This is a genomic window from Paraburkholderia sp. GW821-FHT02A12, assembly GCF_059422005.1.
This window is the reverse complement of sequence record NZ_JBWKWA010000002.1, coordinates 3,554,719-3,612,389: the sequence shown is the minus strand read 5'-3', so window position 1 is coordinate 3,612,389 and position 57,671 is coordinate 3,554,719. Positions and strand designations below refer to the sequence as shown.

General features: G+C 63.3%; 47 protein-coding genes, 1 tRNA gene and 2 pseudogenes (1 of these 50 running past the window's edge). 24 read left to right on the top strand and 26 right to left on the bottom strand.

What is annotated here, in order from left to right:
* The 6 genes from treZ to AC07WT_RS37730 form a co-directional block, all read right to left on the bottom strand.
* Positions 1-380 carry the beginning of a malto-oligosyltrehalose trehalohydrolase gene (gene treZ, locus AC07WT_RS37755; RefSeq protein WP_494950889.1) on the bottom strand. 1,537 nt of this gene lie to the left of the window's left edge, so only the first 380 of its 1,917 coding nucleotides appear in the window; the start codon lies at positions 378-380; its stop codon lies beyond the left edge, outside the window.
* A gap of 127 nt (positions 381-507) precedes the next feature.
* On the bottom strand, positions 508-2,727 hold the full coding sequence (glgX, locus tag AC07WT_RS37750) for a glycogen debranching protein GlgX (RefSeq protein ID WP_494950888.1): 2,220 nt from the start codon (positions 2,725-2,727) through the stop codon (positions 508-510).
* A gap of 108 nt (positions 2,728-2,835) precedes the next feature.
* Complete coding sequence (gene glgB, locus AC07WT_RS37745) at positions 2,836-5,046, bottom strand: 1,4-alpha-glucan branching protein GlgB (RefSeq protein WP_494950887.1); 2,211 nt, start codon at positions 5,044-5,046, stop codon at positions 2,836-2,838.
* The gene (gene treS, locus AC07WT_RS37740; protein ID WP_494950886.1) at positions 5,039-8,500 is read right to left on the bottom strand and encodes a maltose alpha-D-glucosyltransferase; all 3,462 of its coding nucleotides are present in this window, start codon (positions 8,498-8,500) and stop codon (positions 5,039-5,041) included. Before treS ends, glgB begins: the two co-directional genes overlap by 8 nt.
* Positions 8,497-11,940 carry a maltotransferase domain-containing protein gene (locus AC07WT_RS37735; protein ID WP_494950885.1) on the bottom strand — a complete coding sequence of 1,148 codons (3,444 nt, stop codon included), beginning with the start codon at positions 11,938-11,940 and terminating at the stop codon, positions 8,497-8,499. The genes treS and AC07WT_RS37735 overlap by 4 nt, the downstream gene beginning before the upstream one ends.
* Positions 11,941-12,453: 513 nt before the next feature.
* Complete coding sequence (locus AC07WT_RS37730) at positions 12,454-13,116, bottom strand: DUF1345 domain-containing protein (protein WP_492594764.1); 663 nt, start codon at positions 13,114-13,116, stop codon at positions 12,454-12,456.
* Positions 13,117-13,503: 387 nt separating this feature from the next.
* Here AC07WT_RS37730 and AC07WT_RS37725 point away from each other — a divergent pair, with 387 nt between their 5' ends.
* From AC07WT_RS37725 to AC07WT_RS37710, 4 genes are all read left to right on the top strand, one after another.
* Positions 13,504-14,121: a sugar dehydrogenase complex small subunit gene (locus tag AC07WT_RS37725; protein ID WP_494950884.1), complete on the top strand. Its 618-nt coding sequence runs from the start codon at positions 13,504-13,506 to the stop codon at positions 14,119-14,121.
* 119 nt (positions 14,122-14,240) lie between these two features.
* Positions 14,241-15,842, top strand: a complete 1,602-nt coding sequence (locus AC07WT_RS37720) for a GMC family oxidoreductase (RefSeq protein WP_494950883.1) — start codon at positions 14,241-14,243, stop codon at positions 15,840-15,842.
* Between the two features lie 20 nt (positions 15,843-15,862).
* Complete coding sequence (locus AC07WT_RS37715) at positions 15,863-17,284, top strand: c-type cytochrome (RefSeq protein WP_494950882.1); 1,422 nt, start codon at positions 15,863-15,865, stop codon at positions 17,282-17,284.
* 136 nt (positions 17,285-17,420) lie between these two features.
* The gene (locus tag AC07WT_RS37710; protein ID WP_492594768.1) at positions 17,421-18,161 is read left to right on the top strand and encodes a metallophosphoesterase; all 741 of its coding nucleotides are present in this window, start codon (positions 17,421-17,423) and stop codon (positions 18,159-18,161) included.
* A gap of 54 nt (positions 18,162-18,215) precedes the next feature.
* Here the strand turns inward: AC07WT_RS37710 and AC07WT_RS37705 are convergent, their stop codons facing one another.
* Positions 18,216-18,917, bottom strand: a complete 702-nt coding sequence (locus AC07WT_RS37705; RefSeq protein WP_492594769.1) for an RES family NAD+ phosphorylase — start codon at positions 18,915-18,917, stop codon at positions 18,216-18,218.
* Positions 18,914-19,351, bottom strand: coding sequence for an MbcA/ParS/Xre antitoxin family protein (locus tag AC07WT_RS37700; RefSeq protein ID WP_494950881.1), 438 nt, complete (start codon positions 19,349-19,351; stop codon positions 18,914-18,916). Before AC07WT_RS37700 ends, AC07WT_RS37705 begins: the two co-directional genes overlap by 4 nt.
* A gap of 112 nt (positions 19,352-19,463) precedes the next feature.
* Between AC07WT_RS37700 and AC07WT_RS37695 the strand changes: the two genes are divergently transcribed.
* The gene (locus AC07WT_RS37695; RefSeq protein WP_494950880.1) at positions 19,464-20,069 is read left to right on the top strand and encodes a hypothetical protein; all 606 of its coding nucleotides are present in this window, start codon (positions 19,464-19,466) and stop codon (positions 20,067-20,069) included.
* 285 nt (positions 20,070-20,354) lie between these two features.
* Here AC07WT_RS37695 and AC07WT_RS37690 read toward each other — a convergent pair whose 3' ends face one another.
* On the bottom strand, positions 20,355-21,206 hold the full coding sequence (locus AC07WT_RS37690) for a LysR family transcriptional regulator (RefSeq protein WP_492594772.1): 852 nt from the start codon (positions 21,204-21,206) through the stop codon (positions 20,355-20,357).
* A 113-nt stretch (positions 21,207-21,319) separates the two neighbouring features.
* On the opposite strand from AC07WT_RS37690, the gene AC07WT_RS37685 reads away from it, so the two are divergent.
* Positions 21,320-21,703 (top strand): tautomerase family protein, encoded by a 384-nt coding sequence (locus AC07WT_RS37685; protein ID WP_494950879.1) that lies wholly within the window; start codon positions 21,320-21,322, stop codon positions 21,701-21,703.
* Between the two features lie 92 nt (positions 21,704-21,795).
* Positions 21,796-22,632: a TOBE domain-containing protein gene (locus tag AC07WT_RS37680; protein WP_494950878.1), complete on the top strand. Its 837-nt coding sequence runs from the start codon at positions 21,796-21,798 to the stop codon at positions 22,630-22,632.
* 22 nt (positions 22,633-22,654) lie between these two features.
* Here the strand turns inward: AC07WT_RS37680 and AC07WT_RS37675 are convergent, their stop codons facing one another.
* From AC07WT_RS37675 to AC07WT_RS37660, 4 genes are all read right to left on the bottom strand, one after another.
* Positions 22,655-23,356: an ATP-binding cassette domain-containing protein gene (locus tag AC07WT_RS37675; protein ID WP_494950877.1), complete on the bottom strand. Its 702-nt coding sequence runs from the start codon at positions 23,354-23,356 to the stop codon at positions 22,655-22,657.
* A gap of 1 nt (position 23,357) precedes the next feature.
* The gene (modB, locus tag AC07WT_RS37670) at positions 23,358-24,032 is read right to left on the bottom strand and encodes a molybdate ABC transporter permease subunit (RefSeq protein ID WP_494950876.1); all 675 of its coding nucleotides are present in this window, start codon (positions 24,030-24,032) and stop codon (positions 23,358-23,360) included.
* Between the two features lie 59 nt (positions 24,033-24,091).
* Entirely contained in the window at positions 24,092-24,865 is a 774-nt protein-coding gene (gene modA, locus AC07WT_RS37665; protein WP_494950875.1) for a molybdate ABC transporter substrate-binding protein, read from the bottom strand.
* Between the two features lie 137 nt (positions 24,866-25,002).
* Positions 25,003-25,704 carry a phosphatase PAP2 family protein gene (locus AC07WT_RS37660; protein WP_494950874.1) on the bottom strand — a complete coding sequence of 234 codons (702 nt, stop codon included), beginning with the start codon at positions 25,702-25,704 and terminating at the stop codon, positions 25,003-25,005.
* Between the two features lie 360 nt (positions 25,705-26,064).
* Here AC07WT_RS37660 and AC07WT_RS37655 point away from each other — a divergent pair, with 360 nt between their 5' ends.
* Positions 26,065-27,261: an extracellular catalytic domain type 1 short-chain-length polyhydroxyalkanoate depolymerase gene (locus tag AC07WT_RS37655; RefSeq protein ID WP_494950873.1), complete on the top strand. Its 1,197-nt coding sequence runs from the start codon at positions 26,065-26,067 to the stop codon at positions 27,259-27,261.
* Positions 27,262-27,368: 107 nt separating this feature from the next.
* Positions 27,369-27,545 (top strand): DUF3563 family protein, encoded by a 177-nt coding sequence (locus AC07WT_RS37650; protein WP_492594780.1) that lies wholly within the window; start codon positions 27,369-27,371, stop codon positions 27,543-27,545.
* A gap of 116 nt (positions 27,546-27,661) precedes the next feature.
* Here AC07WT_RS37650 and AC07WT_RS37645 read toward each other — a convergent pair whose 3' ends face one another.
* From AC07WT_RS37645 to AC07WT_RS37615, 7 genes and pseudogenes are all read right to left on the bottom strand, one after another.
* Positions 27,662-27,796, bottom strand: coding sequence for a hypothetical protein (locus AC07WT_RS37645; protein ID WP_492594781.1), 135 nt, complete (start codon positions 27,794-27,796; stop codon positions 27,662-27,664).
* Positions 27,763-28,017 (bottom strand): annotated as a pseudogene (locus AC07WT_RS37640) (FAD-binding domain-containing protein); the annotation flags it as partial. The gene AC07WT_RS37645 and the pseudogene AC07WT_RS37640, both read right to left, overlap by 34 nt.
* A 204-nt stretch (positions 28,018-28,221) precedes the next feature.
* The gene (locus AC07WT_RS37635) at positions 28,222-28,641 is read right to left on the bottom strand and encodes an organic hydroperoxide resistance protein (protein ID WP_492594782.1); all 420 of its coding nucleotides are present in this window, start codon (positions 28,639-28,641) and stop codon (positions 28,222-28,224) included.
* A gap of 168 nt (positions 28,642-28,809) precedes the next feature.
* Positions 28,810-29,262, bottom strand: a complete 453-nt coding sequence (locus AC07WT_RS37630) for a MarR family winged helix-turn-helix transcriptional regulator (RefSeq protein WP_492594783.1) — start codon at positions 29,260-29,262, stop codon at positions 28,810-28,812.
* Between the two features lie 155 nt (positions 29,263-29,417).
* On the bottom strand, positions 29,418-30,224 hold the full coding sequence (locus tag AC07WT_RS37625; protein WP_492594784.1) for a BPSS1780 family membrane protein: 807 nt from the start codon (positions 30,222-30,224) through the stop codon (positions 29,418-29,420).
* A complete protein-coding gene (locus tag AC07WT_RS37620; protein WP_494950872.1) occupies positions 30,215-31,210 on the bottom strand; it encodes a homoserine kinase in 996 nt (331 codons plus the stop codon). Before AC07WT_RS37620 ends, AC07WT_RS37625 begins: the two co-directional genes overlap by 10 nt.
* A gap of 245 nt (positions 31,211-31,455) precedes the next feature.
* Complete coding sequence (locus AC07WT_RS37615; RefSeq protein ID WP_494950871.1) at positions 31,456-31,851, bottom strand: hypothetical protein; 396 nt, start codon at positions 31,849-31,851, stop codon at positions 31,456-31,458.
* A gap of 200 nt (positions 31,852-32,051) precedes the next feature.
* Between AC07WT_RS37615 and AC07WT_RS37610 the strand changes: the two genes are divergently transcribed.
* Entirely contained in the window at positions 32,052-33,578 is a 1,527-nt protein-coding gene (locus AC07WT_RS37610; RefSeq protein WP_494950870.1) for an AMP nucleosidase, read from the top strand.
* Between the two features lie 57 nt (positions 33,579-33,635).
* Here AC07WT_RS37610 and AC07WT_RS37605 read toward each other — a convergent pair whose 3' ends face one another.
* Positions 33,636-34,166: a chromate transporter gene (locus tag AC07WT_RS37605; RefSeq protein ID WP_494950869.1), complete on the bottom strand. Its 531-nt coding sequence runs from the start codon at positions 34,164-34,166 to the stop codon at positions 33,636-33,638.
* Positions 34,163-34,732 carry a chromate transporter gene (locus tag AC07WT_RS37600; RefSeq protein ID WP_494950868.1) on the bottom strand — a complete coding sequence of 190 codons (570 nt, stop codon included), beginning with the start codon at positions 34,730-34,732 and terminating at the stop codon, positions 34,163-34,165. The genes AC07WT_RS37605 and AC07WT_RS37600 overlap by 4 nt, the downstream gene beginning before the upstream one ends.
* Before the next feature lie 97 nt (positions 34,733-34,829).
* Between AC07WT_RS37600 and AC07WT_RS37595 the strand changes: the two genes are divergently transcribed.
* Positions 34,830-35,747 carry a transcriptional regulator GcvA gene (locus AC07WT_RS37595; RefSeq protein ID WP_492594995.1) on the top strand — a complete coding sequence of 306 codons (918 nt, stop codon included), beginning with the start codon at positions 34,830-34,832 and terminating at the stop codon, positions 35,745-35,747.
* A gap of 63 nt (positions 35,748-35,810) precedes the next feature.
* Here AC07WT_RS37595 and AC07WT_RS37590 read toward each other — a convergent pair whose 3' ends face one another.
* Entirely contained in the window at positions 35,811-36,554 is a 744-nt protein-coding gene (locus AC07WT_RS37590; protein WP_492594994.1) for an LOG family protein, read from the bottom strand.
* A 1-nt stretch (position 36,555) separates the two neighbouring features.
* Here AC07WT_RS37590 and polA point away from each other — a divergent pair, with 1 nt between their 5' ends.
* The 3 genes and pseudogenes from polA to AC07WT_RS37575 all read left to right on the top strand — a co-directional run bounded on the left by polA (position 36,556) and on the right by AC07WT_RS37575 (position 41,756).
* Positions 36,556-39,297 carry a DNA polymerase I gene (polA, locus tag AC07WT_RS37585; protein WP_494950867.1) on the top strand — a complete coding sequence of 914 codons (2,742 nt, stop codon included), beginning with the start codon at positions 36,556-36,558 and terminating at the stop codon, positions 39,295-39,297.
* A gap of 158 nt (positions 39,298-39,455) precedes the next feature.
* A complete protein-coding gene (locus AC07WT_RS37580; RefSeq protein WP_494950866.1) occupies positions 39,456-40,805 on the top strand; it encodes an NAD(P)/FAD-dependent oxidoreductase in 1,350 nt (449 codons plus the stop codon).
* A 79-nt stretch (positions 40,806-40,884) separates the two neighbouring features.
* Positions 40,885-41,756, top strand: a pseudogene (locus tag AC07WT_RS37575) (dienelactone hydrolase family protein).
* Positions 41,757-41,899: 143 nt separating this feature from the next.
* Here the strand turns inward: AC07WT_RS37575 and AC07WT_RS37570 are convergent.
* Positions 41,900-42,769, bottom strand: a complete 870-nt coding sequence (locus AC07WT_RS37570; RefSeq protein ID WP_494950865.1) for a sulfurtransferase — start codon at positions 42,767-42,769, stop codon at positions 41,900-41,902.
* Between the two features lie 179 nt (positions 42,770-42,948).
* A complete protein-coding gene (locus AC07WT_RS37565) occupies positions 42,949-44,055 on the bottom strand; it encodes an aromatic ring-hydroxylating oxygenase subunit alpha (protein ID WP_492594989.1) in 1,107 nt (368 codons plus the stop codon).
* A gap of 289 nt (positions 44,056-44,344) precedes the next feature.
* On the opposite strand from AC07WT_RS37565, the gene AC07WT_RS37560 reads away from it, so the two are divergent.
* The 4 genes from AC07WT_RS37560 to folE2 all read left to right on the top strand — a co-directional run bounded on the left by AC07WT_RS37560 (position 44,345) and on the right by folE2 (position 48,621).
* Positions 44,345-44,653, top strand: coding sequence for an exodeoxyribonuclease VII small subunit (locus AC07WT_RS37560; RefSeq protein ID WP_492594988.1), 309 nt, complete (start codon positions 44,345-44,347; stop codon positions 44,651-44,653).
* The gene (locus AC07WT_RS37555; protein WP_494950864.1) at positions 44,650-45,531 is read left to right on the top strand and encodes a polyprenyl synthetase family protein; all 882 of its coding nucleotides are present in this window, start codon (positions 44,650-44,652) and stop codon (positions 45,529-45,531) included. Before AC07WT_RS37560 ends, AC07WT_RS37555 begins: the two co-directional genes overlap by 4 nt.
* Positions 45,532-45,617: 86 nt before the next feature.
* Entirely contained in the window at positions 45,618-47,525 is a 1,908-nt protein-coding gene (gene dxs / locus AC07WT_RS37550; RefSeq protein ID WP_494950863.1) for a 1-deoxy-D-xylulose-5-phosphate synthase, read from the top strand.
* A 289-nt stretch (positions 47,526-47,814) separates the two neighbouring features.
* Complete coding sequence (folE2, locus tag AC07WT_RS37545) at positions 47,815-48,621, top strand: GTP cyclohydrolase FolE2 (RefSeq protein ID WP_494950862.1); 807 nt, start codon at positions 47,815-47,817, stop codon at positions 48,619-48,621.
* 32 nt (positions 48,622-48,653) lie between these two features.
* Here the strand turns inward: folE2 and tsaD are convergent, their stop codons facing one another.
* Positions 48,654-49,682, bottom strand: coding sequence for a tRNA (adenosine(37)-N6)-threonylcarbamoyltransferase complex transferase subunit TsaD (gene tsaD, locus AC07WT_RS37540; RefSeq protein ID WP_494950861.1), 1,029 nt, complete (start codon positions 49,680-49,682; stop codon positions 48,654-48,656).
* A 110-nt stretch (positions 49,683-49,792) separates the two neighbouring features.
* Here tsaD and AC07WT_RS37535 point away from each other — a divergent pair, with 110 nt between their 5' ends.
* From AC07WT_RS37535 to AC07WT_RS37510, 6 genes are all read left to right on the top strand, one after another.
* Complete coding sequence (locus AC07WT_RS37535; protein WP_492594983.1) at positions 49,793-51,010, top strand: BaiN/RdsA family NAD(P)/FAD-dependent oxidoreductase; 1,218 nt, start codon at positions 49,793-49,795, stop codon at positions 51,008-51,010.
* 68 nt (positions 51,011-51,078) lie between these two features.
* Complete coding sequence (rpsU, locus tag AC07WT_RS37530) at positions 51,079-51,291, top strand: 30S ribosomal protein S21 (RefSeq protein ID WP_028196180.1); 213 nt, start codon at positions 51,079-51,081, stop codon at positions 51,289-51,291.
* A gap of 225 nt (positions 51,292-51,516) precedes the next feature.
* Entirely contained in the window at positions 51,517-51,963 is a 447-nt protein-coding gene (locus AC07WT_RS37525) for a GatB/YqeY domain-containing protein (RefSeq protein ID WP_492594982.1), read from the top strand.
* 78 nt (positions 51,964-52,041) lie between these two features.
* Entirely contained in the window at positions 52,042-53,916 is a 1,875-nt protein-coding gene (gene dnaG, locus AC07WT_RS37520) for a DNA primase (protein ID WP_494950860.1), read from the top strand.
* Positions 53,917-54,007: 91 nt separating this feature from the next.
* Complete coding sequence (rpoD, locus tag AC07WT_RS37515; protein WP_494950859.1) at positions 54,008-56,407, top strand: RNA polymerase sigma factor RpoD; 2,400 nt, start codon at positions 54,008-54,010, stop codon at positions 56,405-56,407.
* Between the two features lie 152 nt (positions 56,408-56,559).
* Positions 56,560-56,647 (top strand) — tRNA-Ile (locus AC07WT_RS37510).
* The last annotated feature ends 1,024 nt before the right edge of the window (positions 56,648-57,671 follow it).

Genomic DNA, 57,671 nt, shown 5'->3' with positions numbered 1-57,671 from the left:
TCCCACGGGCGGCCATGCCAGTGCGTGTTGTCCCAACAGTAGGCGCGCGGATCGATCACTTCGCTCGGACCGTGCACGTCTTGTGGCTGGAAGCGCGACGACGGATCGGGCACCGCAAGTTTGCCGTCGAGCCGGAAGCGATAGAGCGTACCCGCGCCGCAATCGGCGGTCGCTTCGAACCAGCCGTTGCCGGCGGGTGTCATGTCGTGCGCGCCTTGTGCTGGTCCGCTTTCGATTTCCACCTGCGCCGTTTTGCACGAAGGCGCCCAGAAACGAAACCGGGTACGCGGTTTCGTCCCCGCCGCGCCGAGCAACTGTGCGCCGAACGGCAGGCAATGTGCGTGGTGATGCGCGTGAGGATCAATCGGACATTCGGACATGATTTCGTCACCCTTCGGTTTTGCTATCGAGCCGCGCCTTGCGTGTCTAACGAGTCTTATGCACCTTATTCACCCTATGCGTCGTGAAGCCGCCGCCCTGCTGTGCGTGCTGCCATGCGTGGACTGCTTACGCGAATGGCGACCTCTCGTCTCCCGCCGGTTGTGTCCCCGGATCCGGCGGCAGCGCCGTCAATAGCCGCGGCCCGTGCTGCGCGCCGGCTTTCCAGCCCGCCTGCCAATCCGCCTCGCCGACCGGTTGCGCCGCCAGCATCACGAGGCTATGCGCGGCTACTTCGAGCTCTGCAACCGCCAACCGATGCGGCGCGCTTTCCGGCTCGGCGGTATCCAGCAGCACGTGCCATTCCAGGTGCGGTGGGGGAGGCGTAAAACGCAGCATGTGCGCCGACGCGTTGAGCATCATCAACAATACTTCCGTTTCGCCGTTCAAGCCTGGACCGGCGCGCCGCAGCGTAAACGCGCGGCCTTCCGGGTCCTGCCACGCTTCGATGGTCAGTGGATCGCCGTTCTCGTCGAACCAGCCGACGTCGAACAGGCCCGGCAACACTTCGCGGTCGCCGAACAGAAAGCGCGTCTCGCGCAGCAGCGGATGCTGTTTGCGCAGCGCGGTCACCCGCGCGACGAACTCGGTCATCCTGCGCCCTTCCGGCGCCTGCGCGCGCTCCCAATCGAGCCATGATAGTTCGTTATCCTGGCAGTACGCATTGTTATTGCCGTTCTGCGTGCGCAGCAATTCGTCGCCGGCCAGCAGCATCGGCGTGCCGAGCGCCATCAGTAGCGTGGCGGTCAGCGAGCGGGCCACGCGTGCGCGGGTTTCGAGAGTCTGCGGATCGTCGGCGGGGCCTTCGACGCCCCAATTGCGGCTGCAATTTTCATTGTGACCGTCGTTGTTGTCTTCGCCATTCGCTTCGTTGTGCTTGTGCTCGTACGCAGTGATGTCGGCGAGCGTAAAACCGTCATGCGACGCTACAAAATTGACCGATGCCCACGGCTTCCTGAAGCGCCGGTTGAACAGATCGGCCGAGCCGGTCAGACGCGCGGCGAGGTCGGGCCGCAAGCCGGCGTCGCCGCGCCAGAAACGGCGCACGGAGTCGCGGAAACGGTCGTTCCATTCGGCGAATCCCGGCGGGTGATTGCCGAGCTGATAGCCACCCGGGCCGATGTCCCACGGCTCGGAAATCAGCTTGCGTTGCGAGAGGACCGGGTCCTGGCGCAAGGCGTCGAAAAAACCGGAACCCGGATCGAAGCCGTGGTGCTCGCGGCCGAGCGTCACGCCGAGATCGAAACGGAAGCCGTCGATATTGAACGCGGTCGACCAGTAGCGCAGCGAATCCATCACCATTTGCAGCACGCGCGGATGCTGCAGGTTCACGGTGTTGCCGCAGCCCGTGTCGTTGATGTTGTGGCGTTCGTCGCCGGGAATCAACCGGTAGTAGCTGGCGTTGTCGAGCCCGCGCCACGACACGGTCGGCCCCATTTCGTTGCCTTCGCAGGTGTGGTTGTAGACCACGTCGAGAATCACCTCGATGCCGGCCGCGTGCAACTGACGCACGGCAATGCGCATTTCGTCGAGCCGGTGCGTGCTCAGATACGACGGCTCCGGCGCAAAGAACGCCGCCGTGTTGTAACCCCAGTAGTTGCGCAGGCCGCGCTCCACCAGAAAGCGGTCGTTCAGAAGCGCATTCACCGGCAGCAGTTCGATGGCGGTGACGCCGAGCTTCAGCAAATGCGCGATGAATTCCGGCGCAGCCAATGTGGCGAACGTACCGCGTTCATGCTGGCGCAAATCGCTGCGCAGCATCGACGCACCGCGCACATGCGCCTCGTAGATGATGGTTTCGCCCCATGGCACATTCGGGCGTCGGTCGTGCGACCAGTCGAACGCTTCGTCGACCACGACGCACTTCGGCATGGCCGGCGCCGAATCGCGCCGGTCGATGGAAAGGTCCGCGCGATTCGAATGCACGCGGTGGCTGAACAGCGCATCGGACCAGCGAAACTGCCCAACCAGTTTGCGCGCGTACGGATCGAGCAGCAGCTTGTGCGGATTGAAGCGGTGACCATGTTGCGGCTGATACGGACCATGCGCGCGAAATCCGTATGCGGTGCCGGGATGCGCGTTCGGCAGATAGCCGTGCCAGACTTCGTCGGTGCATTCGGGCAGCATGAAACGCCGGAGTTCCTTGCGGCCGGTGGGGTCGAACAGACAAAGCTCGATTTTCTGCGCGTTCGCCGAGAACACCGCAAAGTTGACCCCGAGGCCGTCCCAGCTGGCGCCGAGCGGATAGGGCGAACCCGGCAGAAGCCGGTCGGGCATTGCATGCGACATGGTTCCCCTTCCTTGTTCTGATTTATGGACGCTATCGTGGGTCTTCATGCAACGAGCGCGCGACGCATGCGCCGCGCGCTCGTATACGGCACATCCACGGCGCATCGATCAATCCGCGCGCAAAACGATTGTCGCCAGCGGCGGCAAAATCAGCGACGCGGAATACGGCCTGCCGTGGCTCGAGATTTCCTCGCTGTGAACCAGCCCGCCATTACCCATGTTCGAGCCGCCATACACGCCGGCGTCCGTATTCAGCACTTCGACCCAGCGGCCGCCGTGCGGCATGCCGATCCGGTAGCCGACCCGCGGCATCGGCGTCATATTGCAGACCGCCACCAGTTCGCGGCCCGCGCCGTCGCTGCGGCGATAGGCGAATACGCTGTTGCTGCTGTCGTCGCCGATCAGCCATTCGAAGCCGCCGGGTTCGCAGTCGAGCTGATGCAGCGCCGGCTCCTGGTGGTACAGATGATTCAGGTCGCGCACGAGTTTCTGCACGCCGTGATGGTTCGGATCGTCGAGCAGATGCCAATGCGGCGACGTGTCGTGATCGAATTCCGCCATCTGGCCGAATTCGTCGCCCATGAACAGCAGCTTCTTGCCCGGATGCGTCCACATGAAGCCGAGGTACGCGCGCAGATTGGCGAAGCGTTGCCACGTGTCGCCGGGCATCTTGCCGAGCAGCGAGCCCTTGCCGTGCACCACTTCGTCGTGCGAGAGGGGCAGCACGAAGCGCTCCGAGTACGCGTACACCATGGCGAACGTCATCTCATGGTGATGGTATCGGCGGTGGATCGGGTCTTCGTGCATGTAGTGCAGCGTGTCGTGCATCCAGCCCATGTTCCACTTGAACTGGAAGCCGAGGCCGCCGTCTTCCACACGCGCGGTGACGCCGGGCCACGCGGTCGATTCCTCGGCGATCGTCATCGCGCCGGGCACGCCCGGCACATAGCCGACTTCATGATTGAGCCGCTTCAGGAACGCGATCGATTCGAGATTCTCGCGCCCGCCGTAGATGTTCGGCACCCACTCGTCGGCGGCGCGCGAGTAATCGCGATACAGCATCGAGGCGACCGCATCCACCCGCAAACCGTCGACGTGATAGCGCTTGAGCCATGCCAGCGCGGAGGCGATCAGGAACGCGCTCACCTCGTTGCGGCCGAGGTTGTAGATCATCGTGTTCCAGTCCTGGTGATAGCCTTCGCGCGGATCGGCGTGCTCGTAGAGCGGCGTGCCGTCGAAGTCGACCAGACCGTGGGCGTCGTTTGGGAAATGCGCGGGCACCCAGTCGAGAATCACGCCGATACCGGCCTCATGCGCCTGGTTGACGAACGCGGCGAACCGCTCGGGTTTGCCGAAACGTGCCGACGGCGCGAACTGCCCGAGCGGCTGGTAGCCCCAGGAACCGCCGAACGGATGCTCGGCGATCGGCATGAATTCGACGTGCGTGAAGCCCATGCTCTGCACGTACGGAATCAGGCGTTCGGCGAGTTCTTCCCAGTTGAGACCGCGCTGGCCTTCTTCAACGACGCGCAGCCAGGATTCGGCATGCACTTCGTAGATCGAGATCGGTGCGCGTGCGGTTTGCCTGGCGGCGCGCGACTCGATCCACGCTTGATCGGTCCATTGAAACTGCTCGATTTCGTCGACCTGCGCGACCACCGAGGCGGTGCCGGGCGGCTGTTCCGTTTGCATCGCGCACGGATCGGCCTTCAACGGCAACGGATGGCCGTCGCGGGCGAGCAACTCGTATTTGTAGCGCGTGCCCACACCGAGGCGCGGCACGAACAACTCCCACACGCCGGCCTGATGGCGCAGCCGCATCGGATGGCGGCGGCCGTCCCACGCATTGAAGTCGCCGACCACCGAGACGCGCCGCGCGTTCGGCGCCCACACGGCGAAGCGCACACCAGGCACGCCGTCTATTTCCATCGGACGTGCGCCCAGACATTCGAGCACCGCATACGGATCGCCGCCGGCGAGACGCCCCAGCGGTTCGTCGCCAAGCACGGGGCCGAATGAATAGGTGTCTTCGATCTCCTGCACCGCGCCGTGCCAGTCGATGCGCAAGCGGTACTGCGCCGCGGACGTGACGCGGCCGGCAAACAGTCCGGGCCGCAGCTGCTGAAGCTCGCCGAGCGTCGTGCCGTCGGCGCGCGTAATCACGCTGACGTGCGCGGCGTTCGGCAGCAACGCGCGCACCACCGGACCCGCGTCCGTGTGATGCAGCCCGAGCTGCGAAAAAGGATCTGGATGACGCGCCTCGACGAGCGCATCGATATCGAGCGGTTGAAGGCCCGAGGCCGGATCGTGCTCACTCATAGTCGCCCTCGGTCGGATTAGGCGGTGCGCCGGCGCCTGGCGCCTGGTTGGATGAATCGTGGGCCGGCGTGCCGGTGTAGCCGAGCAAACGGCTGGCGAGCGCGGCGAGGCCGCGTACCGGCAAACCGAGCCACGTCGGACGATTGGCCGCTTCGTAACAAATTTCGTAAGCGGCCTTCTCGATCAGTAGCAGATCGAGCAAGCCCTGCTCCGATTCCGCGGCGACCAGCGGCGGCTCCGCGGTGGCGATCGCGGCGCGGTACTCCTTCAGGAACGCTTCCGCCGCGCTCGCGCGGAAGCGCTCGAACAGCACACGCTTGCGATCGGCGGTTTGCTGCGGCGCGCTTTCCATCGTCGACTGCGCCGCCGCGCTCGCGTACGACAGCGAGCGCAGCAAACCGGCCACGTCGCGCCACGGGCTCGACTTCTGACGCCGCTCTTCGAGCGTACGGGCAGGCTCGCCTTCGAAGTCGATCAGATACGCGTCGCCCTGCGCGACCAGCACCTGACCCAGATGGAAGTCGCCGTGAATGCGGATGCGCAAGGCGCCTGCGTCGGCCGGCACGAGCTTGTTGACGGCTTTGGTGAGTGCCGCGCGGCGGTCCATCAGGCTTTGTGCCAATGCCTGGGTTTCCGGGTCGGTCATTTGATCGATGCGCTGCGCGAGCAGATCGAGCGCGGCGGCGAGCATCGCTTGCGTGCCGTCGATCCACGCCTTGACCTGTTCGGCGCTCGCGCGCTCCGGTGCGAAGGCCGGGTCGTCGGTAGGCGAGGCGAGCGCCACGTGCAACTCGCCGAGCCGCTTGCCGATGGTGCTGGCCAGCGTGCTATAGCTTTCCACCAGAATCGCTTCGTTGTCGCGATCGGGCGATTGCGCATCCGCATCGACGGCGAGCGCCAGCTCGTCGACCGAGCGGCGCAGGAAGTCGAGCGACCAGTTCCAGGCGTCGCCCTGATTGTCGATATAGCCTTGCAGGATAGCCAGCGTATGCGGTACGCCTTCGGGATCCACGCGCACCACTTCGCCATACAGCGGCGCGGTGTAGGCATAACCGAGCTGGGTCAGATAGCGGCTGATTTCCGCTTCCGGATGAATGCCGCTCACGAGGCGCCGCACCAGCTTCAGGACGGCAGCGTCGGCGATGATCAGCGAACTGTTGCTTTGCTCGGCGGCGAGCCAACGAACTTCGGGCTGCTCGCCAAGATGCTCGAGTTCGGCGAATCGCGCGGTTGGGATGAACCTGATTTCGCTCTTCTGCACCGTCGGAATGACCGCGCGTTCGCGCAGCTTGCGCAGCACGCCGTGCGCGAAGATCGGCAGCGCGAATGCGTCGGTCAGGTGACCGACGTTGCGGCCGCGGCGCACGCGCGCGAGCGCCAGCTGGATGAATAGCGGCGTGGTGGTTTCGCCGCCCCAGGTGATCGCGATCGGCACCACGTAGCGCTCGGTGTGATCGCCCACGTCCGCTTCGATTTCGGTGAACGCGAAGCCGCCGTTCGGAATCGTGGTCAGCGCGGCGAGGCGCACGGCATGCATCTTCTGATCCTTCGATGCAAACCAGCGGCGCCGGCTCAGCCATGACGGCAGCACTTCGGATTCCAGCAGACGGACATTCTCCGGCGTCGGGCCGGCCTGGCCTTCGCGGATCACGATCGTGACGAATTCGGGCAGCGGCTCGGAATGCGCCTGTGCCCACGTCGGACGCTGGCTGCCCTCGCACAGCATGAACCACAGAAAGCCGTACGGCGGGAAGGTCAGCAGATAGGTGAGCTGGCCGATCGCGGGGAACACGGAATCCGCCGTCATTTCGATCGGCACCGAGCCGTTGAATTCCGACAGGTCGAGTTCCACCGCTTGCGGTGCGCGCGACAGATTCGCGACGCACAGGATCGGCGGTTCGCCCGGCATCTCACGCAGGTACGCGAGAATCTTGCGGTTTTCCGGCTTCAGGAAGCGGATCGTGCCGCGTCCGAAGGTTTGTTTCGCGCGGCGCGTGGCAAGCATGCGCCGCGTCCAGTTCAGCAGCGAATGCGGATCGCGGCTTTGCGCTTCGACGTTGACCGCGTCGAAGCCGTACAGCGAACCCATCACCGGCGGCAGCACCAGTTGCTCAGGATCGGCGCGCGAGAAACCGCCGTTGCGATCCGACGACCATTGCATCGGCGTGCGTACGCCGTCGCGGTCCCCGAGGTGGATGTTGTCGCCCATGCCGAGTTCGTCGCCGTAATAGATCACGGGCGTGCCGGGCATCGACAGTAGCAGCGAATTGATCAGCTCGATACGGCGGCGGTCGCGTTCCATCAGCGGCGCGAGGCGGCGGCGAATGCCGAGATTCAGGCGTGCGCGGCGGTCGCTCGCATACGTGTTCCACAGATAATCGCGCTCCGAATCGGTGACCATTTCGAGCGTCAGTTCATCGTGATTGCGCAGGAAAATCGCCCACTGATTCGTTTCGGCGAGGTCCGGCGTTTGCCGCATGATGTCGGTGATCGGGAAGCGGTCCTCGCTCGCGATCGACATGTAGATGCGCGGCATCAGCGGGAAGTGGAACGCCATGTGGCATTCGTCTTCGTCGCCGAAATACTCTTTCACGTCTTCCGGCCACTGGTTCGCTTCGGCGAGCAGCATCCGGTTCGGATATTCGGCGTCGATGGTCGCGCGGATCTTCTTCAGCACCGCGTGCGTTTCCGGCAGGTTCTCGTTGTTGGTGCCTTCGCGTTCAACCAGATACGGCACCGCGTCGAGCCGCAGCCCGTCGATCCCCATATCGAGCCAGAAGCGCATCACATGCAGCACCTCGCGCAGCACGGCGGGGTTGTCGAAATTCAGGTCAGGCTGGTGCGAATAGAAACGGTGCCAGTAGTAAGCGCCCGCAACCGGGTCATGCGTCCAGTTCGACGGTTCCGCGTCGATAAAGATGATCCGTGTCTCCGTGTACTTCTGATCGGTGTCCGACCACACGTAGTAGTTGCGATAATTCGAGCCCGGTTTCGCACGCCGCGCGCGCTGAAACCAGGGGTGCTGATCCGACGTGTGGTTGATCACCAGTTCGGTAATCACGCGGATGCCGCGCGCATGCGCTTCCTGAATGAAGCGCTTCACGTCGGCGAGCTGGCCGTAGTCGGGGTGCACGTTGCGGTAATCGGCAATGTCGTAGCCGTCGTCGCGACGCGGCGACGGGTAGAACGGCAGCAGCCAGATCGCGTTCACGCCGAGTTCGGCGATGTAGTCGAGCTTCGCGATCAAGCCCGGAAAGTCGCCCACGCCGTCGTTGTTCGCGTCGAAGAACGACTTGATATGCACCTGATAAATGATCGCGTCTTTGTACCAGAGCGGGTCGTCGCTGAGGGCAGCGGGTTTGCCGCGCCGTGCCGTCCGCACTTTCGCCGTGCTGCCGGTGGCTGCGCTCGAATGGGCTTGCGACGTGGTTGGGGCTGGATCGTCACGCTTCATGTCGCACCTTCCGTTGGGGTTGGGTTGCCAGCGTCGTCTGCGTGATAGCCGCTGTCGGCATCGTCCGGGCGGTCGGCGGGCAGGCCGCCGAGCGGCGCGATGCGCCAGATCGAGAAAGGCTGGCCCGAACCGAGTTGCACGTGCTGCCAGCGGCCATGCCATTCGAAGCGCGCACCCGTCATCTGATCGGTCACTTCCAGCGTGCCGTGGTCGTGCAGATGCCAACGCTGGAAAGTGTCCCACGACAATTCGATATCGGCGCCCTGTTCGTTGAACGGGTCGAGGTTGATCGCGACAAGGATCACGTTGTCGCGTGCTTCGGTCGCTTTCTCGAAGAACAGCACGTTGTCGCTGTGCGCGGACAGGAACGTGAGACCTAGGTGCGTTTGCAGCGCCGGGTTCGCGCGGCGGATCCGGTTCAAAGCGCTGATCTCGCCGACGATGTTGCCGGGCCGGTGCCAGTCCCATGCGCGCAGCTGATACTTCTCGGCGTCGAGATATTCCTCGCTGTTCGGCAGCGCGGCCGCCTCGCACAACTCGAAGCCGCAGTACACGCCCCACGAACCGGCGAGGGTTGCCGCCAGGGCCGCGCGAATCAGAAAACCCGAACGCCCTGACGATTGCAAATGACGCGGATTGATGTCCGGCGTATTGACGAAGAAGTTCGGCCGATAAAAATCACGCGCATTGGTTTGCGTGAGTTCGGTCATGTACTCGATGAAATCGCGCTTCGATTCGCGCCACGTGAAATACGTGTACGACTGCGAGAAGCCGATCTTGCCGAGGCGGTTCATCATGCGCGGCCGCGTGAACGCTTCGGCGAGAAAGATCGTGTCGGGATAGCGCGAGCGGACGTCGTCGATCATCCATTCCCAGAACGGCAGCGGCTTGGTGTGCGGATTGTCGACGCGGAAAATGCGCACGCCCGCTTCGATCCAGAACAGGATCACGTCGCGCAAAGCGAGCCACAAGTCGGGCTTGGCGTCGTGCGTATAGAAGTCGGGATTGACGATGTCCTGGTACTTCTTCGGCGGATTTTCCGCGTAACGCAGCGTGCCGTCGGGGCGCCAGGCGAACCACGCCGGATGCTCTTTCAGCCACGGGTGATCGGGTGCGCACTGGATCGCGAAGTCGAGCGCGATTTCGAGGCCGTGCGCGTGCGCGGCGGCCAGCATTGTCTTGAAGTCGTCGAGCGTGCCGAGTTGCGGATGCACGGCAGTGTGGCCGCCTTCCGCCGCGCCGATCGCATACGGGCTGCCGACGTCGCCCGGTTGCCCGTTCAGCGTGTTGTTGCGGCCCTTGCGATTGGCGCGGCCGATCGGGTGGATCGGCGGGAAGTACAGCACGTCGAAACCCATGTCGCGCACGCGCGGCAGCTTTGTGATCACATCGGCGAAGGTGCCGTGGCGCGATTCGTCGTCGCTCATCGAACGCGGGAAGATCTCATACCAGCTCGCGAAGCGCGCGGCGGTGCGCTCGGCCTCGATCTTGTAGACGATCGGATCGCGGCTCAGGTACGGGCGGTGCCGCGCGGCCGTCATCGCCTTCGCCGTGCCCGGCGCGAGGATCAGCGCGAGCTTCGCGTCGGGGCCGGCCTTGGCGAAGTCCTTGACGATCTGTTCGAGCGGCTTGGTGACCGCGCCGTCAGACGTTTCCACCTCGGCGAGCACCAGCGCGAACAGGTGCGCAGCTTCTTCGAGTTCGATCTCGACGGTTTGGCCGGCCTTCAGCTTCTTCTCGATGTGCTCGACCAGCGACGCGAAGTCGTCGCGCCACGCAATCACAGTGAACTCGTGGCGGCCGAGGCGTTCGAGCGGAATGCGCGCCCGCCAGAGGTCGAGGCCGGCCGGCGGCGCGGGGTCCATCGGCACTTCGTGCCATGCGGTTTCGTCGGCGGCGCGCCAGATCACGGCTGCAGCGATCTTGTCGTGACCTTCGGCGAAGATCGCCGCGCCGATCTCGACGCGCTCGCCCACCGTGCGCTTGACCGGAAAGCGTCCGTTATCGACCGAGGGCGTCACGCTTTCGATCGCCACGCGCGGCGCGGCGATCGCTTCCATGACGGTCTTGTGGCCGCTGCGCTTGCCGCTCGCCTTGTCGATCGGCGGTGCGAGACGGATCGGCTCGTCGGCCACCGCGCGGAACAGGCGGATCGCGCCGGGCTTGAGCGCGAACGGCGTCAATCCAGCGGGTTCGACATGGCCTGGCGCTTCGAGCGGCACGAAGCGCGTGAAGTTGCCCGGCACGCCGCCGAGGAAGCGCGCCGGATCGACGCGCACCGGCGCGCCGAGTTCGGGATTGATCGCGATCAGGATTGCTTCGCCGGCGTCGCGCAAGTCGGGGTTGTCGGCGCGCAGCAGCACGGCCGCGGGTGCGCCCGGACCGCTGAGCGGACGCAATTCGCCATTGGCCTGCAGTACCTTCGTATTGCGCACCATCGCGTTCGCCAGCGAGATCTGCTCCGAGAGGTCGAATTTCTTCGACTGACAGGCAAGCGCATATTGCGAGGCGTTGCCGCGCGTTTGCCACATCGGCTCCGTCACGCCGTATTCGAAGCCCATTGGCATCATCCAGCCGGCGCCGGTCGAGGCCGCCGTGAACAGCCCGCGACGATAAGCCCGCTCGACGATGGCGGCGTCGTGCGCATCGTTCAGATCGGCGGCGAGCCGCGTGCCGTAAGGGGCTTCGGGAAACGCGACAGGTGCGCCGACGCGCGCGAGCGCCGCATGGTCTTCGACCATCCAGCCGGCGCGGAAGTCCCACCAGCGCACCGACGAGAACACGCTGTCGAAGCCCGCGTCTTCAAGGCCGAGCAGGTCGCCGCGCGCGAGACCCGGCGTCGCAGCGAGGAAGCGCACCTCCGGATGCCGCGCGCGCACCGCCTCGCCGAGTTGCCGCCAGACCGCAGCCGGCACGCGGTGCGGCGAATCGAAACGGAAGCCGCCGACGCCCGCGTCGGCCAGCGCCAGCAGTTGACGCGTCCACCAGCCGACTAGCGCCGCGCTGCTGCCGGCGTCGTTGAAGTTCGCGTAGGCGACGTTGTCCTCGCGATGCGCATGGCGTGGATCGAGCCGCGCCTCTGCGGATTCGAACGGATGGAACCAGCCGGGATGTTCGGCGTACAGCGCGCCATCGGCGGCCATCCGGTCGATCACGAGGTCGACCAGCAAGGTCAAGCCGTTCTGACGGGCGGCATCCGCGAGCGTCCTGATTGCCGCGGTGGCCGGTTGCTGCGTCTCGAACACTGGATGCACCTGGCCGTGATTGCCGACCACCTGTCCATGTCCCGCCCGGCCCGGCTCGAAGAGGCTGCCGATCAGCGCGTGATCGAAGCCCAGCGCGGCCGCGTGAGCGAATTGCGCAGGCCAGGCATCGAGCGGCCCAACGAGGAGTGAATGAAAAAAGTAGATCCGCGGCGCATACCCGTTTGGAGATTCCATCGGTCTTTTCCAGATTCGTCCTGCTGCGGTGTGGATGCAATTGACATGCGATCACAGCGCTCATTGGGCTTCCAGAGCCGGCTGCCCGCGCGTTGCGTGAAGCGAGGGCGCGTACTGGTCAATGTAGTGCAAAGATCGTCACGCCGCTGGCCAGTAACAGGTGCTTTGACGCCAGAGGCCGATTGCACGGGAGTTGGCCAGATTGCTCGGCAATACACATGGCAAACCACAGCAAACGCTGTGCCAGCGAGTTTTGGACCGGGGCGGAAGGGCGCGAAGCGTGCGCCCGAAGGGTGGGGAGCAGCGGGGGATGGCGGCAGGGGGCGGCAATCGGGCCCAAGCAGGCCCAAGCGGGCTCAAGCGGGCCCAAGCGGGCCCAAGCGGGCCCAAGCGGGCCCAAGCGGGCCCAAGCGGGCCGCATGGGCTGCGTGTAAAACGGGCGGGCGTCGTCCGGGTTTTACACGCGGCTTGCAGAAGGCGGCGCGGTGACCGCAAACGGGTGAAGCGGCGGTGTCACGAACCGAGCAAGCCCGCCGCGATGTTCACGCACAAGCCGAGCACGGCCACGTTGAAGTAGAACGAAAGAATCGATTGCGCGAGCGCCGCGCGGCGAATCGAGCGCGAGCGCAGCACCACGTCGGAGGTTTGCGAGGCCACCGCGATCGTGAACGAGAAGTACATGAAGTCCCAGTAGTCGGGCTGGAGCTTGTGGTCGGGGAACAGGAGCGGCGTCTCCTTCGCGTCGGGGTCGTAGTACAGGCGCGCATAGTGCATCGTGAAAATGGTCGGGATCATGAACCATGCGCCGAACATCGTGAGGCCGGTCAGCAGGTAGTGCCATGCAGTCGATGCGCCGGCCGTGCCCTTCGCCGAGGCCAGTTCCAGCACGATGGCGGCAATGCTGGCGATGGTCGCGACGCAAATCACGAACAGCACCACGCCTGCGTTTTCGTCGTCGCGCAGCGCGGACTCGCGGACCCGGCCTTCGTCTGCCGCGGCCATGTGTATCCAGATCAGGACCAGGTAGCTCCATACGGCGGCGTCCCAGCCGATCAGCCCACGCACCATCGAACGGGTGTGCTCGGGCACCACCAGCGAGGCGACGACACCGACTGCGAGGCCGATCAGCATGCGCGGCCGATTGCGGAGAACTTGCGGATAGTATTTTGTGAGCATGGGATCGGGGGCGTCGGGCCTTTGGGGTGTGTCGCGGATTCTACCCGCGCTTCGGGCGCCATTTGTCGAATGGGCGGGTCACAGGCTATAGTCTTTCGCAACGGCCTTGCACGCCGCTTTCAGTTGAAAGGCGATTGGCAGGCAGCAGGCTTTTCGCACTGCTCGCGGTTTTCATACCGCGTTTTCAATCTGTTTTCACATTGCCGTCATCGGCACAACGTAGCGCTGCATGGCGCGGTTTGCATCCGCATGCACCGCTCGCCGCAGAACAAGACCGCTAAAGCGGCGCAAGACCAGGTTCGGGGTAGAGCAATCGACGCAACGCGCTTGTGGCATCACGCCATGCTCACGTTGCCTGTTGGAAACGACTCACCATCTGGAGCCCCCATGACAGATGTTCCTGAGAACAATGATGCGCACCGCGAAGTGACGCATTTAGCCGGGTGTTCGTCGTCAACTTCGTTTTCGTCTTCACTGTCGTCCTCATTTGCGTTCTCGCGCAGGGCATGGGTGCTGGGTGCGTGCGCTACCGCCGCGGCGCTGGCGTTTGCCGGCGCCGGCCGTTCCCTCTCGTGGATCGCGCCCGCGTTCGCCGAGGCGCCCGCTGGCGGCGGTCTCGACGCGTTCCTCGCCCTCTCGCAGCGTCTCACCGGCCGCACCGGCTTCGATACCGTGCTCGGCAAACGCGTGTATGACGCCCTCGTTAAATCCGACAGCCAGTTCACCCAGAACGTCGCCACGCTCAACACGTGGCTGCAAGGCCATGGTGGCGTGCCGTCCGATACCGTCACGCAGGCTTTGCAGGCCCAACAGCCGGCGCTCGCGAAAGCAGTGAGCGCGATCATGCGAGCGTGGTATCTCGGCCTTGTCGGCAACATGCCGCATGTGCAGGTGGTCGCCTATGAAAAAGCGCTGATGTTCGATCCGGTCAAGGACGTGCTGACGATTCCGTCCTATTGCCGCGACGTGCCGTTCTATTGGACAAAGAAACCCGTGAATGCCTGAGCGACGTTCCTCTCGCGTGCCGTTCCTTACCCGGTTGGACAAGGCGCCGGCATGCCATGACAGCAAGCAACAATAAGCCAGCACAACCATCGTGCATGGGACCGGAGAAGAGGGCAACAATGGCAAATTCAAATTCCGCCGATATCGTCGTGGTGGGTTCGGGCGTGGCGGGCGGGCTGGTCGCGCATCAAATGGCGTTGGCCGGTGCGTCGGTGATTCTGCTCGAAGCCGGGCCGCGCATTCCGCGCTGGCAGATCGTCGAAAACTTCCGCAACTCACCGGCCAAGGACGATTTCGCAACGCCTTATCCATCGACGCCTTACGCGCCGCACCCCGAATACGCGCCCGCCAATAATTACCTGATTCAGAAGGGCGCCTATCCGTACAACTCGCAGTATGTGCGGCTGGTGGGCGGCACGACGTGGCACTGGGCGGCGGCCGCGTGGCGGCTGCTGCCGTCGGACTTTCAGTTGCACAAGCTATACGGCGTGGGCCGTGACTGGCCGTATCCGTATGAAACGCTCGAGCCGTGGTATTCGGCGGCTGAGGCGCAACTCGGCGTCTCCGGGCCGGACAACTCAGTCGATCTAGGTTCGCCGCGCTCGAAGCCCTATCCGATGAGCCAGCTTCCGCTCTCATACATGGATCAGCGTTTTAGCGACGTGCTCAACGCGCAGGGTTTCAAGGTGGTGCCCGAACCGGTGGCGCGCAACAGCCGTCCGTACGATGCGCGGCCCACCTGCTGCGGCAACAACAACTGCATGCCGATCTGTCCGATCGCCGCGATGTACAACGGTGTCGTGCATGCGGAAAAGGCCGAGCAGGCCGGCGCGAAACTGATTCCGCAAGCGGTGGTGTATCGCGTCGAAGCCGACAACAAAGGGCTCATCACGGCGGTCCACTGCAAGGACCCGAACGGCAACAGTACGCGCGTGACCGGCAAGCTGTTCGTGCTCGCCGCGAACGGCATCGAAACGCCCAAGCTGATGCTGATGTCGACCTCCGGCAAATTTCCTCACGGCATCGGCAATAGCTCCGATCAGGTGGGCCGCAATCTGATGGATCATCCGGGCACCGGCGTCACGTTCCTCGCCAACGAACCGCTCTGGCCAGGGCGCGGACCGATGGAGATGACCTCGATCGTCAACTTCCGCGACGGCGCGTTCCGCTCCGATTACGCGGCGAAAAAGCTGCATCTGTCGAACGGCGTGCCGACCATGGGCGTGACCGCCGATCTGCTGAAAAAAGGCCTGACCGGCGCCGAGTTCGACCGGCAGATTCGCGACCGCGTCGCGCGCACGCTGAACATCAACAGCTTTCACGAGCATCTGGCGGAGCCGCAGAATCGCGTGGTGCCGTCGGCGGATCATAAGGATGCGCTCGGCATTCCGCAGCCCGAAATCTATTACTCGATCAACGACTACGTGAAGAAGAGCGCGGCGAACACGCACGAAGTGTATGCGCAGATCGCGGCGCTGTTCGGTGGCGTCGAGGTTTCCTTCGACGACACCTTCGCGCCCAACAATCACATCATGGGCACCACGATCATGGGCCGCGACGCGGCCGATTCCGTCGTCGATGCGGATTGCCGTACGCACGATCACTCGAATCTGTTCATTGCCAGCAGCGGCGTGATGCCGACCGCCGCATCGGTGAATTGCACGCTGACGATCGCGGCCTTGTCGCTGAAACTGGCCGACAGGCTCAAGCGTGAAATCTGAGCCCCGAACGGAGAGCCACAATGACGAAGAACACCTCTCGCGTGCAGCCGGCCGATACGCTTGCGCAGAATGCGCGTCGCCGCCTCCTCCGGGTGACGACGCTGGCGGGACTTTTTTCGCTGTTCGCGTTGTATATCGCCTGGCATGAAGCGCACGCGCCCAATGTGCAGCACAACGATGAATTACCGATCACGCAAGCTCGCGCCGACGATGCTTCGCAAACGGCCAATGCTGCGCCCATAGCGACGTCGCCCGGCAGCGATCTGGTCAGGCGCGGCGAGTACCTCGCGCGCGCCGGCGATTGCGCCGCTTGCCACACCGCCGACAAAACACGTCCCTTCGCGGGCGGTTTGCCGATCAACACGCCGTTTGGCACGATCACGACGCCGAACATCACGCCCGATCCGGACACCGGCATCGGCCAATGGAGCGACGCCGATTTTCTGCGCGCGATGCACGAAGGCGTCGGCAAGAGCGGCGAACGGCTTTATCCGGTGTTCCCGTACGCGGAGTACACGAAGGTCACCGATCAGGACGTGCTGGCGATTCGCGCGTATCTGAACACGCTCGCGCCGATTCACTACACACCGCCGCGCAGCAGCCTGAAATTCCCGTTCAACTTGCGCTGGCTGATGGTGTTCTGGAACCTGTTCAATTTTACCGAAGGCCGTTTTGTTCCTGATCCGAAACAAAGCGCCGAATGGAATCGCGGCGCGTATCTGGTGGAAGGGCTCGCGCATTGCGAGGAATGCCATACGCCGCGCAATTTCATGCAAGGGTTGAAGTCGAGCTCGCGATTCTCCGGCGCGGTGCAGGCCGGCTGGCATGCGTACAACATCACGCCGGACAAGAACAGCGGCGTCGGCAGCTGGAGCGACGCCGAACTGATCTCGTATCTGTCGGCCGGCGCGGCGCCGGGCCGCGCCAATGCAGCTGGCCCGATGGCCGAAGTGGTGGCCGACAGCACGCAGTATCTGACGCGTGAGGACCTCCGCTCGATCGCCGGCTATCTGCGCGCCGTGCCGCCGATCAGCGGCGGCGAAGCGCGTGCGCGCGACCAGTGGGGCAATCCTGCCAACGACGTCACCGCGCTGCGCGGCGCCACGATCAGCGCGGTGAACGGCGCGCACCTGTTCGTCGCCAATTGCGCGACGTGCCATAACTGGACCGGCGAGGGCATCGGCGCGAGCGCGCCCGGTGCGTATCCGTCGCTGATTCACAACACCGCGGTGGGCGCGAGCGATGCCAATAATCTGGCCCTGGTGATTCTGCACGGCGTCACTCGTACGACGAAACAGGCCGACGTGCTGATGCCCGCATTCGGCGGCCAGCTCACTGACGATCAGGTTGCCGCGATCACCAACTATGTGACCCGGCAGTTCGGCAATCCGCAGTCGACAGTGACCGTGGACCAGGTGGCAAATTTGCGTTCGCAGCAATAATGACCGCATACGCGACGTATTTCCGGCAAACCCTGCCGGGAATGCACCGTTTTCGCGACGATTGCGCCGCGTACGACGCCCGGAAAAGATAGGAAGCGCGCATACGCATCCGCGCGTGCCGCACTATCATGGTCGAATGGAATCCGTCCTCGTCACTCCCGTCCAGCATCATGCGGTCAATCTGAGCGGTCGCGACTTTATCGTCGGCGATCTGCATGGCTGCATGGATGCGCTGCGCTATCTGCTGCGCGAGATCGCTTTCGATCCCGCGCACGACCGGTTGTTTTCGGTCGGCGATCTGGTGGACCGCGGCGAGCATTCCGAACAGGCGTTGGCTTTGCTCGACAAGCCGTGGTTCTATGCCGTGCTCGGCAATCACGAAGACACGTTATGCGCTGTCGCTGACGGGCGCTTGCGGCGGCAATGGTGGTACGGAATTGGCGGATCGTGGGCGGCGGAAGTGTCCGACGAACGGCTGCAGTGCTACGCGGAACGTCTGCGGACGCTGCCGCTCGTGCGCGTGGTGGGCAGCGGCAAAGAGCGCTTCAATATTCTGCATGCCGAATTTTTCGGCACGGACGCCGATCTCGACGCCGCGAATTTTTCCGCCGACGTGCGCCAGCAATTGCTGTGGGGCCGTGATCTGGCCATCGGCAATGGCGATCCGGCGCGGCAGCGCGGACTTTCGCTGACCTACTGCGGCCACACGCCGATGCGCGACATCCAGCAGATCGGCTCACAGGTGTTCATCGATACCGGCGCGTTCGGGCCCGGCGGCAAGCTAACGATCGTCGAGCCTCACCGGTTGCTGCGCTGGTCGATCTCGGTCGAAGCGGCGCGCGCGGAAGGCGCGGCGGCGCTGGCTTTGCCTTCCTGAGCGCAGTCGTCCTCCGTTTCTCGCTGCTTGGCGCCGCTTTTCTCCGCTGCTCTGTCAGCCGACCTGGTTGAGTTCGAACACCATATCGATGCTCTTGCCGTTCCAGTTGTATTCCAGATACGCCGCGTGATGGCAGTCGCGCAGCAGCGTCGTTCTGAACGCGGCGAGACATTCGCCGCCGTCGTCCCGCACCGACGGATACACGATGCCCGGTGCACCGGCTTCACGCACGGCACGGCCGAGCGTCTGCCCTGCGAGGTAGTCGTTGGGCGACAGCACCGCGAAATCGAGCGACGGGTCGCTGCGGATGTCGACCACCTCGCCTTGCGCCAGCACGGTGTACAGACGCATCTGCTGACGCATTGGAAGCTCGGCAGTGGCTTCCAGAAACTTGCCGGTGTGATAGCGCGTTTCCGCGATCGCGGTGGCGCGCGAGCGGGCGCAATAGAACACGCCGTAGGTACCGTCCGAGAAACGGCTGCCGAGCGGATTCAGGTGTGTGAGCGCGGCCATGATCGGCCCATAACCCGGCCCGAAGCGGCGCTCTTCGCGCGGCACCAGATCGAGTTCGCCGACTTCGGTGCGCAGACGGTCGTTGGTCAATGCTTCGAGCGCGTAGAGCGCGTCGAAATCTTCCGGCGAAGCAACCCGGTCGAATAGATTGACGGCCGGAAAGCGCGTAGGAATCACGCGATACGCGGGCGACCAGTCGAGCGGCGCGGTGCGCCAGCGGTACTGCGAATACGGTTCTGTCACGCCCAGCCGCCTCGCATCGCGTCGAGATACTGGCGCACGGCCACGAGATCGCTGATGTTGCCGGCCAGCATGCGGTCGAGCGCGCGCCGGCCGCCGAACGGCGGCGCGCTGTTGGGGCGCTTGATCCACGCATCGGCGGCGCTGGGCTGCGGCAGCAGAATCTGCAACGCCTTATAAATGCCGAGCAGCAGCGACAGCCGTTCGAGCGTGTCGCGCCCGACGCGGGCCGTTTCCGGCGCGGCCTTCCATTTGAAGAAGGTGGAGCGGCCGGGCGAGCCGAGCAACACGATCTGCTCGTCGGCGCTCAGGTCCCAGTCGCGCGCGATATTGAAGAATGCACGCAGGCCCGCCGCGGACATTTCCGTCAGCGTGGGTTCCGACGCAGGCCGGCGAATCGGCGGTTCGGGTTGGGGGATGCGGGCAGCGTGAGACATAGGCGCGTGAGTCCTTTGATGTACTTGTTATTGATATTAGTCCAGTTATGGATTATTGCAAGGGAATATAATCCCGGCTCGTTACGAAGCCGAAGATCAGGAGAAGCAGGAGATGTGGGTTAGAGCAGTAGCAACGGCGGTTGCCGTGTGGTGCGTGTCTGGCGCGGCTATGGCTGCCGGGTATGCCGAAGTATGGAATCCACCCGAGGCCACCGGGCATGCCGCGAAGCATGCAAAGAAAACGGCCGAGGGGCCGAAGGTCAAGTCCGCAACTGGGGCGAAGGCCGCACCGAAGCACGCGGCGAACAGCCAGCATGCGGCGCAGCGGGTTGCGTTGGCGTCGAAGAACGGGGCGAAGCCGGCGCATGGCAGCGTGAAGAAGGTCACGGGAAAAGAGGTGGCCAGTGGCGCAGCGAAGGGGGCAGCGAAGGGGACAGCGAAGGGGGCAGCTAAAGGACCGCTCAAGGGCGCAGTGAAGCCGAAGCCCGCCTTCGTGGTGCAGGCCAGGAAACCGCGGCCGCGACTGGCGCAGGCGAAGGCCGGTCAGGCCAGGCCGGTGCATGCCGCGGTTGCTCAAGGCGCCGCTCATCCCCGCGTGACCAAGGTCGCCGCGAAAACCGGCGCAGCCAAGCCGGCCGTATCGACCGTATCTCAAGCGAACGTCACGGCCAATCCCGCTACGGCCAGCAGCGGTTCGCTGCCGCCGATTCTTCACTGACCCCGATCTCAGGCCGCGCGATTGCGTCTGGTTTTGCCGCCCGGTGGACCCAGCGCCGCGCGGCCGAGTTCGACGATACGCGCCGACAGCTTTTCGAGGCGGAGCGACTGCACTTTCCACGCGTGCCAGAACAACTCGGCATCGGTTGACCGCGCGGACGGCGGCGGTTTGCCGGGGGGCGAGGTCCACTTGGCTACCTTGAAACTACCTTGAAATGACGGGTTCCTGGATTAAGCAAAACGCGCCGCTGGCCTTTACCGGTGATTTGGGTCGGGCGATGGTTTGTCATTGCGTTGCCAACCCATTCGCTACCAACCGCAGCGTCTCCATCGACCGCTTCTCGCGAACCCGCGAATGCAGCGTGACGCGCGATTCCGGCAGCGGCGGCAATCCCAGCCGCGCGCCGACATTGATCAAACCACGCGGCGCCACTCTGCGCGCCAGCGGCGACACCGCGAGACCGGCCGCGACCGCCGCCCCGACGGCGGCCACGCCCCCGCCGACGAACACTTCCTGCCACGCAATTCCCGCCTCGTTCAGCGTTTGAAGCGCCACCGCGCGCACGTTGCACGGCGCGGTCAGCAACGCCAGCGGCAGCGGTTCGCCAACGCGCGGCAACCACTCCGGCGTAGCAAGCCAGCCAAGCGGCTCGCTGAAAAGCACCTGCGCGTCGTCGCGTGGAGGCTCGTCGGCGCCGTAGCGAACGATCACCGCATCGAGCCGCCGTTCGTCGAATTGCGCGAGCAGCGCGGCGGACATGCCCAGATGCAATTCGACCACCAGACCCGGATCGTGCGCATTGAGCCTGGCGAGCAACGCCGGCAAATCAGCGCCCGCGACGTGCTCGCTCAGTCCCAATACCAGCCTCCGACGCTCCACCGACAACGAACCCAGTGCCCGTTCATGCGCGTTCAGCAGATCGCGCGCCGCGCCGAGGAAAGCGTTGCCGTCCGCGGACAGGCGCACGACGCGCGGCGTGCGCTCCACCAATTGCTTGCCCAGATGCGCCTCCAGCCGCTTGAGCTTCAGGCTGACGGCCGACTGCGTGGTGTCGAGCGCATCGGCGGCGCGCGTAAAGCTGTGCAGATCGGCGACCAGCACGAAGGCCCGCACAGCATCGAGGTCGAGGACTTTCATTTCAAATGAATATAGATGAAATCACTATCAATGTATTTTAATTATGACTAGTCGCGCCTAAGCTGTCACCTAAGCTGTGTTTACCCATTCACCTGCAACCACGGAGTTTCATCATGCCGCTCACACGAATCGCATTGCGCGCCGGCAAGCCGGCGGAATACCGGAAGGCGCTGACGGACAGCATCCAGCGTTCGCTGGTGGACACCTTCAACGTGCCGAAGGACGACATCTTCATGCTCATCACCGAGCACGAGGCCGGCAATTTTGTGTACGACAAGCAGTATCTGAATATCGAGCGCAGCGATGATCTCGTGCTGATTCAGATCACGCTGAACAACACCCGCACGCTCGAGCAGAAAAAGGCGCTGTATAAGCGCATGGCGGACGAACTGGCGGAGTCGCCCGGGCTGCGACGGGAGGATGTGCTCATCAATCTCGTCGAAGTGCTGAAGGAGAATTGGTCGTTCGGTAACGGGATAGCGCAGTACGCGGTTTGAGTCCGCCCGCAGTGCCGCGCCGGTGGCCGCAGAAGCCTGCGTCGCTATAATCATTTGCTGCCCGTTCCCCCTCTCATCGACCACGCGCCGCCATGACATCCGATCACCCCGACTCGTCTCACGAACCGCTCGAACTCGGCGGCTCGGTCTGGTTTCAGGCCGGCGCGCAAACGCTCGGCGGCGCGTCGCGAATCGCGCTGCTCGCGGCGATCCGCGAAACGGGTTCGATCACCGGCGCGGCGAAGGCCGTGGGCATGAGCTACAAAGGCGCGTGGGACGCCGTCGATGCGATGAACAACCTGGCGGGCGAGCCGCTCGTCGTGCGTTCGACCGGCGGCAAAGGCGGTGGCGGCACGACGCTCACGTCCCGCGCCGTGAAGCTGATCGATACGTTTCGCGCGGTCGAACGCGAGCACCGGCGTTTTCTGGAGCGCGCGGGCGCGGCGATAGAAGGTTTCGCGACGGATTGGGATCTGATCGGGCGTATCGGCGTGAAAACGAGTGCGCGCAACCAGTTGTACGGCACGGTTTCGAGCATCGTGCGTGGCACGGTCAATGACGAAGTGTCGCTGGCGTTGCCCGGCGGCCACACGATCGTATCCGTGCTGACGCATGAAAGCACCGAGACGCTGGGGCTCTCGGAAGGCTCGGCGGCGTTCGCGTTGATCAAGGCTTCGTGGGTGGTGCTGCTCGTCGAGGACGCTGACGGTGCGCCGCCGAAACTGTCGGCGCGCAATCAGTTGCGCGGCACGGTGCAGAGCGTGAGGCGTGGCGCGGTCAATGCGGAGGTGTCGTTGACGCTCGAAGGCGGCACCGTGATAACCGCCGTCGTGACGAACGAAAGCGTCGACACGCTCGGCCTTGAAGAAGGCGCCGCCGCGATGGCGGCGTTCAAGGCGTCGAGCGTGATTCTCGGCGTGAAAGACTGAAAGCGGGACCGAAGGCGCGCGCTTACGGCACGCTGCGCGCGTAGCCGGCGAACGGCTGATTCTCGCGCACGCAGCCGTCGCTGACCTGCACGACCTGATCGCCGAAGGCGGCGACGTCGTCGGGATCGTGCGTGATCAACACCATCGGAATGTCCAGACGCGTTTGCAGGTCCGACAACTCGCGCCGCATGCGCTGGCGCAAAGCGCTATCGAGTGCGGAAAACGGTTCGTCGAGCAACAGCAGCCGGGGCTGCGCGACCAGCGCGCGCGCCAACGCCACCCGCTGCTTTTGTCCGCCCGAAAGTTGTGCCGGATGATTGCCCGCCACGCTTCTCAGTTCAAGCGCGTCGAGCCAGTAATCGACTTGCGGATGCACGATCCGCGCGCGCGGATTGAACCAGCCCGGCTGCAAGCCGAAGCCGATGTTTTGCCGCACGTTCAGATGTGGAAACAGCGCGTAGTCCTGAAACAGATACGCGATCTTGCGCGCCTGCGGTTTCAGATCGACGCCGCGCGCGCTGTCGAACAAGGTTTTGCCATGCAGCGTGATCGCGCCTTCGTCGGGGCGCAGCAAACCGGCGATAGCCTGCAAGGTCAGGCTTTTTCCCGCGCCGGACGGCCCGAACAGCACCACGCGCTGCGTGCTCGCCTGAAACGAAACGTCGAGCGTAAAGCTGCGCTCGGCGCTCTTGACGGTCTTGCGAATGTCGACGGCGAGCGGCATATCAGCGGGACGCCAAAAGCGTGTGTTGCGGCACCAGACGGCCCGCGAGCAACAGGATCACCACGCACGCCACCGACGTGACGAGCACGAGGAAATTGGCGGTGCTGTCGTCGCCGGCTTGCACGGCTGAATAGACTGCAACCGAGAGCGTCTGCGTGCGTCCCGGCAAGTTGCCCGCGATCATCAGCGTTGCGCCGAATTCGCCGAGCGCCCGGGCGAAGGCCAGCAAGCCGCCGGCCAGAATGCCGCGTGCGGCGAGCGGCAGCGTCACGCGAAAGAAGATCGCCGTCTCGCTGACGCCGAGCGTGCGCGCAGCCCGTTCGAGTTGCGGATCGACGGCTTCGAAGGCGGCGCGCGTCGATTTCAGCACCAGCGGGAACGCCACCACCGTCGACGCGATCACCGCGCCTTGCCAGGTGAACACCAACCGGATATCGACCCGGTCGAGCCAGGCGCCGACCACGCCGCGCCGTCCTAGCAACACGAGCAGGTAGTAGCCGAGCACCGTGGGCGGCATCACGAGCGGCAGCATCAGCAGCGAATCGATCACGTCGCGCGCACCCGAACGCCAGCGCGACAAGCCGAAGCCGGCGGCGACGCCGAACACCAGATTGAGCACGGTGGCCCAGCCCGCCACTTTCAGCGACAGCAAGAGCGGAATCCAGGCCTGTTGCATGAGCGTGTGAGAGATCTTTAGTGAAGCGAGTTAATGAGGCTGCTCAACGCGGAGGCTGATCAATGCGCCGGCTTGAAGCCGTACTTCGCGAGCACCGCCTGGCCGGCCGGCGACAGCACGAAACGGATGAAAGCCTGCGCGTCCGCCGCGTGACGGCTGCCTTCGACCTGCGCGATCGGGTAGCTGATCGGCGTTTGCGTCCGCACGTTCAGCGCGACTTTGACCTTGTCCGGCATGACGGCGGCGTCGGTGCTGAATACGAAGCCGGCATCGACTTCGCCGCGCGACACGTAGTCGAGGCTCTGGCGCACGTTCGCCGCCAGCACGGCTTTGGCGCTGACGGCGTCCCAGACGCCGGCGGCCTGCAACGCGCTTTGCGCGTAGCGGCCGATCGGCACGGATGCCGGATCGCCATAAGCGACGCGCTTCACATTCGCCGACGCCAGATCGCTCAGTGCGGCCGGCGCGAAACGGCTGTCGGTCGGCACGATCAGCACCAGCGAATTGGCGGCGAAATCCTTGCGGCTTGCCGGCACGATGACTTTTTCGTTTGCGGCCTTGTCCATCGCCTTCTGATCGGCGGACGCGAACACGTCGGCGGGCGCGCCTTTGGCAATCTGCTGCATCAGCACGTCGGACGCGCCGAAGTTCAATAGCACCTTGGTGCCCGGATGCTGCTGTTCAAAGACCTCGCTGACCGCCTTGAACGCGTTGGTCAGGCTGGCGGCGGCGGAGACGATCAGTTCGTCGGCGCGTGCGTTGGCGCTGACGGCAACGGAGACGGCGCTGGCAATGTACAGCGCGTGTTTCAGTAAGCGGTGGGACAGTGTCATGAAGGTTCGAAGGTCCGGCGTGCGCCAGAACGGCGGGTTAAAACGCTATCGTAATATACGAAAGGTTATAACGGTGGCCGATGACGATTATTCAACAGGACGCATGACGCGGCTAGTGAACCTGCGGAGGAGTGTTGTCAGACGCCCGATGAGCGCAGCGGCTCAAGCGTATTGAGGGTTTGCGAGAGCGGCGCCGTGGCGGGGCGGTTGTCACGCGTGGCCTTCCAGCGTGCGCGGATGAACGGCCTCTCATGACCGGAAACCTTCAGTGCAATGTGCGTGACCCAGCGCTGAGTGGGCACGTGCACACCGTGCATTAGCACCGCGAGAACCATCAGACTTGCCGTGACGGGCAGCGCCGAAAGCCGGTCCGGCTCGGCGTGCCACGCCATCCGCACGAAGACGAGCGCGGCCAGCGCACCGACCAGGCAGCCGGTGATCGCTTCGGACGGCGAGTGAGCGCTCAGCACGACTCGCGACAGCCCGACCGCGGCGCCCGCGGCGAGGCCGAGCAGCACGCCGGTCAGACGAATTGCCGGCCGCGTCGGCAGCAGCATGAGGAACAGCGCGACCGGGTACACGGCAGTGGACAACATCGCGTGACCGCTGACGCCGGTGAAATCCAGTTCGCGCACGCCAACGCCCCAGCCGAGGAACGCCAGCTTGGTCACGGTCACAACGCCGATGGCGGCGCCAAGCAACAACAACCAGCCCGCCGCCATTCTCCATGAGTATCCGACCGCCAGCCAAAGCGCGATGGCGAGCGCGATCGGCAGCGTCATGCCGGCGCCGCCGAGGCTGGTGATCAAATACCACAGATGGGACGGTAAATCGGGCATGGCAAAAAGCGCGGCTAGGGCCGCGTAGAATCGGGTTAGTAGTGATTTAACGCGCGAACGGCGCGAATCGCCGACGAGACAAAGGTATCGCACACCAATTAGGTTACCCGCCAGTATAGACGGGCGCTGCCGCGTAGATTTAACGTGCGCGGCGTTTTTGTCGTCGGCGGCTGGCTTGTAAACCGGGCCGTGAGGCGGTTTGACGCCGACCCTGCGATAAGGTTCGTCGAGTGGAAATTTCGGTGTTGGGCAGGAAGCGATGCTTGCAACATCGCATGAGGATTGATGTTATTGTGCATTGCACAACAAAGCGTCGTTCCACCGAACGGCCCCTGCCCCTTTTTGCGAGGTTACCCGCCGATGGCAAAAGGTCTATCGAAAATCTGGCTACGCGGTCTCAAGCGGCTGTTCGCGATTCAGACCGAGCACGCTCACAAAACCACCAAGCGCACCACCACGCGTCCGGCGCGGCCCGCCACTGCGAAGCTGTCGACCAAGGTCCGTCCGCTCACACCGGCGGCTGCGGTGCGTGCACCCACGAAACGCGAGGCGCCGCGCGCCGTCGCCCTGGAATCGCGCGTCCGCCCGCGGGCGTCGGCTTGGGCGAGCGGTTCGTGGACCCGCTCTTTTCACTCGGCGCCTGCGGCGCCGGGGCGGCTCGTCAATCATCTTCAATATGGACTGTACGTTCCGTCCGGCCATGCACTCGAAGCCATGCCGCTGGTGGTGATGCTGCACGGCTGCACGCAATCGATCGATGAATTCGCCGAAGGCACGCGCATGAATGTGCTGGCCGACCGGTTCGGCTTTGCGGTGGTGTATCCGGAGCAGTCGAAGCACGTGCATTCGCACCGCTGCTGGCACTGGTACGACTCTGGCGAAAGCGCCGGCGGTGCCGAGGCGCGCGCCGTGGTGTCGCTGGTGGATGCACTCGTCATGCAGCATGGGTTCGACGGCGAACGGGTGTACGTCGCCGGGATATCTGCAGGCGCCGGTCTGACGGCGCTGCTGGCGGTCAACCATCCGGAGCATTTTGCGGCAGTCGCACTGCATTCCGGTCCGGCTTTGGGCGAGGCCCGCTCCGGCATCACGGCGATGGACGTGATGCGGCGAGGCGCGCGTCATGAACCGGCCGAGTTGGTCGACGAAATCGTCAATGTGGCGGAATACCCTGGCATGCCGGCAATCGTCATTCACGGCGACGCCGATCATGTGGTCGCACCTGTCAATGCGGACCAGCTGGCGGTGCAATTTCTCCGGCTGAACCGGATCGTCGACGAAAACGGCGCGCGCAAATCCGGCGAAGTGCGCGAAGAACGCAAAGGCGGCGTGGTGACGCGCGACTACCTGCGCGGCGGCCGGCGCGTGGTGCGGCTGTGCCGCGTGCAAGGGCTCGCGCACGCGTGGAGCGGCGGTGACGACGCAGTGCCGTTTCACTCCGCCAAAGGGCCGGATGCGAGCACGTTGGTGTGGGAGTTCTTCAGGCACCAGCGCCGCACGGGCGCCGGCCGTATCGCGGAAAGTGCCGTCAGTACGGCCTCAGCCGGCGAAAGGTGACGCGGGAACAACACTTCGAAAAGAAGATTGGCGTATTCCTAGGGTTTTCCCTATAATAGGGGTTATCCCTTAGGAGTTAACGCCTAAATTCATAGTCGAGGTTGACCATGTACCTGCTGAGCCGCTTGTTCCTGTTTCTGACCAAATCGCCCGATCAGCTTGCGAAAGAACGTGCTGACGCATTTCTCGCTGAAGCTACGGATCTGTACGATCTCGAATTCCGTATGCGTAAGCTGGATCGCGAGGCGAACATCCGCCAACCGTCGTGGATGAGCCAGTACTAAGCTGTTGCTGTTCGGGTGAGGCGCCCAAGCTGTCATGAACTCCCAGGCAGCCGGATTCAATTGCCACAACGCGTGATTCAACACCGCGGCGAACGCCACCCAAGCCACATCGGGCATCAATAGGCCGCCTGCCCAGCGGTACCGTCGCAGAACGCGAACATCGTCGCGACGAGCAACACCAGCAACACCACGATATCGGCCAATGCAATGCCGACCGTTACTTGCCGAAGCGAGCCAGTGTGTGCTGCCACGCTTGTGCATGGTCGACGATCTGCGCGGGATATTTCTTGCCCAGCACCATGCCGCAATCGGCGAGCTCTTCAGCGCCTGCCAGCCACGGCGCGTGAATTCACTTAGGCCGCAGTTTCGCCAGCTGCGGCAGATAGCGCCCGATAAAGTGCCCTTTGGCGTCGAACTTTTCGGACTGCGTGACCGGATTGAAGATCCGGAAATACCGCTGCGCGTGGCATCCCGGTCCCTGCTCCCTGCTCCCTGCTCCCTGCTCCCCGCTCCCCGCTCCCCGCTCCCCGCGCAACCGGTTGTACTCTTCCTTGAACCGTTACGTGCCGCGTCCGCAAAAAAGCACAACGCCCGCGCCTGTTTTGCAAGGAGCGGGCGCTGATCGTGGCAGCGCGGTTTTGTCGCGCCGCCCCAGCTATTCAAACAGGTCGCACGCTTACGCGATTTGCAAACGCACTGCGACGTTGTTGCGCGTGGCGTTCGAGTACGGGCAGACGTGATGCGCCGCGTCGACCAGTTCCTTGGCCGCGTCCGCGGCGAAACCCGGCAGCGAGATGCGCAGATCGATATCGAGCGCGAAGCCGCCATTGTCGTTCGGGCCGATGCCCACTTCTGCCATGACTTGCGTGTCTGCCGGCAAAGCCTGCTTGCGCTGGCCGGCGACGAACTTCATCGCGCTCAGAAAACAGGCCGAATAGCCGGCAGCAAAGAGTTGTTCCGGGTTCGTGCCCACCGTGCCGTTGCCACCTAGTTCGCGCGGTGCGGCCAGCTTCACGTCAAGCACATTGTCCGACGACACTGCACGGCCGTCACGGCCACCGGTGCTGGTTGCGCTTGCTTTGTAGAGTACGTTCATTGTGCTGCTCCTCAATCTGGGTTGTCAGGATCTGCATATGTGCCGCTGCTTGCTCACCGTTCCGGCTCATCGCTATCGAAGCGGCATGCGATAAAGATAGTGCACAAATCATTTGTGTGCAAATGTTTTTGCAGATCGGATCGATAGCGTGCTTTTGCGGCAGGCTGGCTAGTGGTCCATGTAATCGTTGAGGGTGGTGCGCAGGCGCGTCAGGTCGTCGCGCAGACGAAGCAGGAATTCGGGCGTCTGCTGGGTCGCGCAGAAGATTTCCGCCGGCACTTCCCGCGCCTGGCGCTTCAGTGCGGTGCCGGCTTTGGTCAGCCGGATGTAGACGAGCCGCTCATCTTCGACGCCGCGCACCCGTTCCAGATAGCCTTGCGTCTCGAGGCGCTTGAGCAGCGGCGTGACCGTCGCCGAGTCGAGATTCAGACGCGCGGCGATGTCCTTGACCGTGATGTCATCGGTTTCCCATAGCACCAGCATCGCCAGATATTGCGGGTACGTGAGGTCGAGCTTGTCGAGCAGCGGCTTGTACGCTTTCGTCATCGCGAGTGAGGTCGAATAGAGCGCGAAGCAGAGTTGCTCGTCGAGCGTGAAGGGCAAAGCGGGACGCTGGGTCATGGTGCATCTCGTCTGAAATAGCGTGCAAATCGATTGCGCGCAAACCATTGTGCCGCAAATCGCGTCGCGTTGACGAGTGGAGTTGAGGAGTCGACGAAGCGGCGGCGCGGCGCGTGAGCGCCGCATCAGCGCTCCGCGCCCGCGCGCCAAAATACTTAAGCTGCCGGGGTGGTCGGCAGGTCCGGCGTTTCGGGCGTTTGCACGCCGAAGCAGCCGCGATAGGTTGCGTAGAACGAGCAATACAACATGGTCGTGACGATCATCGTGGCGGGCATCAGGATCGCGAATGCGAAGTCGCCGGCGCCCAGTGCCTGCATCACCGCCGACAAACCGAGCGACACCGTCATGGCCACCGCGAACCACAGCGCGCCGAACACGATGAACGCGCCGCGATTGCGCCAGCAACTGACGAGGCTGAAGAACATCGCCTTGACCGGCGGAATGTCGTGCCACGCAATGAGCGTCGGCGAGAACCAGAAAATCATTGCCACTGGAATGTAGAACGCGAATGCGGTGAGCACCGCGAGCGGAATATTGCTGTTCGCGATCGCGTCCTGATCCATTGCCACGCCGCCGAGCATCACCTTCAGCAGCATGCCGCCGTCAGCCAGCGCCGACCCGGCGAGCACCAGCGCCATCGCGACGACATACAGCACGCCGAGCACCAGCAAGCGTTTGGCGACCACGGGGCCGTACGAGTGAAAGCCGTCCACCAGAATGGTCGGAAACACCGGCTTGCCGGCGATCGTATTGCGGCACGCCGCCATGAAGCCGACCGCGACGCCCGGAATGAACACCAGCGGCAGCACGCCGCCGATCACCGGAATCTGCGACACGAGCGTCATGACCAGCAGGTAAGTGAAGAACAGCGTCAGAAACGCGAGCGGGTTCTTGCGGAACAGCCAGATACCCTGCCGGAACCACACATAGCCGGTTTTCGCGGGGACTTCGATCAGTTGCATGAGGTATGAATGCCAGGAAGTGCAACGCCGGACAGGCGTTCGCGCAGAATGCGCTCGAAATGGCCGGGGTCGTGCGGTTTGAGCAGCTCGGCCGCGCGCGGCAAATGAAAATCATACAGGCGCGAGACCCAGAAACGGTACGCGCCCGCACGCAGCATGTCGCCCCAATGGCGGTTTTCCTCGGCGGTGAAGGGGCGCACGGTCTGGTAGGCGCGCAGCATGGCTTCGGTGCGCGCGTCGTCCAGCTTGCCGGTGGCGAGGTCGACGCACCAGTCGTTGACTGCTACGGCGACGTCGAACAGCCACTTGTCGCAGCCGGCGAAATAGAAATCGAAGAAACCGCCCAGGCGCACCTCGTGGCCGGTCTCGGGCGCCGCATGCGCGAACAGCGCGTTGTCGCGGAACAGGTCGGCGTGGCACGGGCCTTCGGGCAGCGCGGCGTAATCGGCCGAAGCGAAGAAAGCTTCCTGATGGGCGAGTTCGGACGACAGCAACTCGCGTTGCGCGCCGTCCAGAAACGGCAGGATAGTCGGCACGGTTTCCTGCCACCATGGCAGGCTGCGCAGATTCGGCTGATAGCGCGCGTAATCGCGGGCCGCCAGATGCATGCGCGCGAGCATCTGCCCGACCTCGATGCAGTGTTCGACGCCCGGCGCCAACTCGGGCGCGCCTTCGAGCTTGGTCACGATCGCGGCGGGCTTGCCATGCAGCGTGCCGAACAGCGCGCCGTCTTCGCGCGGCATCGGGTCCGGCACCGGCACGCGGTGCGCGGCCAGATGCTGCATCAGATCGAGATAGAACGGCAGTTGTTCGGCCGTCAGCTTTTCGAAAATCGTGAGGACGTATTCGCCACGCGTCGTCGTCAGAAAGAAGTTGCTGTTCTCAATACCGGACGGGATGCCGCGAAATTCGACGACTTCGCCGAGATCGTAATGGCGCATCCATTCTGCTAGTTGGGGTTCGGTGACAGCGGTGAAGACAGCCATGCGGGAAACGTCGGATCAGGTTGGTCGGGCTGGCGCGTTGCGGCCAGTGCGAGGTGTGGCAAGTGCGGTGTCAAAAAGCGCTGCCGAAGCGCGATAAGTCCGGGCGGCGAGTCGGCGCTGCAACTCAGCGCCGGAGCTTAAGCGCCGCATCTCGGCAAACTGGCTGAAAGCCCCAAGGGCGGCGCTCCGCAGACCGCGCAGAGCAGGAGGGAGGCGGCTTACGCCGGGCCGCCGCTCCGGTTTTGTCAATAACTCAGATTCACCGACGGCAAACGCGTGCTTGCGCGGCCGTTGTCGCGCACGGTGGGCGACGTGTCGAGCGGCGCGCTCATCTGATAGCGCGTGCCGAGGTTCGAGTGCACGTTGATTTCAACCGGCTTGCCTTTGTCGCGGTATTCGGTGATTTCGGTGCCGTTGGCGCTGCGTTCGTAGAAGCTCGGCGTGCGTGGTACGTTGATTTCGACCTTGGAGCTGACTTCCGCGGCCGGCCGGTTGATCGCCTTCAGGTCCGGCAGGCCTGCCCGTTCGTTGGCGGACTGCGGTTGATCCGGGGGCGGCGTGGCGTCGACGGGCTGGGCAGCCATCGCGGCGCTGCCGAAGGCGAGGGCCAGCGCAACGGCGACGGGAAGGAGCGGCTTCATGGTGATTCTCCAATATGGTGCCCCGATTCTAGCAAATCCAGCTTTGCCTACGGGCGCGATCGCCTTATTTTGCGCCGCTTTCGCGCGGCGTGCCCGCAATCGCGCGGCCGTTGCCGCCGCGGGCGTCACCAGCGCTGCACGGTCATTTTGCGAGCGCGGGTTCCGTGGTAATGTCGTCTCGTTAATAGAGGCGAATGAAGATGAACAACGATACCAATCAACGCGCGGTGCAGACTCCCGCCAACAGCTTCCCAGCCGCATCCTTCGACGACGCCGCCGAGGCCGTCACCCGCCTGTCCGCCATCTACGAAGCGAACACTTCGTTTCTGCGCGACGCCTTCGCGCGTTACCGCCGTAACGAATTGTTCGATCGCCGGGTGCGCGCCTGCTACCCGTTCGTCAGAGTGTGCACCGAAGTCAACACGCATATCGACTCGCGCCGCTCGTACGGTTTCGTCGCGGGTCCGGGCGTGTTCGAGACGACCGTGACGCGGCCGGACCTGTTCGGCAACTACTACCGCGAGCAATTGCGCTTGCTGGCGAAGAACCATCACGTGCAGATCGAAGTGGGGGTGTCCGATCAGCCGATCCCGATTCATTTCGCGTTCGCCGAAGGCATTCACCTCGAAGGCGATCTGGATCGCGAACGTCTGTTCCTGATGCGCGATGTATTCGACACGCCGGACCTCGCGCTGCTGGACGACCGCATCGTCAACGGCACGTATGAGCCGCTGCCGGGCGAGCCGCACCCGTTGGCGCTGTTCACGGCGGCGCGCGTGGACTTTTCGCTGCATCGGCTGAAGCACTACACGGCGACGTCGCCCACGCATTGCCAGAACTACGTGCTGTACACGAACTACCAGTTCTATATCGACGAGTTCGTCAAACTCGGCCGCGCGATGATGGCCCATACCGACGACGAAGAACTGCGCGCCTACCGCAGCGAATACACATCGTTCGTCGAACCGGGCGACGTGGTCACGTACAACGAGAACCTCGGCGAGCAGGCGCAGGAAGGTACGGCGCCGCCGCGTTTGCCGCAGATGCCCGCGTATCACCTGAAGCGCGCGGACGGCAGCGGCATCACGATGATCAACATCGGCGTCGGGCCGTCGAACGCGAAGACGATTACTGATCACATCGCGGTGCTGCGTCCGCACGCATGGATCATGCTGGGTCACTGCGCCGGTCTGCGTAACACGCAGCGTCTGGGCGACTACGTGCTGGCGCACGGCTACGTGCGCGAGGACCACGTGCTCGACGCGGATCTGCCGCTGTGGGTGCCGATTCCGGCGCTTGCCGAAGTGCAGGTGGCGTTGGAACGTGCGGTCGCGCAGGTCACGCAACTGGATGGCGTCGAGCTGAAGCGCGTCATGCGTACGGGCACGGTGGCGAGTGTGGATAACCGCAACTGGGAGTTGCGCGATCATCGCGAGCCGGTGCAGCGGCTGTCGCAGAGCCGCGCGATCGCACTCGATATGGAAAGCGCGACGATTGCGGCGAACGGCTTCCGTTTCCGCGTGCCTTACGGCACCTTACTCTGCGTGTCGGACAAGCCCTTGCATGGAGAGCTGAAGCTGCCCGGCATGGCCGATCAGTTCTATCGCGCGCAGGTCGATCAGCATTTGCAGATCGGTGTGAAGGCGATGGAGTTGCTGCGCATGAACGGGCTGCATCGTCTGCATAGCCGCAAGCTGCGCAGCTTTGCTGAGGTGGCGTTTCAGTAAACGGGGGCTTTTCGAGGCCAAGGCTAGCGTTGGTTCCGGTCGCCTTGGCCTCGCAGTCTAGAACTGCCCGAAGCCCGTCAGCCCGATCAGGCTGCCGGCCGCCAGCAGCCATAACGGATGGATGCGCGTTTTCAACGCCAGCGCCGCGGTGGCTGCGGTAATCGCCCACGCAATCGCCGTCGGATCCGACGCTTCGGCGATCAAGGCCGCGCTCGCCGCGACAATGCCGGCAGTCACCGGCACCAGTCCGGCCTGCGCATAGCGCCGCCACGGGCGGTCCTTGAATCGGTCCCACGCATGCAGCGCGAGAATCGTCACGATCGACGACGGCCCGAACTTCGCCACCGAACTCACCAGCATCCCGGCCCAGCCGGCCACATGCCAGCCGACCAGCGTCACGATCATCAGATTCGGCCCCGGCGCGGCTTGCGCGAGCGCGAACAGCGCGCTGAATTCGCCGGCCGGCATCCAGTGATGCACGTCCACCACCTGACGCTGCATCTCCGGAAGAATTGTATTGCCGCCGCCGAATGCGATTAGCGACAGCTGACTGAAAATGACGGCGAGTGAAATGAGCGTATCGATCATCGTGCGGCCCTCGACGCTATGTAGATGCTGAGCGGCGTGAGCACCAGCATCGTCGGCAGAAGGGGCAGGCGCATGATTGCGATGGCGATGAACCCGAGCGCCGCGATCAGCGCCGCCATCGGCTTATCCCGCAACGGCAGCAGGATCTTCACGGCCATCGAGACCAGCAGACCGGCCGCCGCCGCGGCGAGACCGGCGAACAGGTGCCTGACATGTGGATCGTCTTGCGTGTGCTCGTACAGCACGCCAAGGCCGATCACCACCAGCGACGGCCCGGCAATCAGACCCAGCAAGCCGGCGAGCGCGCCGGGCAGGCCGCGAAAGCGCATCCCGATCGCTACCGAGAGATTGATCACATTGCCGCCCGGCAAGAACTGGCACAGGCCGAGCAGGTCCGTAAATTCCGCGGCAGTCAGCCAGCGGCGCCGTTCGACCACCGCGCGCCGCGCGAGCGGCAGCGCACCGCCGAACGAGATCAGCCCGAGGCCGAGAAAGCCGCCGAAGATTTCCCGCAGCGTCGGCGCGGGCGCCTGTGCGGGTTCGGACGAAGTGAGATTGTGGTCCATATCGCTAGCCTTCCAGTTCATGTTCTGGAGGTTAGCGCCGAACCCTCGGCGCACAAAACGATTTTTGAGCGCGTGCTTGTGATCTAGAATCACAAGCATGGCCCGTAACCTTCCACCATTTCCGGCGCTGCGCGCCTTCGAGGCCGCTGCACGGCATGAAAGCTTCAGCGCGGCGGCGAACGAATTGCATGTGACGCACGGTGCAATCAGCAGGCAAGTCGCCGCGTTCGAAACGTGGCTCGGCGTGCAGGTTTTTCATCGCCGCGGCAAGCGTGTGCGTCTGACCGAAGACGGCCGCCGCTATCTGGCGACCGTGCAGGCCGCGTTCGACAGCATCGCGCTCGCTACCGATCAATTGCGCGACACGGGCGTCGTCCGTGTGCTGCGGGTGAACGCGTTGCCCACCTTCGCAATGAAATGGCTGCTGCCGCGTCTGAATCAGTTCCAGCGCAAGGCACCTAACGTGGAACTGCGCTTATCGACCTCGAACGCGCCGGTCGAAACGCTGGACAGTTTCGACGTTGCCGTGAGGCGCGGGCCGGCTCACTGGCCGAACTGCGTGAGCGGCCATTTTCTCGCCGAGAGCGAGATTCCGGTGTGCAGTCCCGCGTTGTTGCAACGCTCGCCGATCAATGTCGCTGACGATCTCGCGCGCCACGTGCTGCTGCACTCGGACACGCGGCCCGAAGCGTGGAGCAATTGGTTGTCGGCAGCAGGCGTGACGGCGAAATGCCGGAAGAAGCAGTCGTTCGATCACTTCTATCTGGCATTGCAGGCTGCGGTGGACGGGCTCGGCGTGGCGCTCGGTCCGTTGCCGTTGCTCGCGGACGAATTGGCATCGGGACGGCTCGTGGTGCCGCTGCCGGGTCCGCGTATCGATGCACGCGGCTATTGGTGGGTCGCAAGACGCGAGGTGGCAGAGGCGCCGTTGGTGGCGCAGTTCTGCGAATGGTTGCAAGCGCAAGGCGATCAGGCCGATGAAACGGAAACGGGCGGCATGGACGCCGCCCGTTAGCTCGCATCGACCTGTGCCGACCCGTATCGACCCGTATAGCGCTATCTCACGCGGTACTGGAGATCACAGATAGAACATCCGGTCTTCGTCCGACTTGGCCGGATGCGGCTCGGCTTCTTCGCGGTCTTCGTAGAACTTCAACACCGCTTCGAGCACCTGGTCCGGATCGTCGATCACCTGCATCAAGTCCATGTCCGTCGGATTGATCAGGCCCATCGGCGTGAGCGCGTTGCTGAACCACGCAAGCAGGCCTTCCCAGAACTCGGCGCCCACCAGAATGATCGGCACGTGGCGCGATTTCTTGGTTTGAATCAGCGTGAGGACTTCGGCCAGTTCATCCAGTGTGCCAAAGCCGCCCGGCATCACGATCACCGCATCCGAATTCTTCACGAACGTGACCTTGCGCGTGAAGAAATGGCGGAACCGCAATGAGATGTCTTGCCACTGATTGCCCGATTGCTCGTGCGGCAGTTCGATGTTCAAACCCACCGACGGCGCCTTGCCCCCATGTGCGCCCTTGTTGGCCGCCTCCATGATGCCGGGGCCGCCGCCGGAGATCACCGCGAAGCCGGCGTCCGACAGCTTGCGCGCGATTTGCGTGGCCAGTTTGTAGTACGGCGAGTTCGGTTTCAGGCGCGCTGAACCATAGATGCTGACAGCGGGACGAATCTCCGAGAGGTACTCGGTCGCCTCGATAAACTCTGCCATAATCGTGAACATCTGCCACGATGCGCGGGCCTTCTTAGCCGTTGCGCGCTCTTGATCTGCGAGTGATCGCAGACTCGGAATCACTTTTCTCTTAGTCATAATGCCTGAAGAACGAAGCCTAGAAGGTAAGACCCTGCTATTGGTCGACGGTTCGAGTTATCTGTACCGGGCCTACCATGCGATGCCTGATCTGCGCGGACCCGAGGGTGGCCCGACGGGTGCGCTCTACGGGATGATCAACATGCTGCGCCGCATGCGCAAGGAAGTCACAGCAGAGTATAGCGCGTGCGTGTTCGACGCCAAGGGCAAAACGTTTCGCGACGACTGGTATCCCGACTACAAGGCGAATCGTCCTTCAATGCCGGACGACCTCTCGCGTCAGATCGAACCGATCCACGTCGCCGTGCGCGCGCTCGGCTGGCCGTTGCTGATGATCGACGGCGTGGAAGCCGATGACGTGATCGGCACGCTCAGCACCGCGGCTGAAAAACGCGGCATGAACGTGATCGTGTCGACTGGGGACAAGGATCTGGCTCAGCTCGTAACGGATCATGTCACCCTCATCAATACGATGACCAATGAAACGCTCGACCGCGCCGGCGTGCTCGCCAAATTCGGCGTGCCGCCGGAGCGCATCATCGACTACCTGTCGCTGATCGGCGATACCGTCGACAACGTGCCAGGCGTCGAGAAGTGCGGGCCGAAGACGGCGATCAAATGGCTCACGCAATACGATTCGCTCGAGGGCATCGTCGCCCATGCGGACGAGATCAAAGGCGCGGTAGGAGACAATCTGCGCCGTGCGCTCGAGTTTCTGCCGATGGCGAGAAAACTCGTTACCGTCGAGCGCAATTGCGATCTGACTGGCCATATCGTGTCGATCGAGAAAAGCCTGGAGAGCCGTCTGGAGTCGCGCGAGGAACTGCGCGACGTGTTCACGCGCTACGGCTTCAAGACCTGGCTGCGCGAAGTGGAAGTCGCGGACGCAGTGGAAGGTCCTGAGACCGACGTGCCGCCGGCGCTCACGGTGGACGACCAACGTCACTACGACACCGTGCAGACGTGGGAACAGTTCGACGCGTGGCTCGAGAAGATCAACGCGGCCGAGCTGACCGCCTTCGATACGGAAACCACGTCGCTCGATCCGATGACCGCGCAAATCGTCGGCTTGTCGCTCTCGGTCGAAGCCGGGCGTGCGGCTTATGTGCCGCTCGCGCATCGCGGGCCGGACGCCCCCGTGCAACTGCCGCGCGACGAAGTGCTCGCGAGGCTCAAGCCGTGGCTGGAGAGCGATGAGCACAAGAAAGTCGGCCAGCATGTGAAGTATGACGAGCAGGTGCTGGCGAACTACGGCATCGAAATGCGCGGCATCGAACACGACACGCTGCTGCAATCGTACGTGCTCGAATCGCATCGCACGCATGACATGGACAGCCTCGCGCTGCGCCATCTCGGCGTCAAGACCATCAAGTACGAGGAAGTGGCGGGCAAGGGCGCGCAACAGATCGGCTTCGACGAAGTGGCGTTGGACAAGGCCGCGGAATACGCAGCGGAAGACGCCGATATCACGTTGCGTCTGCATCAGGCGTTGTATCCGCAAGTGGCCGCGGAGAAGACGCTCGACTACGTCTATCGCGACATCGAGGTGCCGACTTCGCGCGTATTGCGCAAGATGGAGCGCGCCGGCGTGCTGATCGACGCGGAGAAACTGCGTCAGCAAAGCAGCGAAATCGCCGCGCGTCTGATTCAGCTCGAAAGCGAAGCCTACGTGCTGGCAGGCGGCGAATTCAATCTGGGTTCACCGAAGCAGATCGGTCAGATTTTCTTCGAGAAGCTCGAATTGCCGGTGGTCAAGAAGACCCCGAGCGGCGCGCCGTCCACCGACGAAGAAGTGCTGCAAAAGCTCGCCGAAGATTATCCGTTGCCGAAGATCCTGCTCGAACATCGCGGTTTGTCGAAGCTGAAGTCCACCTATACGGACAAGCTGCCGCGCATGGTCAACGCCGAAACCGGCCGCGTGCATACGAACTATGCGCAGGCGGTGGCGGTGACAGGCCGTCTGGCGTCGAACGATCCGAACTTGCAGAACATTCCTGTACGCACCGGCGAGGGCCGCCGGATTCGCGAGGCGTTCATTGCGCCGCCGGGCCACAAGCTCGTCTCCGCCGACTACTCGCAGATCGAGTTGCGCATCATGGCGCACATCTCCGGCGACGAATCGTTGCTGCGCGCGTTCTCGCAAGGCGAAGACATTCACCGCGCCACTGCCGCGGAAATTTTCAGCGTGACGCCGCTCGAAGTCTCGAGCGATCAGCGGCGCGTGGCCAAGGTGATCAACTTCGGCTTGATCTACGGCATGAGCTCGTTCGGCCTCGCGTCGAACCTCGGCATTACGCGCGATGCCGCCAAGCTTTACATCGACCGCTACTTCGCGCGGTATCCGGGTGTTGCGCGTTATATGGACGAAACGCGTCTGAGCGCGAAGGCCAAGGGCTATGTGGAAACCGTGTTCGGCCGCCGCCTGTGGCTGCCGGAGATCAACGGCGGCAACGGTCCGCGCCGGCAAGCCGCCGAGCGCGCCGCCATCAATGCGCCGATGCAAGGCACCGCCGCCGACCTGATCAAACTGTCGATGATCGCGGTTCAGAAGTGGCTCGAGGAATCGAAGGTCGGCACGCGCATGATCATGCAGGTGCACGACGAACTGATTCTCGAGGTACCTGACAGCGAATTGTCCGAGGTACGCAAGCGCTTGCCGGAGCTGATGTGCGGTGTGGCCGCGCTGAAGGTGCCGCTGGTCGCCGAAGTCGGCGCCGGCTTGAACTGGGAAGAAGCGCATTGACGTGCGTGTGACGGAACGCGATATCGTCGTGCGCATGTCACACATGCGTTTTGACGGCTTGTGACAACCCGTGCTGCTCGTGGACAATCGCTGACAGACGGCGCGCTTTTCATGCGCGCCGTCTCGACGCACAACCATCGGCAAACACGGAGAGTTCAATGCATCGTTTTATCGTCGTTGGCGGGGGCGCGGGGGGGCTGGAACTGGCGACGCGCTTGGGCGACCGCTATGCGCCGCATAAGAACAAAGGCGGTCCGCAGGCACAGGTAACGCTCGTCGATCGCTATCCGACCCATATCTGGAAGCCGCTGTTGCATGAAGTCGCGGCCGGCAGTATGGACCCGTTCACGCAGGAGCTCGAATACGCGGCGCAAGCGCGCTGGCATGGCTTCGAGTTTCAACAGGGCGAGCTGACCGGTCTCGACCGGACGAACAGGCGTTTGACGCTCGGCATCGTGCTCGACGACGACGGCGCCGAATTGCTGCCGGTGCGCGAGCTCGAATACGACACGCTGATCATCGCCATCGGCAGCACGACGGCGTTCTTTGGTGTGAAGGGTGCGCCTGAGTTTTCCCTGGCGCTCGACACGGTCAGCCAGGCTGAGCGCTTCCGCAAACGGCTGATCGCGGCGTGCATGCGGGCTGAGCATCAGGTGCATGAGCCCGTCGAGTCGGAATCCGGCACGCCGCTTTCCACCGAGCCGCGCATCCAGGTGGCGATCGTCGGTGGCGGTGCGACGGGCGTCGAACTCTCCGCTGAGTTGCGCAATACGGCGCAGGTGTTGTCCGCGTACGGCTTGCATAAGCTCGATCCGCGGCACGACGTCGGCATCGTGCTGATCGAAGCGGGGCCGCGCATTTTGCCGGCCTTGCAGGAGCGTGTTTCGACGGCCACCGCCGAATTGCTCACGAAGCTCGGCGTAAAGCTGATGATCGGCGAGACGGTGGCGGAAGTCGCGCCCGGCCTCATCCGCACCGCGAGCGGTAAAACGGTGCGTGCCGATCTGACCGTGTGGGCAGCGGGCATCAAGGCGCCCGCTGTGCTGAGCCAGCTCGACGGCTTGCCGGTCAATCGCCTCGGGCAGCTCACCGTACGCCGCACGCTGCAAACCGAAATCGACGACAACATCTTCGCGCTTGGCGATTGCGCGGCATGTCCATGGCCGGGCAACGAGCGCAACGTGCCGCCGCGTGCGCAAGCCGCTCACCAGCAGGCGAGCTTCCTGATGAAGGCGCTCGCGGCCCGGCTCGAGAACAAGCCGCTGCCGGAATTCACCTATCGCGACTTCGGTTCGCTGGTGTCGCTCGGACATTTCAGCGCGGTCGGTAATCTGATGGGCGGCGTAATCGGCGGCAATATGCTGATCGAGGGGTTGTTCGCGCGCTTCATGTACATGTCGCTTTACCGGCTGCATATCGCCGCGCTGCACGGCTATGCGCGGATGGTGCTCGATACTTTCGCGCACTGGCTGCGCCGCACCACGCTGCCGCGGGTCAAACTGCACTGAGGGCTGGCAGGGCGGTTGTGCAACAGGATGCGCGTGAAGCGTATCCTGTTGCCTCCAACTTTCACCCGAGGAGCGCCGCATGCTGAAGCCTGACATCGACAGTCTGGTCCCGCACGTTCCGTTCAATCGACGCACCTTCATCAAGGCCGCGCTCGGCACCGGTTTTGCCGCAGCCGTGTTGCCAGTGTCGGCGCAAACCATCCATACCGATAGCGAGGGCCTCGAGGCCGGCGAGGTTGGCGTGCGATCCGGCGATACGCTGGTGCCCGCCTATCGCGCGCAGCCGAAGGGCAAGACGCACTTGCCGGTGATCATCGTGATCCATGAAGCGTTCGGCGTGCATGAGCACATTGCCGACGTCTGCCGGCGCTTTGCCACGTTGGGTTATCTCGCGATCGCGCCGGACCTGTTTGTCCGCCAGGGTGATCCGTCGGTGTACCCGACCATCCAGCAGCTCAGCGCGGAAATCCTCGACAAGGTACCGGACGAGCAGGCGCTGGCCGATCTCGACGCGACCGTCGCATGGGCCGGCGAGCATGGAGGCGATCTGAATCGGCTCGGTGTGAATGGCTTCTGCTGGGGCGGCCGGATTGCGTGGCTGTATGCCGAGCACAATCCGCGGCTGAAGGCGGTTGTGGCTTGGTATGGGCGTGTGACGGGCGAGAAGAACTCGATGACGCCGGCCAATCCTCTCGATCAAGTGGCGAATCTGCATGCGCCGGTGCTCGGCCTATACGGGCGCCAGGATCAAAGCATCCCGCAGACACGCTGGAGCAGATGAAGCAGGCCATCGCCCAAGGTCCGCAGGCGGGCCGCGGTTCGCAATTCGTCGTGTATGACGACGCGGGTCATGCGTTTTTCGCGGACTACCGGCCGAGTTACAAAAAGGCCGATGCCGAGGATGGCTGGCGCCGCGCGTTGATGTGGTTCAAGCAGCATGGCGTCGCGTGAAGGCACGCGTCTGTTCGCCCCGGTTCGAGACTCCGATTGAGCGCAGCATAGCCGGGAGCCGATGCGTTGGGCTCGAAGAATGAGAAAGGCCATTGCCGCTTTTCCGCGGCAACGGCCTTTTTACTAACGGTCCCGCGCTCCGCTTATGGATTCGGGCCGGTGGCAACCGGCCGCGCCGGATCGGAAGTCCATTCGCTCCACGACCCCGCGTACAACGCCGCGCCGTGCATGCCGGCGATCTCCATCGCGAGCGCGTTGACGCATGCCGTCACGCCCGAGCCGCATTGCAGCACGACGTGCTCCGGCGGCGTATCGGCCAGCAGCGCATGGAACTCCTCGCGCAGCGTGTGTGCCGGCTTGAAGCGGCCATCCGCGGTGAAGTTGTCCTTGAAAAAGCGATTGAGCGCGCCGGGAATGTGGCCGCCGACGCGGTCGAGCGTTTCGTTTTCGCCGCGATAGCGATCCGGTGCGCGCACATCGACCACGACGCGCTCCCGCGTGCTGAGATTGCGCTCGACCGCCTGGGCGTCGATCGTCACGGAGAGCGGCGCCGCGGCTTTGAAGTCGCCGGTGTTCTGCGCCGGCGCGTCTTGCGTCAGCGGCTGACCGGCGGCCTGCCAGGCTGGCAATCCACCGTCGAGCAACGCAACAGAATCGTGCCCCAGCCAACGCAGCAGCCACCAGGCACGAGCGGCGTACATGCCGCCTTGCGCGTCATAGGCGACCACTTGTTGACCTTGTTTCAGGCCGCGCGCCTCGAGCGTTTCCACGAGGCGCGCGCGGTCCGGCAGCGGATGGCGGCCGTTGGTGCCCGTCTTGGGCCCCGACAGATCGCGATCGAGGTGCAGATAGTGGGCGCCGGGCAGATGCCCGGCCGTATAGGCTTTTTCGCCCGCGTCGGTGTCGGCCAGATCGAAGCGGCAATCGACGACGAACACGCTGCCCGGCGCAGCGGCAAGCCGTTCCGCGAGATTCGTTGCGGAAATCAGAGTGGTGTAGTGAGTGTGGGGCATGACGTCTCCTGAGCGGGCGATTGCGGCGCTGGCGCGGCGGTTTGGCGCCGTTCGCTGATGGCCGGAACATGTTGTTAGTCTAAACAAAAAAAGACGGGCCGAAGCCCGTCTTTCCATGCTTTCAAGCTTACCGCGCGCCAACCGGATCATGCGCAGACCGCACGCAGACCGGTCGCGGCTCAGATCGCGCCCAGTTCGCGCCGCAAGAACTCGTGGAAGTGTTGCATGCCGTCTTCCATCGGGCTCTGATACGGGCCGACCTGCGATTCGCCACGCTCCATCAGCGCGCGGCGGCCTGCGTCCATCCGTTCGGCGATTTCGTCGTCTTCACAGGCCGTTTCCATATAGGCGGCACGTTCGGCTTCGACGAATTCGCGTTCGAACAGCGCGATTTCCTCAGGGTAATAGAACTCCACCACGTTGGTGGTTTTCTGCGGACCGCGCGGAATCAGCCATGACACCACCAGCACATGCGGATACCACTCGATCATGATGCCCGGGTAGTACACCATCCAGATGGCGCCGAACTCGGGCGGCTGGCCGTCGCGGAACCGCAGCACGGCATCGTGCCATTTGCGGTAGGTCGGGCTGCCCGGCTGTTCGAGGTCCTTGTGCACGCCGACCGTCTGCACGCTGTACCAGTCGCCGAATTCCCACGCCAGATCGTCGCAATTGACGAAGCTGCCGAGGCCCGGATGGAACGGTGCGACGTGATAGTCCTCCAGATAGACCTCGATGAAGGTCTTCCAGTTGTAGTTGCACTCGTGCACTTCGACGTGATCGAACATGAAGCCCGAAAAATCGAAGTGTTGCCGGGTGCCGAGCCGCGCCAGATCGCGGGCGACGTCGCGCCCCTGCGCTTCGAACAGCAGACCCTGCCAGTTCTGCAATGGCGTGCCGCCGAGATTCAGACAAGGGTTATCCGCAAAATGCGGTGCGCCGAGGAGCTGGCCGTTCAGGTCGTACGTCCAGCGGTGCAAGGGGCAGACGATGTTCTCCGTCTGGCCGCGGCCGTTGAGCATGATGGCCTGCCGGTGGCGGCACACGTTCGACAGCAATTCGATTTGCGACTGCTGGTTACGGACGAGCACACGCCCTTCGCTCTCGCTGGGCAAGGCAAAATAATTCCCCGCTTCCGGCACCATGAGTTCGTGCCCGACGTAGCGTGGACCTTTCTTGAAAAGGGTTTCGATTTCGCGCGTTAGAAGCGCTTCGTCAAAGTAAGCCGTGACTGGCAGCTGGCTGTGAACAGACCGCAACTGCAATGCATTGCTCAGATTGGACATTCCCACTCCCGATGAAGACGTGAAAGCAGTGAACAACCCAACCATCGAAGATTCGATTTAGGGAGCCCGAGATTATACCTGTTTCCCCCTCCTTGGGGCGCTTAAGTGACTGATTTGGGTCAAAAATGTCAAGGAAGTTCGCGGTTTTCGCCGCAGACCTACAGATATTTTTCTGCGAGACTGAGGGCCGGGCGCGGAGGCCAAAGGCGGGGGGAGCGGGGCGGCGAGCGGATCGGAAATGTCGCTTTTGCCGTAGAATGTCCGACTTGTTTTAATTTTGCGACTATTCATGGCGAAGACCGCATCGAAGGATACTGCCGCCGCGCCTGCTGAAGGCGTCGACACCACGCCGCTGCCCGAGAGCTACGAGGCGGCTCAGGCGGAGCTGGAAGGGTTGGTCGCGCGAATGGAAGGCGGCAGTCTGAGCCTCGAAGAATCGCTTACCGCTTACCGGCGCGGCGCGGCGCTCGTGGCGTTTTGCCAGCAGCAGCTCGAGAAGGTCGAGCAGCAGGTGCGCGTGCTCGATGGCGAGACGCTCAAGCCGCTGCCCGTGAATAGCGCAGGCACAGCCGCTACAGAAAGCGGGGACGACCTATGACATTCGAACAATGGACGCGCTCGGCGCTTGAACGCGTTGAAGCGGCACTGGAACATTATTTGCCGACGGAGGCGACCGAGCCGGCGAAACTGCACGAAGCCATGCGCTATGCGGTGCTGGGCGGCGGCAAGCGGGTTCGCCCGCTGTTGTGCCATGCGGCCGGCGAGCTGACCGGTGCGCGCGCCGAATGCCTCGACGCGGCGTCGGCGGCGCTGGAAATGATTCACGTCTATTCGCTCGTGCACGACGACATGCCGTGCATGGACGACGACGCGCTGCGCCGCGGCAAGCCCACGGTACACGTCAAATATGATGAAGCGACGGCATTGCTGGTTGGCGACGCGCTGCAATCGCAGGCTTTCATTGCGCTGACGTCGGATGTTCTGACCCCGGCGCAGCAGGCATCGCTGGTGCGGGAGCTGGCTCTCGCGAGCGGCTCGATCGGCATGTGCGGCGGCCAGGCAATCGACCTGGCGAGCGTCGGCCACACGCTGACGCGTGCGCAACTGGAAACGATGCACCGGCTAAAAACCGGCGCCTTGCTGCGTGCCGCAGTGCGCATGGGCGCGCTGGCGGGCGAAACGCCGGGCGCGGACACCATGTGTTCGCTCGACGCGTATGCGGCCGCAGTCGGCCTCGCGTTTCAGGTCGTCGACGATATTCTCGACGTGACGACTGATTCCGCGACGCTCGGCAAGACAGCAGGTAAAGACGCGAAGGACGGCAAGCCGACCTACGTGTCGATTATCGGGCTTGACGCGTCGCGTGCGCTCGCAGCGCAACTGCGCACCGACGCCCACGCTGCGATCGCGCCGTATGGCGCGCGCGCACAGCGTCTTGCCGAATTGGCCGACCTGGTGGTGAACCGGGTCAGCTAAACGCGAAAGCCCGCCGCCGTGCACCTTCCGCTACGAGGTGCATGTATGAAGTGCGGGCGCGTAAGTTTTCCTACAATGGAACGACGATGTACGACTTGCTGAAAACCATCGACGACCCGGCAGCCCTGCGCCGCCTCGATCGCCGCCAATTGCAACCGCTTGCCGACGAGTTGCGTGCTTTCGTGCTCGATAGCGTATCGCAGACGGGCGGCCATCTCTCGTCCAACCTTGGCACGGTCGAGTTGACCATTGCGCTGCATTACGTGTTCGACACGCCGCGTGACCGGATCGTCTGGGACGTCGGCCATCAAACCTATCCGCACAAGATCCTGACGGGCCGCCGCGACCAGATGCACACGCTGCGTCAGCTCGGCGGCATCTCGGGCTTCCCGAAGCGCGACGAGTCGGAATACGACACCTTCGGCACCGCGCACTCCAGCACGTCGATCTCCGCCGCGCTCGGCATGGCGATCGCCAGCAAGCTGCAGGGCGAGAACCGCATGGGCATCGCCGTGATCGGCGACGGCGCGATGACGGCCGGCATGGCCTTCGAGGCGATGAACAACGCCGGCGTCGAAGACGACGTGCCGCTGCTGGTCATCCTGAACGACAACGACATGTCGATTTCGCCGCCGGTCGGCGCGCTGAATCGCCATCTGGCGCGTCTGATGTCGGGACGCTTCTACGCTGCCGCGCGTGCGGGCGTCGAACGCGTGCTGCGCGTCGCGCCGCCCATGCTGGATCTCGCCCGCAAGCTCGAAGAGCACGCGAAGGGCATGATCGTGCCGGCCACGCTGTTCGAAGAGTTCGGCTTCAACTACATCGGCCCGATCGACGGTCACGACCTCGATTCGCTGATCCCGACGCTGCAAAACATCAAGGAACTGCGCGGTCCGCAATTCCTGCACGTCGTCACGAAGAAAGGTCAGGGCTACAAGCTGGCCGAGGCCGATCCGGTGCTGTACCACGGACCGGGCAAGTTCAATCCGGCCGAAGGCATCAAGCCCGCGACCACGCCGTCGAAGAAGACCTATACCCAGGTGTTCGGCGAATGGCTGTGCGACGTTGCCGAACTGGACGCGCGCGTGGTCGGCATTACGCCGGCCATGCGTGAAGGCTCGGGTATGGTCGAGTTCGAAAAGCGCTTCCCGGACCGTTATTTCGACGTCGGTATCGCCGAGCAGCACGCGGTGACCTTCGCCGGCGGCCTGGCTGCGGACGGCATGAAGCCGGTCGTCGCGATCTACTCGACCTTCCTGCAACGCGCTTACGATCAGCTGATTCATGACGTCGCGCTGCAAAACCTGCCGGTGGTGTTCGCCATCGACCGCGCGGGTCTGGTCGGCGCGGACGGCGCCACGCACGCGGGTGCGTACGATCTGGCGTTCCTGCGCTGCATCCCGAACATGACGGTGATGGCCGCGTCGGACGAAAACGAATGCCGCCAGATGCTCTACACCGCTTTGCAGCAGCCGAACCCGACGGCGGTGCGCTATCCGCGTGGCGCCGGCGCCGGCGTCGCGACGGTCAAGCAGATGACCGCGCTGCCGCTCGGCAAGGGCGAGATTCGCCGTGAAACGTCTCAGCCGGCCGGCAAGCGGATTGCGATTCTGGCGTTCGGCACGATGGTTGCGCCGTCGCTGGCGGCCGCGGAGCAACTGGATGCAACCGTTGCCAATATGCGCTTCGTCAAACCGCTGGACGCCGATCTGGTCCGCCAGCTGGCCGAAACGCACGACGCTATCGTCACAGTCGAAGAAGGCTGCGTGATGGGTGGCGCGGGCTCGGCTTGTGTCGAAGCCCTGCTGGAGAGTGGGGTTATGCGACCCGTACTACAATTGGGCCTCCCGGATCGGTTCATCGATCATGGGGATCCGGCCAAACTGCTCGCCCAATGCGGTCTGGACAGCGCGGGCATTGCCAAGTCGATCCGCGAGCGCTTTCTTTCGAGCGGCTCGGCCGCCGGTCAGTCGTCGGTGAAGCGCGTCGCGTAATTTCGCTGCCGCTCGCTGTGCTGCCGCGATGCTATGGCGGCCATAGCAATCTCCAACTTGAATCGATGGACCCTCGGGTCCATCATCCAACGCCGGCAGAGGCCGGCGTTCGCTGTCGCGTGCTCTGATCCGCACGGCCGCTGAGAGCCCCCAAACCTGTCGCTTCGCGACAGCCCTCCCCCCGAGGGGCAATCCCCCAATCCCTCAAGGGGACTTCCTTCGGGGCGGGTGACTTCCTGCGGAGCGGAAAACTTGGGGCGGCCCGGCGTTTTCCTGAAAGGACAAGAATATGAACCAGATGAACCCCGCCTTTGTGATGCCCGACGTGCAAAGCACGCCCGATACGCGTCAGATCCCGATTCAGCGGGTCGGCGTCAAGGCAGTGCGTCATCCGCTGACGGTGCGCACGCAAGGCGGCGACGTGCAGCCGACGGTGGGTACGTGGAATCTCGACGTGCATCTGCCGGCTGATCAGAAGGGCACGCACATGTCGCGTTTCGTCGCGCTGCTCGAAGAGAACAAGGCGCCGCTCGAACCGGCAAGTTTCCGCACGATGCTGGCCTCGATGCTCGAAAAGCTCGAAGCCGAGGCGGGCCGCATCGAGGTGTCGTTTCCTTACTTCGTGAACAAGACTGCGCCGGTGTCGGGCGTGCACAGCCTGCTGGACTACGAAGTGACGCTGACGGGCGAGACCCGTCACGGCGTGACGCGTCTGTTCCTCAAGGTGCTGGTGCCGGTCACGAGCCTGTGCCCGTGCTCGAAGAAGATCTCGCAGTACGGCGCGCACAATCAGCGTTCGCACGTCACGATCAATGCCGAGCTCGCAGGCGACGTCGCGGTGGAAGAACTGATTCACATCGCTGAAGAGGAAGCGTCGTGCGAACTGTGGGGCTTGCTGAAGCGCCCGGACGAGAAATTCGTCACCGAGCGTGCGTATGAAAATCCCAAGTTCGTCGAAGACCTTGTGCGCGATGTCGCGCAGCGTCTGAATGCCAATGAGCGGATCGTTGCGTACGTGCTCGAGGCCGAGAACTTCGAATCGATTCACAATCACAGCGCGTATGCGGTGATCGAGCGGGATAAGCGGGCGGCTTGATAGCGCCCGCTAGCCTTGCTTGCTTGTGAAGCTCAGCGGGCGAGGGACGTCAGATCCCAGCGCGGCTTGACAGTGAACGCGTAGTCTTTGCCCGATTGATCGGGCCAGCGTTGAAGCCTCAAAGCACCGGCCAGCGCGATCATCGCGCCGTTGTCCGTGCACAGCGACAAGTCGGGGTAGTGCACATAGAAATTGCGCTTTTTGGCCGCGGCGGAAAGCGCCTCGCGCAGTTGCCGGTTCGCGCCTACGCCGCCTGCCACCACCAGCCGGTTGAGCTGGGTCCGCTTGAGGGCGGCCAGCGATTTTGCCGCCAGCACCTCGACGGCTGCGTCCACGAAGCCGCGCGCCAGATCCGCCTTCGCCTGTTCGCAGATGTTCGCGCCGCCGAGCTTTTTCGCGTGTGTGAGAACCGCGGTCTTCAGGCCGCTGAAGCTGAAATCGAGGTCGCCGGAGTGCAGCATCGGGCGTGGCAGGACGACCGCGCCGGGCGTACCGAACTCCGCCATCCGCGAGACTTCCGGTCCGCCCGGATAGCCGAGGCCGAGCAGCTTGGCGGTTTTGTCGAAGGCTTCGCCGGCGGCGTCGTCCAGCGTTTCGCCGAGCGTCTCGTAGACGCCTACATCCGTCACGCGCATCAATTGCGTATGACCACCCGAAACAAGCAGCGCGACGAATGGGAACGGCGGCGGCTCATCCACCAGCAAGGGCGACAGCAGGTGCCCTTCGAGATGGTGGATGCCGATGGTCGGTTTGTCCCACGCCATGGCCAGCGAATTGGCGACGCTCGCGCCCACCAGCAGCGCGCCGGCGAGCCCTGGCCCTTGCGTATACGCGATCGCGTCGATGTCGCCGCGCGCCGCGCCGGAGCGCTCCAGCACCTCTTCGAGCAGGGGCAGCGCGCGGCGAATATGATCGCGCGAAGCCAGTTCAGGCACCACGCCGCCATACTCCCGGTGCATCGCAATTTGCGAATGCAGCGCGTGCGCGAGCAGGCCGCGCTCCGTGTCGTAGAGCGCGAGTCCGGTTTCGTCGCAGGAGCTTTCGATGCCGAGAACGAGCATGATTGGTGGACTTGGACGGACGCTTGGATGCGCCCAAAAGTGAAAAGGCAAGCCTGAAAGTATAGCAGTGCGGGCAAAGGGCCGCAGAGGCGCAGGTACAATGCGGCCCTATGGAATCCTTCGATATCGCAGTGATCGGCGCAGGCGCGGCCGGCATGATGTGCGCGGCGGTGGCCGGGCAGCTCGGCCGTCGCGTGGTGCTGATCGACCACTCACAACGCCTCGCGGAAAAAATCCGCATTTCCGGCGGTGGCCGCTGCAACTTCACGAATCTGTACGCGGGGCCGGCCAATTATCTGTCGGCCAACCCCCATTTTTGCCGCTCGGCATTGGCGCGCTATACGCCGCGCGACTTCATGGCGCTGCTCAAGCGGCATCACGTGACGTGGCACGAGAAGCACAAAGGCCAGTTGTTCTGCGACCAGTCGAGCGACGCCGTCATCAACGTGCTCAAGAGCGAGTGCGACACCGGCCGCGTTGCCTGGCGCGCGCCGCTCGCGGTCGAGCAGGTGCGGCAGGGCGCCGAAAGCGGCTTCACACTGGATACGCAGTCGGGTCCCATTTCCACGCGCGCCTTGGTGATTGCGACTGGCGGCTTGTCGATCCCCAAAATCGGCGCGACGGACTTCGCCTACCGGCTCGCCAAGCAATTCGGCCACAAACTGATCGACACGCGCCCCGCTCTCGTTCCACTGACGTTCGCCGGGGCCGACTGGGAGCCGTTTGCGGCGCTGTCCGGTGTGTCGCTGGAAGTCCAGCTCGCGACCGGCAACAAAAAGACCGGCGCCGAGTTCAACGAAGATCTGCTGCTCACCCATCGCGGCTTGTCCGGACCGGGCGTGCTGCAAATTTCGAGCTACTGGCAGCCGGGCGAGCCCATCCACATCAATCTGCTGCCCGATCAGGACGCGAGCACCGCGTTGCTGGAAGCGAAAACCGGCACGAAGCGCCAGATCGCCAACCTGCTGTCGGAATGGGTGCCGCAGCGGCTCGCCCACGTCTGGCTGGAAACTCACCAGATTTCCGCCGAAGCCCGCGTCGCCGATCTGCCGGACAAGACGTTGCGCCGCATCGGTGAGGCCTTGTCGCGCTGGACGCTCACCCCGAACGGCACCGAAGGCTACCGCAAGGCCGAAGTGACGCGCGGCGGCGTCGATACGCGCGATCTTTCGTCCTCGACGATGATGAGCGCCCGCGCGCCCGGCCTGTACTTCATCGGCGAGGCGGTCGACGTGACCGGCTGGCTCGGCGGCTACAACTTCCAGTGGGCGTGGGCGTCGGGCGTGGCGGCCGGTCAGGCGGCCGCGGAGTATGCTAGAGGGGCTTGACGGCGCGCTACCTTTGTGAGAAAGCTCTGCTATACTCCTGAACCTTTACAAAGTTCCGTTATTGAAAAATGACGACCATCCGCGTAAAAGACAACGAGCCGTTTGAAGTCGCCATGCGCCGCTTCAAGCGCACGATGGAAAAAAACGGGCTGCTGACGGAACTGCGCGCACGCGAGTTTTACGAAAAGCCCACGGCGGAACGGAAACGTAAGAAAGCGGCGGCGGTGAAGCGCCATTTCAAACGGCTACGTGGCCAGATGCTGCCAAAGAAGTTCTACTGATTCTGGCGTTGCCGCGGTTCCCGTCGAACGGAGCGGCGACATCCAACCGGTGACGGCACAGCAGGTGCCATCACGGAAAACACGGCCCCTTCGGGCCAGCCGGCAGGGTCGCATCCATTACGCGAATTTGCGCCAACCCGCTTGAGGAAGCAGTCCCAAGCGGGTTTTTGTGTTGATGCAGATGGCCTCGCCGGTCTTTCAAATTCCAACGCATTCAGGTGAGTGATGAGTCTCAAGGATCGGATCAACGATGACATGAAAGCCGCCATGCGGGCGCGTGAAACCGAGCGTCTCGGCACTGTCCGCCTGCTGCTCGCCGCGATCAAGCAACGTGAAGTCGACGAGCGCATCACACTCGACGACGCCGCGATCACTGCCGTCGTCGACAAGATGATCAAGCAGCGCAAAGACTCGATCAGCCAGTTCGAAGCCGCTGGTCGCACGGATCTGGCCGACAAGGAAAAGGCGGAGCTGGCGATTCTGTCCGCTTACATGCCGGAGCAGATGTCCGAGGCGGAGATCGTCGCTGAAGTTCAGGCCGCGGTCGCGCAAACCGGCGCGGCCGGTCCGCAAGACATGGGCAAGGTGATGGGCGTGCTCAAGCCGAAACTGGCCGGCCGCGCCGACATGACCGCCGTCTCGGCGCAGGTCAAAGCCGCGCTCGCGAAGTAATTCCTGTATGTCCGGCCTGCGCGCGCCGTCGCTCGACGGGGTGCGCAGCTTTGAGCTTTTCAGGTAGCGTCATTCACTGTGATTCCACCGTCATTCCTGCAGGACTTGCTCAACCGCGTCGATATCGTCGACGTGGTCGGCCGGTATGTGCAGTTGAAAAAAGGCGGCGCGAACTTCATGGGGCTGTGCCCGTTTCACAACGAGAAAAGCCCTTCGTTTACGGTTAGTCCGACTAAGCAGTTCTATCACTGCTTTGGCTGCGGCGCGCATGGCACGGCGATCGGGTTCCTGATGGAGCACGTCGGCTCCACCTTCCCCGAGGCGGTCAACGAACTGGCGCAGTCGGTTGGTTTGACCGTGCCGAATGAGCCTTCGCCGGGATATGGCGGCGGTGGCGGTGGCTCCGGCGGCTATGCGCCGGCCGCCTCCAAGGCGGTCGCCACGGCGCTGTCCGACGTCATGCAAACCGCCTGCGACTTTTACCGCAAGCAGTTGCGCAGCGCGCCGGTCGCGATCCAGTATCTGAAGAAGCGCGGCCTGACCGGCGAGATCGCGGCCCGTTTTGGGCTCGGCTACGCGCCTGACGGCTGGCAAAACCTGGAAGCCGCGTTCCCGAACTATCGGGACGATTCGCTGGTCGAATCGGGCCTTGTGATTGTCAGCGAGAAGTCCGACGCGCAGGGTCAGAATCGCCGGTACGACCGCTTTCGCGAGCGGATCATGTTCCCGATACGCAATGTGAAGGGGCAGGTGATTGGCTTCGGCGGCCGCGTGCTGGACGGCGGCGAACCGAAATATTTGAATTCCCCGGAAACGCCTCTATTTAACAAAGGCAGCGAGCTGTATGGCCTGTTCGAGGCGCGGCTGGCGATTCGCGAGCAGCACTATGTGCTGGTGGTCGAAGGGTATATGGATGTGGTCGCGCTGGCCCAATTGGGGTTTCAGAACGCGGTCGCCACCCTCGGCACGGCTTGCACGCCGATTCATGTGCAGAAACTGATGCGCCAGACCGACACAGTCATCTTCAGTTTCGACGGCGATTCGGCCGGCCGCCGCGCGGCGCGCCGTGCGCTGGACGCCTGTCTGCCGCACGCGGCGGACAACCGGACCATCCGGTTCCTGTTTTTGCCGTCCGAGCACGATCCGGACAGCTACGTGCGCGAATTCGGCACCGAGGCGTTCGCCGAGCAGGTCGAACGGGCCATGCCGCTGTCGCAGTTCATGCTGAACGAGGTGCTGACCGGCAAGGAGCTGGATCAGCCCGAAGGCAAGGCCCGCGCGCTGTTCGACGCCAAGCCCCTGCTGCAGGCGCTGCCGGCCAATGCCTTGCGCGCACAGATCATGCATATGTTCGCCGACCGGCTCGATGTGCCGTTCGACGAAGTGGCCGCGCTGTGCGAGGTCGATGCCCGGATTGCGGCGGCCGCCCGTTCGGCGCCGGCGCGCAAGGACCGCCGTAGTGTGACCGGGATCGAAGAAAAAACGCTGCGCAATCTGGTGATGCATCCGCGGACTGTCGCCATGCTCGACGAGGAGGCCGAACAGGCGCTTCTGACGGTCGCGCGGCACGGCGAATTGTTCGAAGAAGTCACCACGCATGCGCGCGCGCTGGGCGATTCGGCGGAGTTTCAGTTGCTGTCCGACCTATTGCGAAACGGCGCAAACGCCCCAACTTTCGAGGAAATCTTTCGCAAAATTCTAGACTATGATGAAAACGTCCGGGATTTGCTGCTGAAGGACCCGGAAGATGCGACCGTCATCGAGGAGCGGCGCGAGCAGGAGCGGATCGTCGGAGAGGAGCTGAAAGCGGCGATCCTGAAGATGCGGTACGACGCTTACTGCGATCGTCTCGAGCAGCTTTCGCGGCAATCCCGGCACACGCCGGAGGAGTTTGCGGAGCTCTCGGAACTGAATCAGAAGCGGGCTGACATGAAGCGCCAGCTTGGGCTGTAGGCGGGAAGGGCGGAACCTGGGTGCTATAATAAAAGGTTTCCAGCGGTTTGTTTTCTAAAGGTTTTCCTAGCAAAGGCGAAAAGGCGATGCGATGGCAAAGACTACAGGCGGAACTACGGGCGGAAAGAAAGCGACGGGCACGAGCTCCAGGGAGCAGACCCGAAAGGTCACCGAGGCCAAGTTAGTTTCTTCCGCCAGAAAAGCGTCTGCCGTCAGTGTCAAACCTGCTGCCGGGAAGAAATCTTCGACCTCTTCCGCTGCGCGAGCGGAGCCGGTCAGGGCGGCGAAAGCTGCACAACCGGCCACGAAACGGCCGAGTGCCAGAAGCGCAAGGGAAGCGGCTGCCGCGCAGGACGATGCGGCGGTGCGCGAGACTCCAGTATCCACGGTTCAACCGGCTGTTGTCCACCAGCCGCGAGTCGAGACTACAGCCGGTACGGCGAACTCCATGACGAAAAAGCTGAACGAAGTACCCGTCGATGACGACGCAACCCAGAGCGAAGATGCCCCTGCGGCCGTTCCGGGCAAAGTTGAAAAGGCCAAGGCACGTGATCGTCGCGCAAAGGAAAAAGCGCTGCTGAAGGACGCGTTCGCGTCGTCGCAGCCCGGCACCGTCGAGGAACTTGAAGAGCGCCGCTCGAAACTGCGCGCGCTGATCAAGCTCGGCAAGGAGCGCGGCTTCCTCACGTACGCTGAAATCAACGACCACCTCCCGGACAACTTCACCGAGACCGAGGCGATCGAAGGCATCATCAGCACGTTCAACGACATGGGCGTGGCCGTGTACGAGCAGGCGCCGGATGCCGAAACGCTGCTGCTGAACGACAACGCGCCGACGGCTTCTTCGGACGACGAAGTGGAAGAAGAAGCGGAAGTTGCGCTGTCCACCGTCGACTCCGAATTCGGCCGTACCACCGATCCCGTCCGCATGTACATGCGTGAAATGGGTACGGTCGAGCTGCTCACGCGCGAAGGCGAAATCGAAATCGCGAAGCGGATCGAAGACGGCCTGAAGCACATGGTGATGGCCATCTCCGCGTGCCCGACCACGATCGCCGACATTCTCGCCATGGCTGAGCGCGTCGCGAACGAGGAAATCCGCATCGACGAACTGGTCGACGGCCTGATCGACGCCAACGCGGAAGATGCGGACGGCTTCTCCGCGCAGGAAGCGGAAGCGATCGAAAGCGAAGACGAAGAAGTCGAAGAGGACGAAGAAGAGGACGAGGAAGAAGACGACGGCACCGCGCAGGCTACGGCCAACGCAGCGCAGATGGAAGCGCTCAAGCGCGCGTCGCTCGAGAAGTTCGCCCTCATCAGCGAATGGTTCGACAAGATGCGTCGCGCGTTCGAGAAGGAAGGCTACAAGTCGAAGTCTTACCTGAAGGCGCAGGAAACGATTCAGAACGAACTGATGACGATCCGCTTCACCGCGCGTACTGTCGAGCGTCTGTGCGACACGTTGCGCGCGCAAGTGGACGAAGTGCGTCAGGTCGAGCGTCAGATTCTGCACACGGTTGTCGACAAGTGCGGCATGCCGCGCGCCGAGTTCATCGCGCGTTTCCCGGGCAGCGAGACGGATCTCGAATGGGCTGACAAGATCGTCGGCGAAGGTCATGCGTATAGCGCGATCCTCACGCGGAATATTCCGGCGATTCGCGAGCAACAACAGCGTCTGCTGGACTTGCAAGCGCGCGTCGTGCTGCCGCTGAAGGACCTGAAGGAAACCAACCGTCAGATGGCGGCCGGCGAACTGAAGGCGCGTCAGGCAAAGCGTGAAATGACCGAGGCGAACTTGCGTCTCGTGATCTCGATTGCGAAGAAGTACACCAACCGTGGTCTGCAGTTCCTCGACCTGATTCAGGAAGGCAACATCGGCTTGATGAAGGCGGTGGACAAGTTCGAATATCGTCGCGGCTACAAGTTCTCCACGTACGCAACGTGGTGGATCCGCCAGGCCATTACGCGTTCGATCGCTGACCAGGCGCGTACGATCCGCATTCCGGTTCATATGATCGAAACGATCAACAAGATGAACCGCATCTCGCGTCAGATTCTGCAGGAAACCGGTCTCGAGCCGGATCCGGCAACGCTGGCTGAGAAGATGGAAATGCCAGAAGACAAGATCCGCAAGATCATGAAGATCGCGAAGGAGCCGATCTCGATGGAAACGCCGATCGGTGACGACGACGATTCGCATCTGGGCGACTTCATCGAAGATACGAACACGGTCGCGCCGGCCGACGCCGCATTGCACGCCAGCATGCGCGATGTCGTGAAGGACGTGCTCGACTCGTTGACGCCGCGCGAAGCGAAGGTGCTGCGCATGCGTTTCGGTATCGAGATGAGCACCGATCACACGCTCGAAGAAGTCGGTAAGCAGTTCGACGTGACGCGTGAACGGATCCGTCAGATCGAGGCGAAGGCGCTGCGCAAGTTGCGTCACCCGAGCCGTTCGGACAAGCTGAAGTCGTTCCTCGAAGGGAATTGATCAAAGCTGGCGGGTCGCGGCAAATGATGCATTGGTTTGAAGGGGCCTTCCGGTTGTTTCGCATGAGCGAAGCGGTTGCGAAGGCCCCTTTTTCGTGTAGTATGTCGGCCAATCAGCGAATAGGCCCGGCCTTCAGACCGGGTCTTTTTCTTGGGCCGGACGCCGTGCTGGTTGCAGGCAGCGGACTCATAATCCGCCTCCGAAAGGACATCGTGGGTTCGAATCCCACCCGGCCCACCATAGATGTAAAAAAAGGGTTCCGAGATTTCGGAACCCTTTTTTTATGGCGCGAATCGCATATCAGATGCGGCGATTTGTCACTTCCACCTCGAGTCTTAACTAGAAAGTGCAGATTCCCAGCCGCCTCTGGAATCGGTTTTCGCGACAGCGTTTATCGGCTTCAATGGCCATTCACGTTCGAGTTCGGCGCCGAGGGGTGAGGACGAGGCCGGGCTGGTTACAAGCCGCGCCATAAGAGTGGACCGCCGGGTCGCTGGAAGGTAGGGAAACTCTGTTAAAAAAACCGATGGCTGCGCCGTTAATAAAATACGGATGGCTGTTCGACGTATGCCATCCGCTTTCAGTACGGGTTTTTGTCACGCGGCGGCCGGCGCCGCAATTCACCCCCGGGCAACACCCGTGCTGAAGGCTTCACTCCTGCGGCGCGTTCGCTTTGAAGCAACAAGTGCGTCGAAGTGCGGGGCCGCCCTGCCTGCCTGACTGGCTGGATGAGACCGCCGCCACAGGACGGGTGTTTCTTTGGCGGATCCGCGCAAGGTGACGCTGCGGCAGCTGTACGGAAGTCGAGCCGAGAAATTCAACCCGATTTGTTAATCGCCATCTGTTAATTGTCAAAACTGCGGGATAACCGCTGTGCCGCGCTGTGCAGAATAATTTCTGTAAAAGGACGATCAGGTAAACTGAATTAAGTTCCCGGTTTTCTGAAATAAATTCACTCTGCCCACATCTGCCTCGCGCATTTGCTTGATTTTCAGGCAATAAGCCGCAGCTCATTTTTTGATCGTTCCGACCCGATTGCGTCGGGCATATTAAATGCTGTTGCATACGCACAACTTTGATTATTGAGAAGTTGCAAATATTTTCTGTCTAGAGCAGTCGTGCGGGGCGTCTTATTTCATGATAAACGCCGGAAAAACAAAGACTTAATCTCAAAGTTGATTTTATTGTTGCGAATTCTGAAAGATCATGTTGCGTAAATTACGCATATTGCTATTAGGGTGTCCCCCTACACTCACGCTTCGTT

Excerpts from the sequence above, each read along its gene's own strand:
- glgX (WP_494950888.1), bottom strand. The coding sequence starts at position 2,727 with ATGTCGCATGCAATGCCCGACCGGCTTCTGCCGGGTTCGCCCTATCCG.
- glgB (WP_494950887.1), bottom strand. The coding sequence starts at position 5,046 with ATGAGTGAGCACGATCCGGCCTCGGGCCTTCAACCGCTCGATATCGAT.
- treS (WP_494950886.1), bottom strand. The coding sequence starts at position 8,500 with ATGAAGCGTGACGATCCAGCCCCAACCACGTCGCAAGCCCATTCGAGC.
- AC07WT_RS37735 (WP_494950885.1), bottom strand. The coding sequence starts at position 11,940 with ATGGAATCTCCAAACGGGTATGCGCCGCGGATCTACTTTTTTCATTCA.
- AC07WT_RS37730 (WP_492594764.1), bottom strand. The coding sequence starts at position 13,116 with ATGCTCACAAAATACTATCCGCAAGTTCTCCGCAATCGGCCGCGCATG.
- AC07WT_RS37725 (WP_494950884.1), top strand. The coding sequence starts at position 13,504 with ATGACAGATGTTCCTGAGAACAATGATGCGCACCGCGAAGTGACGCAT.
- AC07WT_RS37720 (WP_494950883.1), top strand. The coding sequence starts at position 14,241 with ATGGCAAATTCAAATTCCGCCGATATCGTCGTGGTGGGTTCGGGCGTG.
- AC07WT_RS37715 (WP_494950882.1), top strand. The coding sequence starts at position 15,863 with ATGACGAAGAACACCTCTCGCGTGCAGCCGGCCGATACGCTTGCGCAG.
- AC07WT_RS37710 (WP_492594768.1), top strand. The coding sequence starts at position 17,421 with ATGGAATCCGTCCTCGTCACTCCCGTCCAGCATCATGCGGTCAATCTG.
- AC07WT_RS37700 (WP_494950881.1), bottom strand. The coding sequence starts at position 19,351 with ATGTCTCACGCTGCCCGCATCCCCCAACCCGAACCGCCGATTCGCCGG.
- AC07WT_RS37695 (WP_494950880.1), top strand. The coding sequence starts at position 19,464 with ATGTGGGTTAGAGCAGTAGCAACGGCGGTTGCCGTGTGGTGCGTGTCT.
- AC07WT_RS37690 (WP_492594772.1), bottom strand. The coding sequence starts at position 21,206 with ATGAAAGTCCTCGACCTCGATGCTGTGCGGGCCTTCGTGCTGGTCGCC.
- AC07WT_RS37685 (WP_494950879.1), top strand. The coding sequence starts at position 21,320 with ATGCCGCTCACACGAATCGCATTGCGCGCCGGCAAGCCGGCGGAATAC.
- AC07WT_RS37680 (WP_494950878.1), top strand. The coding sequence starts at position 21,796 with ATGACATCCGATCACCCCGACTCGTCTCACGAACCGCTCGAACTCGGC.
- AC07WT_RS37675 (WP_494950877.1), bottom strand. The coding sequence starts at position 23,356 with ATGCCGCTCGCCGTCGACATTCGCAAGACCGTCAAGAGCGCCGAGCGC.
- modB (WP_494950876.1), bottom strand. The coding sequence starts at position 24,032 with ATGCAACAGGCCTGGATTCCGCTCTTGCTGTCGCTGAAAGTGGCGGGC.
- modA (WP_494950875.1), bottom strand. The coding sequence starts at position 24,865 with ATGACACTGTCCCACCGCTTACTGAAACACGCGCTGTACATTGCCAGC.
- AC07WT_RS37660 (WP_494950874.1), bottom strand. The coding sequence starts at position 25,704 with ATGCCCGATTTACCGTCCCATCTGTGGTATTTGATCACCAGCCTCGGC.
- AC07WT_RS37655 (WP_494950873.1), top strand. The coding sequence starts at position 26,065 with ATGGCAAAAGGTCTATCGAAAATCTGGCTACGCGGTCTCAAGCGGCTG.
- AC07WT_RS37650 (WP_492594780.1), top strand. The coding sequence starts at position 27,369 with ATGTACCTGCTGAGCCGCTTGTTCCTGTTTCTGACCAAATCGCCCGAT.
- AC07WT_RS37635 (WP_492594782.1), bottom strand. The coding sequence starts at position 28,641 with ATGAACGTACTCTACAAAGCAAGCGCAACCAGCACCGGTGGCCGTGAC.
- AC07WT_RS37630 (WP_492594783.1), bottom strand. The coding sequence starts at position 29,262 with ATGACCCAGCGTCCCGCTTTGCCCTTCACGCTCGACGAGCAACTCTGC.
- AC07WT_RS37625 (WP_492594784.1), bottom strand. The coding sequence starts at position 30,224 with ATGCAACTGATCGAAGTCCCCGCGAAAACCGGCTATGTGTGGTTCCGG.
- AC07WT_RS37620 (WP_494950872.1), bottom strand. The coding sequence starts at position 31,210 with ATGGCTGTCTTCACCGCTGTCACCGAACCCCAACTAGCAGAATGGATG.
- AC07WT_RS37615 (WP_494950871.1), bottom strand. The coding sequence starts at position 31,851 with ATGAAGCCGCTCCTTCCCGTCGCCGTTGCGCTGGCCCTCGCCTTCGGC.
- AC07WT_RS37610 (WP_494950870.1), top strand. The coding sequence starts at position 32,052 with ATGAACAACGATACCAATCAACGCGCGGTGCAGACTCCCGCCAACAGC.
- AC07WT_RS37605 (WP_494950869.1), bottom strand. The coding sequence starts at position 34,166 with ATGATCGATACGCTCATTTCACTCGCCGTCATTTTCAGTCAGCTGTCG.
- AC07WT_RS37600 (WP_494950868.1), bottom strand. The coding sequence starts at position 34,732 with ATGGACCACAATCTCACTTCGTCCGAACCCGCACAGGCGCCCGCGCCG.
- AC07WT_RS37595 (WP_492594995.1), top strand. The coding sequence starts at position 34,830 with ATGGCCCGTAACCTTCCACCATTTCCGGCGCTGCGCGCCTTCGAGGCC.
- AC07WT_RS37590 (WP_492594994.1), bottom strand. The coding sequence starts at position 36,554 with ATGACTAAGAGAAAAGTGATTCCGAGTCTGCGATCACTCGCAGATCAA.
- polA (WP_494950867.1), top strand. The coding sequence starts at position 36,556 with ATGCCTGAAGAACGAAGCCTAGAAGGTAAGACCCTGCTATTGGTCGAC.
- AC07WT_RS37580 (WP_494950866.1), top strand. The coding sequence starts at position 39,456 with ATGCATCGTTTTATCGTCGTTGGCGGGGGCGCGGGGGGGCTGGAACTG.
- AC07WT_RS37570 (WP_494950865.1), bottom strand. The coding sequence starts at position 42,769 with ATGCCCCACACTCACTACACCACTCTGATTTCCGCAACGAATCTCGCG.
- AC07WT_RS37565 (WP_492594989.1), bottom strand. The coding sequence starts at position 44,055 with ATGTCCAATCTGAGCAATGCATTGCAGTTGCGGTCTGTTCACAGCCAG.
- AC07WT_RS37560 (WP_492594988.1), top strand. The coding sequence starts at position 44,345 with ATGGCGAAGACCGCATCGAAGGATACTGCCGCCGCGCCTGCTGAAGGC.
- AC07WT_RS37555 (WP_494950864.1), top strand. The coding sequence starts at position 44,650 with ATGACATTCGAACAATGGACGCGCTCGGCGCTTGAACGCGTTGAAGCG.
- dxs (WP_494950863.1), top strand. The coding sequence starts at position 45,618 with ATGTACGACTTGCTGAAAACCATCGACGACCCGGCAGCCCTGCGCCGC.
- folE2 (WP_494950862.1), top strand. The coding sequence starts at position 47,815 with ATGAACCAGATGAACCCCGCCTTTGTGATGCCCGACGTGCAAAGCACG.
- tsaD (WP_494950861.1), bottom strand. The coding sequence starts at position 49,682 with ATGCTCGTTCTCGGCATCGAAAGCTCCTGCGACGAAACCGGACTCGCG.
- AC07WT_RS37535 (WP_492594983.1), top strand. The coding sequence starts at position 49,793 with ATGGAATCCTTCGATATCGCAGTGATCGGCGCAGGCGCGGCCGGCATG.
- rpsU (WP_028196180.1), top strand. The coding sequence starts at position 51,079 with ATGACGACCATCCGCGTAAAAGACAACGAGCCGTTTGAAGTCGCCATG.
- AC07WT_RS37525 (WP_492594982.1), top strand. The coding sequence starts at position 51,517 with ATGAGTCTCAAGGATCGGATCAACGATGACATGAAAGCCGCCATGCGG.
- rpoD (WP_494950859.1), top strand. The coding sequence starts at position 54,008 with ATGGCAAAGACTACAGGCGGAACTACGGGCGGAAAGAAAGCGACGGGC.